The 57671-nt window shown below is 67.7% G+C and carries 49 protein-coding genes (1 of these 49 only partly in view); 32 read left to right on the forward strand and 17 right to left on the reverse strand.

The window, feature by feature from the left end; all coding sequences use genetic code 11:
* Window positions 1–17 precede the first annotated feature (17 nt).
* The 4 genes from C2U58_RS17025 to C2U58_RS17040 all read right to left on the reverse strand — a co-directional run bounded on the left by C2U58_RS17025 (window position 18) and on the right by C2U58_RS17040 (window position 3981).
* Entirely contained in the window at window positions 18–374 is a 357-nt protein-coding gene (locus C2U58_RS17025; RefSeq protein ID WP_102946939.1) for a hypothetical protein, read from the reverse strand.
* A 185-nt stretch (window positions 375–559) separates the two neighbouring features.
* The gene (locus C2U58_RS17030; protein WP_102946940.1) at window positions 560–1150 is read right to left on the reverse strand and encodes a cysteine dioxygenase family protein; all 591 of its coding nucleotides are present in this window, start codon (window positions 1148–1150) and stop codon (window positions 560–562) included.
* A gap of 216 nt (window positions 1151–1366) precedes the next feature.
* Window positions 1367–2899, reverse strand: a complete 1533-nt coding sequence (locus C2U58_RS17035) for a carboxylesterase/lipase family protein (protein WP_253256779.1) — start codon at window positions 2897–2899, stop codon at window positions 1367–1369.
* 80 nt (window positions 2900–2979) lie between these two features.
* On the reverse strand, window positions 2980–3981 hold the full coding sequence (locus tag C2U58_RS17040; RefSeq protein ID WP_172448179.1) for an alpha/beta hydrolase: 1002 nt from the start codon (window positions 3979–3981) through the stop codon (window positions 2980–2982).
* Between the two features lie 146 nt (window positions 3982–4127).
* Here C2U58_RS17040 and C2U58_RS17045 point away from each other — a divergent pair, with 146 nt between their 5' ends.
* The 10 genes from C2U58_RS17045 (at window position 4128) to C2U58_RS17090 (ending at window position 14941) form a co-directional block, all read left to right on the forward strand.
* Window positions 4128–4949 (forward strand): 2-keto-4-pentenoate hydratase, encoded by an 822-nt coding sequence (locus C2U58_RS17045; protein ID WP_102946943.1) that lies wholly within the window; start codon window positions 4128–4130, stop codon window positions 4947–4949.
* 37 nt (window positions 4950–4986) lie between these two features.
* A complete protein-coding gene (locus C2U58_RS17050; RefSeq protein WP_102946944.1) occupies window positions 4987–5991 on the forward strand; it encodes a TRAP transporter substrate-binding protein in 1005 nt (334 codons plus the stop codon).
* Window positions 5992–6002: 11 nt separating this feature from the next.
* A complete protein-coding gene (locus C2U58_RS17055; RefSeq protein ID WP_102946945.1) occupies window positions 6003–6539 on the forward strand; it encodes a TRAP transporter small permease in 537 nt (178 codons plus the stop codon).
* Window positions 6540–6542: 3 nt separating this feature from the next.
* Window positions 6543–7826 (forward strand): TRAP transporter large permease, encoded by a 1284-nt coding sequence (locus C2U58_RS17060; RefSeq protein ID WP_102946946.1) that lies wholly within the window; start codon window positions 6543–6545, stop codon window positions 7824–7826.
* A 45-nt stretch (window positions 7827–7871) separates the two neighbouring features.
* Window positions 7872–9455 carry a family 43 glycosylhydrolase gene (locus tag C2U58_RS17065; protein WP_102946947.1) on the forward strand — a complete coding sequence of 528 codons (1584 nt, stop codon included), beginning with the start codon at window positions 7872–7874 and terminating at the stop codon, window positions 9453–9455.
* Window positions 9456–9496: 41 nt separating this feature from the next.
* Entirely contained in the window at window positions 9497–10555 is a 1059-nt protein-coding gene (locus C2U58_RS17070) for a LacI family DNA-binding transcriptional regulator (RefSeq protein ID WP_102946948.1), read from the forward strand.
* Window positions 10556–10690: 135 nt separating this feature from the next.
* Window positions 10691–11539, forward strand: coding sequence for a 5-dehydro-4-deoxy-D-glucuronate isomerase (gene kduI / locus C2U58_RS17075; protein ID WP_102946949.1), 849 nt, complete (start codon window positions 10691–10693; stop codon window positions 11537–11539).
* Window positions 11540–11605: 66 nt separating this feature from the next.
* The gene (gene kduD / locus C2U58_RS17080; RefSeq protein WP_102946950.1) at window positions 11606–12361 is read left to right on the forward strand and encodes a 2-dehydro-3-deoxy-D-gluconate 5-dehydrogenase KduD; all 756 of its coding nucleotides are present in this window, start codon (window positions 11606–11608) and stop codon (window positions 12359–12361) included.
* A gap of 115 nt (window positions 12362–12476) precedes the next feature.
* The gene (locus C2U58_RS17085) at window positions 12477–13583 is read left to right on the forward strand and encodes a GDSL-type esterase/lipase family protein (RefSeq protein WP_172448180.1); all 1107 of its coding nucleotides are present in this window, start codon (window positions 12477–12479) and stop codon (window positions 13581–13583) included.
* A 290-nt stretch (window positions 13584–13873) separates the two neighbouring features.
* Window positions 13874–14941, forward strand: coding sequence for a Fic family protein (locus C2U58_RS17090; RefSeq protein WP_172448181.1), 1068 nt, complete (start codon window positions 13874–13876; stop codon window positions 14939–14941).
* A 42-nt stretch (window positions 14942–14983) separates the two neighbouring features.
* On the opposite strand, the gene phhA is transcribed toward C2U58_RS17090, so the two are convergent.
* Window positions 14984–15880 carry a phenylalanine 4-monooxygenase gene (gene phhA, locus C2U58_RS17095; protein WP_102946986.1) on the reverse strand — a complete coding sequence of 299 codons (897 nt, stop codon included), beginning with the start codon at window positions 15878–15880 and terminating at the stop codon, window positions 14984–14986.
* A gap of 127 nt (window positions 15881–16007) precedes the next feature.
* Between phhA and C2U58_RS17100 the strand changes: the two genes are divergently transcribed.
* Complete coding sequence (locus C2U58_RS17100) at window positions 16008–16490, forward strand: Lrp/AsnC family transcriptional regulator (RefSeq protein ID WP_070209188.1); 483 nt, start codon at window positions 16008–16010, stop codon at window positions 16488–16490.
* A 9-nt stretch (window positions 16491–16499) separates the two neighbouring features.
* On the opposite strand, the gene C2U58_RS17105 is transcribed toward C2U58_RS17100, so the two are convergent.
* Window positions 16500–17498 (reverse strand): patatin-like phospholipase family protein, encoded by a 999-nt coding sequence (locus tag C2U58_RS17105; protein ID WP_102946952.1) that lies wholly within the window; start codon window positions 17496–17498, stop codon window positions 16500–16502.
* Window positions 17499–18883: 1385 nt separating this feature from the next.
* Here C2U58_RS17105 and C2U58_RS17115 point away from each other — a divergent pair.
* Window positions 18884–21151, forward strand: a complete 2268-nt coding sequence (locus C2U58_RS17115) for a TonB-dependent receptor (RefSeq protein ID WP_102946954.1) — start codon at window positions 18884–18886, stop codon at window positions 21149–21151.
* 61 nt (window positions 21152–21212) lie between these two features.
* On the opposite strand, the gene C2U58_RS17120 is transcribed toward C2U58_RS17115, so the two are convergent.
* On the reverse strand, window positions 21213–22052 hold the full coding sequence (locus C2U58_RS17120) for a phosphatase PAP2 family protein (protein WP_102946955.1): 840 nt from the start codon (window positions 22050–22052) through the stop codon (window positions 21213–21215).
* Between the two features lie 309 nt (window positions 22053–22361).
* Between C2U58_RS17120 and C2U58_RS17125 the strand changes: the two genes are divergently transcribed.
* Both C2U58_RS17125 and C2U58_RS17130 read left to right on the forward strand, forming a co-directional pair.
* On the forward strand, window positions 22362–23243 hold the full coding sequence (locus C2U58_RS17125; RefSeq protein ID WP_102946956.1) for a hypothetical protein: 882 nt from the start codon (window positions 22362–22364) through the stop codon (window positions 23241–23243).
* Between the two features lie 10 nt (window positions 23244–23253).
* On the forward strand, window positions 23254–24462 hold the full coding sequence (locus C2U58_RS17130; protein WP_102946957.1) for a DUF4785 domain-containing protein: 1209 nt from the start codon (window positions 23254–23256) through the stop codon (window positions 24460–24462).
* 49 nt (window positions 24463–24511) lie between these two features.
* Here the strand turns inward: C2U58_RS17130 and C2U58_RS17135 are convergent, their stop codons facing one another.
* Window positions 24512–25342 (reverse strand): ATP-binding cassette domain-containing protein, encoded by an 831-nt coding sequence (locus C2U58_RS17135; RefSeq protein WP_102946958.1) that lies wholly within the window; start codon window positions 25340–25342, stop codon window positions 24512–24514.
* 148 nt (window positions 25343–25490) lie between these two features.
* Here C2U58_RS17135 and C2U58_RS17140 point away from each other — a divergent pair, with 148 nt between their 5' ends.
* The 6 genes from C2U58_RS17140 to C2U58_RS17165 all read left to right on the forward strand — a co-directional run bounded on the left by C2U58_RS17140 (window position 25491) and on the right by C2U58_RS17165 (window position 33060).
* Window positions 25491–26693, forward strand: a complete 1203-nt coding sequence (locus C2U58_RS17140; RefSeq protein ID WP_102946959.1) for a fatty acid desaturase — start codon at window positions 25491–25493, stop codon at window positions 26691–26693.
* A gap of 3 nt (window positions 26694–26696) precedes the next feature.
* Complete coding sequence (locus C2U58_RS17145) at window positions 26697–27026, forward strand: EF-hand domain-containing protein (RefSeq protein ID WP_102946987.1); 330 nt, start codon at window positions 26697–26699, stop codon at window positions 27024–27026.
* Window positions 27027–27045: 19 nt separating this feature from the next.
* A complete protein-coding gene (mutM, locus tag C2U58_RS17150; RefSeq protein WP_102946960.1) occupies window positions 27046–27858 on the forward strand; it encodes a bifunctional DNA-formamidopyrimidine glycosylase/DNA-(apurinic or apyrimidinic site) lyase in 813 nt (270 codons plus the stop codon).
* Window positions 27859–27921: 63 nt separating this feature from the next.
* On the forward strand, window positions 27922–28488 hold the full coding sequence (locus C2U58_RS17155) for an ECF-type sigma factor (protein WP_070209124.1): 567 nt from the start codon (window positions 27922–27924) through the stop codon (window positions 28486–28488).
* Between the two features lie 78 nt (window positions 28489–28566).
* A complete protein-coding gene (locus tag C2U58_RS17160; RefSeq protein WP_102946961.1) occupies window positions 28567–31410 on the forward strand; it encodes a serine/threonine-protein kinase in 2844 nt (947 codons plus the stop codon).
* A 48-nt stretch (window positions 31411–31458) separates the two neighbouring features.
* Complete coding sequence (locus tag C2U58_RS17165) at window positions 31459–33060, forward strand: glucan biosynthesis protein D (protein ID WP_102946962.1); 1602 nt, start codon at window positions 31459–31461, stop codon at window positions 33058–33060.
* Here C2U58_RS17165 and C2U58_RS17170 read toward each other — a convergent pair whose 3' ends face one another.
* Entirely contained in the window at window positions 33061–33681 is a 621-nt protein-coding gene (locus C2U58_RS17170; protein ID WP_102946963.1) for a thymidine kinase, read from the reverse strand.
* Window positions 33682–33726: 45 nt separating this feature from the next.
* Window positions 33727–34356: a hypothetical protein gene (locus C2U58_RS17175; RefSeq protein ID WP_253256777.1), complete on the reverse strand. Its 630-nt coding sequence runs from the start codon at window positions 34354–34356 to the stop codon at window positions 33727–33729.
* Between the two features lie 200 nt (window positions 34357–34556).
* Between C2U58_RS17175 and C2U58_RS17180 the strand changes: the two genes are divergently transcribed.
* Both C2U58_RS17180 and C2U58_RS17185 read left to right on the forward strand, forming a co-directional pair.
* The gene (locus C2U58_RS17180) at window positions 34557–36533 is read left to right on the forward strand and encodes a UvrD-helicase domain-containing protein (RefSeq protein ID WP_102946965.1); all 1977 of its coding nucleotides are present in this window, start codon (window positions 34557–34559) and stop codon (window positions 36531–36533) included.
* A 24-nt stretch (window positions 36534–36557) separates the two neighbouring features.
* On the forward strand, window positions 36558–37091 hold the full coding sequence (locus C2U58_RS17185; protein WP_102946966.1) for a GNAT family N-acetyltransferase: 534 nt from the start codon (window positions 36558–36560) through the stop codon (window positions 37089–37091).
* 24 nt (window positions 37092–37115) lie between these two features.
* Here the strand turns inward: C2U58_RS17185 and C2U58_RS17190 are convergent, their stop codons facing one another.
* Window positions 37116–37778 carry a DUF480 domain-containing protein gene (locus tag C2U58_RS17190; RefSeq protein ID WP_102946967.1) on the reverse strand — a complete coding sequence of 221 codons (663 nt, stop codon included), beginning with the start codon at window positions 37776–37778 and terminating at the stop codon, window positions 37116–37118.
* 111 nt (window positions 37779–37889) lie between these two features.
* Between C2U58_RS17190 and C2U58_RS17195 the strand changes: the two genes are divergently transcribed.
* The 5 genes from C2U58_RS17195 (at window position 37890) to plsB (ending at window position 44322) form a co-directional block, all read left to right on the forward strand.
* Complete coding sequence (locus C2U58_RS17195) at window positions 37890–38813, forward strand: 5'-nucleotidase, lipoprotein e(P4) family (protein ID WP_102946968.1); 924 nt, start codon at window positions 37890–37892, stop codon at window positions 38811–38813.
* A complete protein-coding gene (pyrF, locus tag C2U58_RS17200; RefSeq protein ID WP_102946969.1) occupies window positions 38810–39529 on the forward strand; it encodes an orotidine-5'-phosphate decarboxylase in 720 nt (239 codons plus the stop codon). Before C2U58_RS17195 ends, pyrF begins: the two co-directional genes overlap by 4 nt.
* Window positions 39530–39719: 190 nt before the next feature.
* Window positions 39720–40559 (forward strand): serine protease, encoded by an 840-nt coding sequence (locus C2U58_RS17205; protein WP_102946970.1) that lies wholly within the window; start codon window positions 39720–39722, stop codon window positions 40557–40559.
* A 119-nt stretch (window positions 40560–40678) separates the two neighbouring features.
* Window positions 40679–41659 (forward strand): hypothetical protein, encoded by a 981-nt coding sequence (locus C2U58_RS17210; protein WP_102946988.1) that lies wholly within the window; start codon window positions 40679–40681, stop codon window positions 41657–41659.
* Complete coding sequence (gene plsB / locus C2U58_RS17215; protein WP_102946971.1) at window positions 41659–44322, forward strand: glycerol-3-phosphate 1-O-acyltransferase PlsB; 2664 nt, start codon at window positions 41659–41661, stop codon at window positions 44320–44322. Before C2U58_RS17210 ends, plsB begins: the two co-directional genes overlap by 1 nt.
* Here the strand turns inward: plsB and C2U58_RS17220 are convergent, their stop codons facing one another.
* Window positions 44323–44526: a YdcH family protein gene (locus C2U58_RS17220; RefSeq protein ID WP_102946972.1), complete on the reverse strand. Its 204-nt coding sequence runs from the start codon at window positions 44524–44526 to the stop codon at window positions 44323–44325.
* Between the two features lie 96 nt (window positions 44527–44622).
* Here C2U58_RS17220 and ttcA point away from each other — a divergent pair, with 96 nt between their 5' ends.
* The 3 genes from ttcA (at window position 44623) to C2U58_RS17235 (ending at window position 47255) form a co-directional block, all read left to right on the forward strand.
* On the forward strand, window positions 44623–45453 hold the full coding sequence (gene ttcA / locus C2U58_RS17225; protein WP_102946973.1) for a tRNA 2-thiocytidine(32) synthetase TtcA: 831 nt from the start codon (window positions 44623–44625) through the stop codon (window positions 45451–45453).
* A 33-nt stretch (window positions 45454–45486) separates the two neighbouring features.
* The gene (locus C2U58_RS17230) at window positions 45487–46392 is read left to right on the forward strand and encodes a recombination-associated protein RdgC (RefSeq protein ID WP_070207709.1); all 906 of its coding nucleotides are present in this window, start codon (window positions 45487–45489) and stop codon (window positions 46390–46392) included.
* An 80-nt stretch (window positions 46393–46472) separates the two neighbouring features.
* Window positions 46473–47255 carry a SprT family zinc-dependent metalloprotease gene (locus C2U58_RS17235; RefSeq protein ID WP_102946974.1) on the forward strand — a complete coding sequence of 261 codons (783 nt, stop codon included), beginning with the start codon at window positions 46473–46475 and terminating at the stop codon, window positions 47253–47255.
* A gap of 117 nt (window positions 47256–47372) precedes the next feature.
* On the opposite strand, the gene C2U58_RS17240 is transcribed toward C2U58_RS17235, so the two are convergent.
* The 4 genes from C2U58_RS17240 to C2U58_RS17255 all read right to left on the reverse strand — a co-directional run bounded on the left by C2U58_RS17240 (window position 47373) and on the right by C2U58_RS17255 (window position 54928).
* A complete protein-coding gene (locus C2U58_RS17240) occupies window positions 47373–48242 on the reverse strand; it encodes a methylglyoxal synthase (protein ID WP_102946975.1) in 870 nt (289 codons plus the stop codon).
* A gap of 158 nt (window positions 48243–48400) precedes the next feature.
* Window positions 48401–49846 (reverse strand): FAD-dependent oxidoreductase, encoded by a 1446-nt coding sequence (locus tag C2U58_RS17245; RefSeq protein ID WP_102946976.1) that lies wholly within the window; start codon window positions 49844–49846, stop codon window positions 48401–48403.
* 60 nt (window positions 49847–49906) lie between these two features.
* Window positions 49907–54361 carry a glutamate synthase large subunit gene (gltB, locus tag C2U58_RS17250; RefSeq protein WP_102946977.1) on the reverse strand — a complete coding sequence of 1485 codons (4455 nt, stop codon included), beginning with the start codon at window positions 54359–54361 and terminating at the stop codon, window positions 49907–49909.
* 153 nt (window positions 54362–54514) lie between these two features.
* A complete protein-coding gene (locus C2U58_RS17255; RefSeq protein WP_102946978.1) occupies window positions 54515–54928 on the reverse strand; it encodes an I78 family peptidase inhibitor in 414 nt (137 codons plus the stop codon).
* 135 nt (window positions 54929–55063) lie between these two features.
* Here C2U58_RS17255 and C2U58_RS17260 point away from each other — a divergent pair, with 135 nt between their 5' ends.
* Entirely contained in the window at window positions 55064–56125 is a 1062-nt protein-coding gene (locus C2U58_RS17260) for a DNA topoisomerase IB (protein WP_102946979.1), read from the forward strand.
* A 41-nt stretch (window positions 56126–56166) separates the two neighbouring features.
* Here C2U58_RS17260 and C2U58_RS17265 read toward each other — a convergent pair whose 3' ends face one another.
* Window positions 56167–56511, reverse strand: a complete 345-nt coding sequence (locus C2U58_RS17265) for a hypothetical protein (RefSeq protein WP_102946980.1) — start codon at window positions 56509–56511, stop codon at window positions 56167–56169.
* Window positions 56512–56661: 150 nt separating this feature from the next.
* Here C2U58_RS17265 and C2U58_RS17270 point away from each other — a divergent pair, with 150 nt between their 5' ends.
* On the forward strand, window positions 56662–57671 hold the 5' portion of the coding sequence (locus C2U58_RS17270; protein ID WP_102946989.1) for an SDR family oxidoreductase. 88 nt of this gene lie beyond the right edge of the window; the window shows 1010 of its 1098 coding nt (coding positions 1–1010); it begins with the start codon at window positions 56662–56664; its stop codon lies off the right edge, out of view.

The following is a 57671-nucleotide window of genomic DNA, read 5'->3' on the forward strand; positions in this document are numbered from 1 at the left end:
CGGTGGCAGGTCGAGCGTCAGCGGGGCTGGATGAACCACAGCACGTCCTTGCCGTTGCTGTAGCGCATCAGGATGAAGTTGGGACACTCGTAGATGTCCGCCGGGATGCTGCCTTCGGGCAGCTTCAGGCGCCAGTTGGGCAGCGACACCCGTGCGGTGGGAAAGCCGATCGGCAAGGCCCAGTACAACTCGGCGGCATTGGCGATGATGACCTGCAGGCAGCCGCTGCGGTCGCGGATTTCGACATGGGCGATGCCGTCATCGAGATACTCCTTCGCACGCCAGCCCTCGGTCACGCGCGACTGGCCACGGGAGGTGCGGCGCGTGGTGTGGCGGGTGGTCCGCCTGGCGCGGGCGGCGACGTGGGTATCCAAGATGAGCAGTATCCGCAAGGAAAGGTCGTGGGACGTTTCGATGCTATCTGCGTCATTCGGGAGGGTGCTTTGAGGATGTTCCTAGATTTGATCCGGGGTTCACCCGAGGCGCGTGGGTTGCCGGCGGTACGTGGGACACGCATGGCGTGTCGCTACGCGGTGGCGGGCGATCCGGGGCCGGCGGGTCAGGCGTCGTCGGTTTCCAGTTCTTTCAGGCGGCGTTCGTACCAGCCGTTGCCTTCGGGTTCGAAGATGGCGGTACGGATCATTTCGCCCTGGTAGACGTGCACGGACACGGCGAGCTCGGTGTCGCTGGCGTTGCGGATAGTGTGGTATTCATGCGGCGGGATCAGGCTGCCGGCACTGCCGCAGCCGCCGACCACGGAAGGCTCGGCCTGGAAGCGGAAACGTTCGCCGTCGCGCTCGAGCAGGGCGTACTGGGTGACTTCCAGCTGGCCCAGCCACACCCCTTCCACGCACCACAGGCCGCTGTGGTCGTGCAGCGGCGTGCCCTGCCCCGGCGCCCAGCTCATCGCCACGATGCTGTAGCCCAGGGTCGGGCTGCGGTAGAGCTCGCGGCGGGCATAGTGGTCGCTGATCGGCTGGTGCACGCACGCCGGCAGCTGGATGCGGCTGTCGGCGATGGCCTCGCACAGCGCACCCCGCAGGGTCGTGGCGATCTGCTGCGGATCGTCATTCTGGACCGCGTGATCGACGGCGGCGATCAATCGATCGCGTCCATGGAACCGCGGAAAGGCATCGCAATGGGCTTGCATGCCTCCAGTCTAGGCGATGAACGTTAAGGCGATGTTTGATCTGGATCACGACAAATCGCCGCACGTTGGCCGGAAAATCAATCGATTTCCGTTCTTCGGTAGACGCTGCCTATCGGCATGGGCGGAAAGCGCGCCATTCGCGACAAGCCCGCGTAGCGACACGCCATGCGTGTCCCACGGATTGTTGGCCACGTTCCGGACACGCATGGCGTGTCCCTACGTGGTGCCTCGCTGTACGAAGGGCGCCTGCTGGTACAACCTGCGTTCGCCGCCGCGTGGATCGTCTTCCTGCCTGGAACGTGTGTCGAACACCATCGTCTGCCGCCGCTCCAACCCGTACTGTTCCCACTGCGGCAAGCCGCCATGGTTCGGGTTGCCGGTGCGGGCAAACGCCAGCAGCGCCTCGCTCATCACATCGGCCATGCGCTGCGCATCGGCCCCCTCCCCGGTGCGCGAGCTTTCCGCACGCGTGTTGTCGAACACCAGCGGGATATCCAGCGTGTGGAAGGCGCCTAGTTTCCCGCCGTCCAGTGGTGATCCCCAGTCCAGCTGGTAGGCCCAGGTCGGTGCCCCCTGCCGGGCCCGCGCCTCCAGTTCCTCCACCGCGCCGCGCCAGGAACGCCCGGCCGTGGTGGCGGCAAAGAACACTTCCGACGGCGTGTAGTGCGGATACAGGCGCCGATATTCGGCGATCACCACCGAAGGCAGCAGGTCCACGAACTGCTCCTTTTCCAGCTTCGCCGGCAGCGTTTCCCAGGTCAGCGCGAAGTTGGCCGGATCGTTGCCGAGGAAGGCGCGGGTTTCGTCATGGGTGTTGCCGATCACCATCGGGATTTGTGCGGACTGCGCCGGCGCCTGTGGCCAGAACGGGTGTTCCGGCAGGCTGCCGCCGTCCACCACCGGGCCGAAATACAGCGAGGTGCTCTCCACCCGCGAGGGATCACGCGCGCGGGTGGCGGCCAGCAGCGCGTCGGCCGGGAGCGCCAGCAGCGCGTCCACGTCGCGCGCGCCTACCGCGTCCATCGCAATGCGTGCGCGCTGGGTGGCGGCCCGCGGCCCGGCGGCGGTGACCTGCTGGCCGCTCATCGTCCACGCGCGCTGGAACAGGCCGCGCGCGGCCGGCATGGCCATCAACGTAGCGATCTTGGCGCCGCCGCCGGACTGGCCGAACACAGTGATGTTGTTGGGGTCGCCACCGAATTCGGCGGCATGTTCGCGAACCCACTGCAGCGCCTGGATCAGGTCGAGCTGCCCGACATTGCCCGAATCGACGAAGCGCGCGTCGCCCAGCTGGGCCAGGTACAGGTAGCCGAACACGTTGAGCCGATGGTTCACCGTGACCACCACCACGTCGCCGCGCCGGCACAACGCGCTGCCGTCGTACTGCGGGTCGCTGCCGGAGCCATTGTTGTAGGCGCCGCCGTGGATGTAGAACAGGATCGGCCGTGGTTTGCCATCACGCAGCGCCGGAGTCCACACGTTGAGGTACAGGCAGTCCTCGTTGCCGGGGCCGTCGTCCCTGCTGCCCTGTGGCGCGGCAGGTCCGTAGGCCAGTGCATCGCGCACACCGCGCCACGGCAGTTCGGGAAGGGCGGGCTGGAAGCGGCGGCTGGCGGTGTCGCTACCGTAGGGCACGCCCCGGAAGCTGTGCACGCCCTGCGTGTAACGACCCCGCAAGCGCCCACTGCGGACCTTGGCCAGTGAATCGGAGGCGGCGCCGGCAGGTGCGTTGGCCAACGCAGCGGCCATCGGCGACGAACCGGCCGCCAGCATCAGCGCGTAACGCGCGCTGTCGCGCAGGAAACGGCGGCGCTGCAGGTCGGCGGGGCTCATGGTGTGCCCTCCCCGCCCTGCGCCTGCATCCAGCGCAGCGCGAGCGTGGGCCATTGCGTGGTGGTCAGCGCGGCGGGAATGCGCACGCCGAAGCCATGGCCGCCGTGCGCGAACAGATGCATTTCACTGGGCACGCCCGCGTCGATCAGCGCCTGGTAGTACAGCAGGCTGTTCTGCACCGGCACCACGCTGTCGTCCTGCGCGTGCACCAGGAAGGTAGGCGGTGTCTGCGCGGTAACCTGGGACTGCTGGGAGAACTGCCTTTCCAGCGCGGCACTGGGCCGTTCGCCGAGCAGGCGGGAGCGCGAACCCGTGTGCGCATGCGCGCCCATGTCGATCACCGGGTACAGAAGCAGGGCGAAGTCCGGGCGCGCGCTGACCGCGTCCACGGCGTCACCGATGCCCGGGAGCGCGGTGGCGAATCCGGTGCTCAACCGCGCGGCCACGTGGCCGCCGGCGGAGAAGCCCATCACCCCGATCCGGTGCGGGTCCAGCTGCCACCGGCGCGCATTGCTGCGGATCAGGCGCAGGGCGCGCTGGGCGTCAGCCAGCGCCGCCTGGCGGTCATCACGGCCGGTCGGCAGGCGGTACCGCAGCACGAACAGGGTCACTCCGCCCTGCTCCACGAAGGCCGGCACCAGCGCAGTGGCTTCCTTGTCCAGCACGATGCGCTGGTAGCCACCGCCGGGAATGACCAGCAGCGCGCTGCCGTTGGGCCGGGCCGGGCGATAGGCCACCAGGTAAGGAGCACTGACGTTGTCGATGTAGCGGTCCGGAAGCGCGCTGTTGTCGCTGCGTTCGACGACGTTCGGCGCGCTGGCCGCACGCGGTTCACCCGGGACCTGACTGGCCGGCCACAGGTCGATGCGGTCTGGCGCGCCGGGAGCGGGCTCGGTCTGCGGCACTGGCCGTTCGGCCGCATCGGCCGGCAGCGGGACAGAGGCGAGGGCGGAAAGCAGGCAGCCCGCCAGCAGGGGCATCAACACGAGACAGCGCATCCGGGGATCCTTGGCATGGGAAACGACCGCGTGCCGGGCGCTGGCAGCTTCTGATGCGCTGCACATTGCCAATGACACCGGTTTACCATATACAGCTCATCCAAGCACTGTCGATGGGCAGTGCAACAAAACAACGGGAGACCCGCTTGAGCAACGATCAGGGCAAACAGGATCTGCCAGAACAGGGATTGGGCGACATCGCCCAGGCGTTCGTTTCGGCCCGCCAGCAGGGCCGGTCACTGCCGGATTTCCCGGGAACCATCCCGGACGACCTGGTCACCGCCTACCACGTGCAGGACCACGCCATTGCGCTGTGGGACGCCGGGGTCGTGGGCTGGAAGGTCGGCTACATCGCCGCCGAGCGCCGCGATGCCTCCGGGGACGACCGCCTGCTGGGCCCGATCTTCTCCAATCGGCTCTGGAATGCTACCGGTGGAACAACCGACATTCCGGTTTTCGTGGGCGGCTTCGGCGCGGTCGAGGCTGAGTACGTGTTCCAGCTGACCGAGGACGCCCCCGCGGACAAGCTGCACTGGACCCCGGAAGAGGCCGAAGCTCAGCCGGCGCGCCTGTTCATCGGCGTGGAAGTGGCCAGCAGCCCGCTGGCCACGATCAACAAGCTGGGCCCGCTGGTGGTGGTCTCGGACTTCGGCAACAACAACGGCCTGGTGCTGGGCCCGGAGATTCCTGACTGGACCACGCTGGACGATGCCGACCTGCGCGCCGAAACCCGCATCGACAATGAGGTGGTGGGCACCGGCGGTGCCACCCTGCTGCCGGGTGGCCTGCGCACCGCATTTGCGTTCGCCTTGGGCCGCTCTGCCCAGCGTGGGCGCCCGCTGAAGGCCGGCGATCTGATCGCCAGTGGCAATGCCACCGGTATCCATGACATTGCCGTAGGCCAACAGGCACTGATCCGTTTCGCCGGTTACGGCGACATTACCTGCAGGGCCATCGCCGCCGGGTAACCGGTCGGCCATGGCGAGTACGCTTGGGAGGGCGCAGATGATTACTCGCAGAAGTTTCCTTGCCACCAGCGTGGGCGCGCTCAGCGTGCCCCTGTTGTCGGCCGGGTGTTCACGTTCCAGCGCCGCGCCCGGTGGCGCGCGCCTGCTGACGGCCACGGATGTGCACGTGGCCGACTACCCCACCGTGACCGCGGTGAAGTGGATCGGCCAGCAGCTCGAAGAAAAAACCGGCGGCCGGCTGAAGCTGCGCCAGTACCACTCCGGCCAGCTGGGCCGCGAGTCCGAAGCAATCGACATGGCGCGCTTCGGCGTCATCGACATCACCCGCGTGTACGCCGGAGCGCTCAACAATGCGTTCCCGCTGACCCAGGCGCTGTGCCTGCCGTACGTGTTCGAGTCGGTGGCGCACATGCGTCGCGCACTCGATGGCGGCATCGCCGACGACGTGCTGCGCGGCTTTGAAAGTCGCGGCCTGGTGGGCCTGGCCATCTACGATTCCGGCGCACGCTGCTTCTACAACACCAAGCATCCGATCGTGGAACCGAAGGACCTGCACGGCCTGAAGCTGCGCGTGGCCTCGTCGGACATCTTCATCCAGCTGATGCGCCTGCTCGGTGCCAACCCGACCCCGATGTCGCTGGGCGACACCTTCTCGGGCATGGAAACGCACATGATCGACGGTGCGGAAAACAACATGCGCAGCTTCCATTCCAGCCGCCATTTCGAAGCGGCGCGCTACTGGTCGCAGAGCGATCACTCCTATGCGCCGGACGTGCTGCTGATGTCGCGCCGCACCTTCGAGGAACTCAGCCCGGCCGACCGCCAGCTGCTGCTGCAGACCGCGCGCGAATCGGTGGGCGTGATGCGCCAGCAGTGGGATGCTTCGGAAAGCACCGCGCGCCAGGCCGTGGCCGACTTCGGCATCCAGTTCAACGAGGTCGACATGCCGGCCTTCCGCAAGGCCGCCGACCCGCTTCTGCAGCAGTACCTGCAGCAGCCGGAGCTGGCAGCGCTCACCCGTCGCATCCGCGACTTCGCCTGAGGACCACCGCGATGTCAGAGACGACTTCCGAAACCACTGTAGACGTGCGCTCGGCGCCCCAGCGTGCGCTGGACCTGATTGCCGACATCGCCATCCACATCGCCGTGCTGGCCCTGCTGGGGCTGGTGGTGGTGCAGGGCTGGCAGGTGTTCGCCCGCTATGTGATCAACGATTCGCCGAGCTGGACCGAGCCGGTCACGCTGCTGCTGCTGGCCACTGCGATGAGCCTGGGGGCGGCCACTGGCGTGCACACACGCCGCCACTTCGGCTTCTTCCTGCTGGCCGCGCACATGGGCCCAAACCTGCGTCGCGCGGTGGATGTGTTCTGTTCGCTGGTGGTTGCGGTACTGGGCGTGGTCATTGCCTGGTGGGCCGCTGTGCTGCTGATGGATGGGCTGGACATCAAGGCTGCCGGCGCCAACCTGCCACAGAGCATCAACTACCTGCCGCTGTGCATCGGCGGCGCGCTGATGGCCCTGTTCGCCTTGAACCAGATCGTGCAGGCCGTGCAACCGGCTGCTGTCGCAGAAGCAGAGGGAGATCGCTGAGTCATGGGTATTACGATTCTTTTCACTGTCTTCGCAGTGCTGCTGCTGTTGGGCGTGCCGGTGGCCTACGCACTGGCGGCGGCCGCGCTGGCGACGCTGTGGTACCTGGACCTGCCTACGCTGGTGCTGGTGCAGCAGATCTCGGCCGGAACCGGCTCGGCGTCGTTGATCGCAATTCCGTTGTTCATCTTCGCCGGCGAAATCATGATGCGCGGCGGCATCTCCGAACGCCTGATCGCGCTGGCCTCGTCGCTGGTCGGGCGACTGCGCGGCGGCCTGGGCCAGGTGTCGATCCTGTCCTCGCTGTTCTTCGGCGGCGTGTCCGGCTCGGCGATTGCCGACGTGTCGGCGGTCGGCGGCACGATGATTCCGCAGATGGTCAAGCGCGGCTATGACCGCGACTTCGCGGTGAACGTCAGCATCACCGCTGCACTGGTGGCGCTGCTGGTGCCGCCGTCGCACAACCTGATCCTGTTCTCGGCCGCCGCCGGTGGCGGACTGTCCATCGCCGACCTCTTTGCCGCAGGCATCGCGCCGGCGCTGCTGATGACGGTGATGCTGATGGTGACCGGCTATGTGGTGGCACGCCGCCGCGGCTACGGCGTGGAGATTTTCCCGGGCTGGCGCGCGGTGCTGCTGCGCATCGTCTCTGCCCTGCCCGGCCTCGGCCTGGTGGCGCTGATCTTCATCGGTATCCGTGCGGGCATCTTCACCGCGGTGGAAAGTGCGGCCATCGCCGTGGTGTATGCGCTGCTGGTGACCACGGTGCTGTACCGCCAGCTCGACTGGCGCGAATTCATGGGCACGGTAACCCATGCCGCGCGCAGCACCGGCGTGATCCTGTTCGTGATCGCCACCGCAGCGGTGTTCGGCTGGCTGCTGGCCTACCTGCAGGTGCCGGCGGCCGCAGTGGCATTCCTGCAGTCGTTCGCGCACAGCCAGTTCATGGTGCTGCTGATGATCGTGGTGATGCTGCTGCTGCTGGGCACCTTCATGGACCTGGCACCGATGATCCTGATCTGCACGCCGATCTTCCTGCCGGTGGCCAAGGCCTATGGGATCGACCCGATCCACTTCGGCCTGGTGCTGGTGCTGAGCGGTGGCCTGGGCCTGGTGACGCCGCCGGTGGGCTCGGTGCTGTTCATCGGCACCGCCATCGGCAAGATCAGCGTAGGCGAGAGCATGCGCTCTATCTGGCCGTTCTGGTTCGCCGCGGTGGCCGTGCTGTTGATCGTGACTTTCTTCCCGCAGCTGTCGCTGTGGTTGCCGGCGCTGCTGCGCGCCTGATTGTGTGGCGGCTTCGGCCGCCACGCTGTTGATGGAGAAACACCCATGCATCTGAAGACCCTGCTGGCCGGGCTGGTGACCGCTGGCCTGTTGCTCACCGGCGCCGCACACGCGGCCGACGCTGCCGCACCCACCTGGAAGCGCGGCATCGAAAACCAGCGCCAGGCCGACCTCGGCAACGGCACGTTCCTCAATCCGGTTTTCGCCGGCGACCGCCCGGATCCGTCGGTACTGAAGGATGGGGACGACTACTACCTCACCCTGTCCTCGTTCGACGCCTACCCTGGCCTGCCGATCTGGCACTCGCGCGACCTGGTGAACTGGCAGCCGATGGGCCATGCGATCACGAAGAACGTCGGTGCGATCTGGGCGCCGGACATCGTCAAGCATGAAGGCCGCTACTACATCTACTTCCCGGCGCGCACCGGCGAAACCCGCAGCAACTTCGTGGTCTGGTCCGACAGCATCCGCGGGCCGTGGAGCGAGCCGATCGACATCGGCCTGGGCGGCTACATCGATCCCGGCCACGCGGTGGGCGAAGACGGCAAGCGCTACCTGTTCCTGAGTGGCGGCGCCTACGTGCAGCTGGCCGACGACGGCCTGAGCGTGGTCGGCACGCCCAAGCACGTCTACGACGGCTGGAAGTACCCGGAAAGCTGGGACGTGGAGGCGTACGCGCAGGAAGGCCCGAAGATCAATTTCCACAACGGCTGGTACTACATGACCACCGCCGTGGGCGGCACCGCCGGCCCGCCGACCGGACACATGGTGATCACCGCGCGCTCCCGCTCGATCCATGGGCCGTGGGTGAACGCGCCGAACAACCCGATCACGCGCACCAGGTCGGCAGCCGAACCGTGGTGGTCGCGCGGCCACGCCACGGTGGTGGAAGGCACCGACGGGCGCTGGTGGATGATCTACCACGGCTATGAGAACGGTTACTGGACGTTGGGTCGCCAGGCCCTGCTGGAACCGATCGAGTGGACCGACGACGGCTGGTTCGTGGCCAAGGGCGGCGACCTCGGCCAGCCGCTGGCCAAGCCCTCGGGCGAATCGGTGGGCCAGCACGGCATGGCGCTGTCGGACGACTTCCGCGGCAGCACGCTGGGCGCACAGTGGAGCTTCTTCAACCCCGCCCAGGACGAGTACAAGCGGCTGGGCTTCAGCGCCGACGGCATGACCCTGCAGGGCAAGGGCGACACCCCGCGCGACAGTTCGCCGCTGACCGCCATTGCTGGCGACCAGGCCTACCAGTTCGAGGTCGAAATGGACATCGAACCCGGCGCGGTGGGCGGTGCCCTGCTCTTCTACAGCGACCGCCTGTACGTGGGCGTGGGCAGCAATGGGGAGAAGTTCATCATGCACCGCTACGGCGAGGAGCGCCCCACCCGGCTGGAGCCCAGTGCCAAAGGCGGCAAGCTGTGGCTGCGGGTGACCAACAACCGGCACATCGTCACGATCCATTCCAGCACCGATGGCAGAACCTGGAAGAAGTACCCGGTTCAGATGGAAGTCTCCGGCTACCATCACAATGTGGCCGGGAAGTTCCTCGCCCTGAAGCCGGCCCTGTACGCTGCCGGCGACGGCAAGGTCCACTTCCGCCAGTTCCGCTACCGCGCCCTCGATTGAGTGGGCCGGTAGACTCTTTCGACCTCTCTCGGTTTGAACACATGTCACTGCGCAGCAAGAGCGACCCGGCAACGAACGGGTTGACCAAGGGCAAGGCCGCCACGATCAACGACATCGCGCGGCTGTCGGGTGTTTCCAAGAAAACGGTTTCTCGGATCATCAACAACTCGCCGCTGGTGCGCAAAGACACCCGCGAGAAGGTCGAAACGCTGATGCGCGAGGTCGGCTACACGCCCGACCCGCTGGCCCGTGGGCTGGCCTTCCGTCGCTCGTTCCTGATCGGCATGGTCTATGACAACCCCACCGCGCAGTACATCGTGGACATGCAGTACGGCGCGCTGGACGCGCTGCGCGGCTCCAGCTTCGAGCTGGTGGTGCACCCCTGCGACTCGCGCAGCCCCGGCTACATCGAAGGCGTGCGCCGCTTCGTGCAGCAGCAGAAGCTGCATGCGGTGATCCTGGTCCCCCGTGCTTCGGAAGACCAGGCACTCGTGGACATGCTGGACGAGATCGGCTGCCGCTTCACCCGCATCGCCTCGGCGGCGCTGGATGAAACCTCGCAGATGGTGGTCACCCACGACCGCGACGGCGCCGCCGAAGCGGCCGATTACCTGCTGTCGCTGGGCCATCGCGACATCGCGCTGGTCACCGGTCCCAGTGCCTACCGCTCGGCCCACGACCGCACCGCCGGCTTCGTGGAGGCGTTGGCGCAGCGCGGCATCGAGCTGCCGCCGGGGCGCATCATCGAGGCCGGTTACACCTTCGAGTCCGGCGTGGCCGCCGCAGAGAAGCTGCTGCTGGGCAAGACCCGCCCGACCGCGATCTTCACCGGAAACGATGAAATGGCCGCCGGTATCTACAAGGTAGCCCTGCGCACCGGAATCAGCATTCCGCGCCAGCTGTCCATCATCGGCTACGACGACAGCCCGCTGGCCTCGCGCCTGTGGCCGTCGCTGACCTCGGTGCGCCGCCACACGCGCGACACCGGGCGCACCGCGGCAGCCATGCTGATCCAGCCCGAGGGCCAGGCCGCGCTGCAGATCGCCAGCGTTCGCCCGCACCTGATCGTTCGCGATTCCTGCCAGCCGCCGGAAGATTGACCGCTACGCGGTCACTCCTCGGGACTCGTCCCGCACGACGGTGCACCGCAAAATGACACCGGTTTCCTGTCTCGCTACAATGCAGGAAATCGCGCCGGGGCCGACCCGTCGGCCCACCCCTGCTCTGGAGACGCCATGTACTGCAAGACCCACTACGCAACCCATCCCGACGCCATCAAGGGCGCCAGCAACGAGGACCTGCGCGAGCTCTACCTGCTCGACGGCCTGTTCAATGCCGACGCGGTGACCCTGAAGTACACCCACTACGAGCGTTTCGTGCTGGGCGGCGCCGCCCCGGTGAAGGGCCCGGTGTCCCTGCCGAAGCAGACCGAACCGGCCTCGGCCGCCGGCCATGCCTTCCTGGAACGCCGCGAGCTGGGCGTGATCAACGTGGGCGCCGGCAGCGGCACCGTGACCGTGGATGGCACCGTGTACAAGTTGGGTCCGAAGGACGGCCTGTACGTGGCGATGGGCAGCGAAGACGTGGTGTTCGCCTCGGATGACGCCGCCGCTCCGGCGCAGTTCTACCTGGCCTCGACCCCGGCGCATGCGCGCTTCGAGACCAAGCAGCTGTCGATCAAGGACGCGGTTGCACTGGAGCGCGGCGCGCTGGAAACCAGCAACGAGCGCACCATCTACCAGTACATCGTGCCGGCCACCTGCCAGAGCTCGCAGCTGCTGCTGGGCCTGACCGTGCTGAAGCCGGGCAGCGTGTGGAACACCATGCCGCCGCACCTGCACGACCGTCGCAGCGAAGTCTATTTCTACTTCGACCTGGGCCAGAACGACCGCGTGTACCACTTCATGGGCGAGCCGGACGCGCAGCGCCACATCGTCATCCAGAACAACGAAGCGGTGGTGTCGCCGCCGTGGTCGATCCACATGGGCGCCGGTACCAGCAACTACGCCTTCATCTGGGCGATGGGCGGCGAAAACCTGGACTACACCGACATGCACGTGCTGGACATCTGCCAGCTCAAGTGACCCACACCGCGCCGTCTGCAGCACGCAGGCGGCGCGCGTCCCGCATTGGATAAGGAACTACCCGTAATGGCTAATCCGTTCAGTCTGGAAGGCAAGATCGCCCTGGTCACCGGTGGCAACACCGGCCTGGGGCAGGGCATCGCCGTCGCGCTTGCGCAGGCCGGCGCCGACGTCGCAGTCGCCGGCATCGCGCCGCCCACCGAGACCATCGCAAAGATCACCTCGCTGGGCCGCCGCTGCCTGGCGGTGGAAGCGAACCTGATCAGCATCGAGCCGGTGGAGCGGGTGATCCGCGAAACCGTGGAAGGGCTGGGCGGGCTGGATATCCTGGTCAACAACGCCGGCCTGATCCGTCGTGCCGATGCGGTGGACTTCAGCGAGCAGGACTGGGACGACGTGATGAACGTCAACATCAAGTCTGCGTTCTTCATCTCGCAGGCGGCCGGTCGTCATTTCATCGCGCAGGGCCGCGGCAAGATCATCAACATCGCCTCGATGCTGTCGTTCCAGGGCGGCATCCGCGTGCCGTCGTACACCGCGAGCAAGAGCGGTATCGCCGGCATCACCCGCCTGCTGGCCAATGAGTGGGCCAGCAAGGGCATCAACGTCAACGCGATCGCCCCGGGTTACATGGCCACCGACAACACCGCCGCGCTGCGCGCCGATGAGGACCGCAACAAGTCCATCCTCGACCGCATTCCGGCCGGGCGTTGGGGTACGCCGGAAGATCTGGCCGGTACGGCGGTGTTCCTGGCGTCGAGTGCGTCGGATTACGTCAACGGGTCGGTCATTCCGGTAGACGGTGGCTGGTTGGCGAGATAATGCTTCGGTACCGACCAACGGTCGGTACCAACCGCGTAGCGCCGGGCTCTGCCCGGCCCACGCACCCTGACATCATGCGATCGCCGGGCAGAGCCCGGCGCTACGGGGCACGACCATGCTGCGTTCTTCGTTGTTGCTGTGTCTGTTCCTGCTGGCCACCAGCGCACACGCCGCGCCGCACCGCATTTTCATTGCCGGTGATTCCACTGCCGCCGAATACGGGCCGGAACGTGCACCGCTGACCGGCTGGGGCCAGGCACTTCCAAGCTATCTGGATCCCGCGCAGTGGGAAGTACGCAACCACGCCAAGGCCGGGCGCAGTGCGCGCAGCTTCATCGAGGAAAAGCGGCTCGACGCCATTGCCGCCGACATCCAGCCCGGCGACGTACTGCTGATCCAGTTCGGCCACAACGACGCCAAGTTCGAAGATCCCACGCGTTACGACGACCCGGACACCGCCTACCCGCAGTACCTGATGCGGTACGTGCAGCTGGCTCGCGACAAGCGCGCTACGCCGGTGCTTATCACGCCGGTGGCGCGGCTGCTGTATGACTTCGGTTCGCTGCTGGACACGCACGGGCTGTACACCCAGGCGGTGAAACAGCTGGCCGCGCGGGAGCAGGTGCCGTTGATCGACCTCAATGCCAGTTCCACGCGCTGGATCCGCGAACTGGGCGAGCAGGGCGCCAAGCCGTACTTCATGTTCGTACCCGAGCAGAACAAGGCCGACGGCACCCATTTCAGTGCGGCCGGCGCGAATGCGGTGGCGTGCCTGGTGGTGCGTGACTGGCTGGTCCTGAAGCCCGAACTGAAACCGGCCCTGAAGCGCGACATCGACTGCGACGTGAGCCAGCCCGCAGGGCAGGGAAGCGACCCGGCCAAGCCGTCGCGCGTGGTGCATGAGCGTGACATCGCGATCAGCCAGCCTGGCCCGCATGGCGGGGCCGGCCCGACCACGGCGTATCCGTTCTTCGCCGAGGACAAAGACCTGCCGTTCGTGCTGCGCAAGCGCGTGCTGCACAAGGGCGCGGGCATCGGCCTGCACCCGCAGCACAAGGACGAGATCTATTACATCGTGAGCGGGCAGGGCAGCTACGTGCTGGATGGCAAGCAGTACGACGTCGCCGCCGGCGATGCGCTGCTGACCCGGGTGGGCAGTCTGCATGCGCTGCAGCAGCGCGGGGAGCAGGATCTGGTGGTGCTGCTTGCGTATCCGCGGTAAGGCCACGGCCGGGCAGAGCCCCGGGGGTACCTCTGGACCTACCGCTAACCTTCAAAACCTACGCAGAATTTTGAAGTTTAGTTGCCTAACCTTCAAAAGCGTGAGAGGCTTTTGAAGGTTAGCAGCCGACCACCTTCCCGGTTCCGGGGTCCAGAATGCGCAGAGAAGACATTGCAGGGCCCCTTCGGGCCTACCTCACCCCGGTGGAGGGGCGCCCCAATCTGCTGGCAATGAGCCCCCCGCCAACACCTCGGCGGCTCCCAGCTGGGCACTCAGCGTCATTCAGCCTGATGGCCAATGCAAACTCAGCCCTTGACCGGCTTGGCGATGCCATGCGGCATTGGCCCGCGCCTGAGTTGGTGACACGGACGCTGGCGCGCCGGGAGGCGGTACAGAGCTCCCAGATCGAAGGCACCCAGACCGACCTGGATCAGCTGCTCGTCTATGAAGCCACGTTGGGCATGGACGGCCTGCCAGTCGATGTACTGGTGACCGAGCGATATGTCCAAGCGCTTCAGCATGGCTTGAACGCGGTCAGGGAAGGCGGCAGGGCCGCGCTGAACCTCGAGCTGGTCAACCAGCTGCACGCAATGCTGATGCGGGACGCTCCCGACGATTTCCCTAAAGGCGTCTATCGAAAGGAACAGGCCATCATCGCCGCGCTTGGCAGCCGGCCGGAAGATGCGCGTTTCATTCCTTCCCCGCCGGACAGGATTGAAGCGGCCATGCAGGAACTGGAGCGCTCAATGCTTCAGTACGAACGGCAAGAAGAAGAGCAGGGCGAGTTGATCGTGATAGCGCAGCTGGCCATCGCGCATGCGCAGTTCGAAACGATCCATCCCTACAAGGATGGCAATGGTCGAACCGGCAGATTGTTGATGCCGCTGATCCTCGCCGCCGAGGGCTATCCGCCTCTGTACCTGTCCGGTGCACTGCTGCGCAGCAAGGATGCGTACTACGACGCGCTCAACCAGGTGCAGATCAAGGGCAACTGGGCACCTTGGATGGACATGGTGTGCAAGGCGATCGTGGAATCGGCAAACGACGCGATATCGATTGCCGACGATATGACCACGTTGGCGAAAAAGTGGGCCGAACAGATGCAGGGCTACCGCCGTGACTCGGTCGCCCATCGCCTTCCCAGCCTGCTCATCGGGCATCCTGTGGTGACCGCGTCGCAGGTTGCTGCGTTGCTGGGCGTTTCGGAGCGCTCTGCCCTGACCGGCATCTATGCGCTGGAGAAAGAAGGCGTGCTGGTACAGGGGGACGAGCGCAAGTGGGGGCGAACCTACCATGCGAAGGCGGTACTTGATCGGCTCAACCAGTTGCCTGCGCCGCCGAAAATACGCGCTTGGTGAGGCAAGCCGGGCAGAGCCCGGCTCTACCCCGATACGCGCGAATCAGACGTCGCCGCCGTCCGCCCAGCCCTCACCGGTGCCCTTCTGGAACACGCGGTCGCCGTCCTGCACGTCACCGGCTGGCAGGTGCTCCTGCGCTTCCAGCGCCGCATAGATCGGCGTGAAGTCCGGCGAAGTGGCCTCCATCAACTGCTCGTAGCTGTCGATGACGAAGTAGGTCTTCTGGAACGTATCGATGCGGTACTTGGTGCGCATGATCCGCTCCAGGTCGAACCCGATCCGGTTCGGCGCGGCCGATTCCAGCGAGTACAGCGACTCGCCCTTGGACGAGACGATGCCGGCCCCGTAGATGCGCAGGCCTTCCGGCGTGTTGATCAGGCCGAACTCCACCGTGTACCAGTACAGGCGGGTGAGGTGCTGCAGCGCTTCGGGGCCGATGGCGTGGGCTTTGACGCCGCCACGGCCGTAGGCGGCCATGTAGTCGGCGAACACCGGGTTCATCAGCAGCGGTACGTGGCCGAACAGGTCGTGGAACATGTCCGGTTCGGCGATGTAGTCGATCTGGTCGGGACGGCGGATCCACCAGGTCACCGGGAAGCGGCGGTTGGCCAGGTGGTCGAAGAAATCCAGTTCCGGCAGCAGGCCTTCAACGCCTACCAGGGTCCAGCCGGTGGCGGCGCCCAGCACTTCGTTGAGCTGGTCGAAGCGCGGAATCATGTGCGCGTTCATGCCCATCTCGTCCTGCGCCTGCAGGAACTCCCGGCTGGCACGGCCCTCGAGCAGCTCACGCTGGCGCTGGTACAGGGTGCTCCAGGTGGCGTGGTCGTCGGCGCTGTAGCTCTCCCACGGTTGTTCCACCACGGCGGTGGTGTACACCGGCACGTAGCCCTTGTCGGTCTGCTGGTGTTCGACGCGGCGCGGGGCGGTGGCGGTTTCCATCACGGAGGACTCCTGGAAGGTCATCCGTTGATGCTAGGGCAGGGGACGCGCAAGAGGCTTGCAAAGTTGCACGGATATGCCGACGTGGCGCAATATCGTTGCGTCCATTCAATGTTGCGGAGCAGCAATGTCCGGGGATAACCAGTTCGACCGCACGGATCTGCGTCTCCTGGCGGAGATCCAGCAACACGGCCGCGCCACCAACGCCGAACTGGCGGCGCGGGTGAACCTGTCCCCGTCGGCCTGCCTGCGGCGGGTCCAGCGGCTGGAAACCGAAGGGGTGATCGCCGGTTACGGCGCGCGCCTGGAGCCCCGGCGGATCGGCCTGGGCCTGCAGGCATTCGTGCGCGTGCAGCTGGAGAAGCACGACCAGCACGCCATCGGGGTGTTCGCCGAGAGCGTGGTGGAGTGGGATGAGGTGGTGGCCTGCCATGCGCTCACCGGCGACATGGACTACCTGCTGCACATCTACGTGCGCGACCTGGAGCACTTCTCCAGCTTCCTGCTGGACAAGCTGCTCAACGCGGCCGGGGTGGCCGACGTGAACTCCAGTTTCGTGCTGCGCACGGTGAAGGATTTCCGGGCGCTGCCGTTGTCGCAGCTGGAGTGATGCGGCGCGTTACGCGCACTTCTCCTTGCGCCCCATCAGCTTGCCAACGCGCGAGGGTTCCTCGCACTTCGGTGCGGGCGGCGGCGGTGCAATCGCCGCGGCGCGCGCGCGCTGCAGCTGCTGGATCTTGGTGCGGATCTGCGGCATCGCGGCCATCGCGGCCTTCTCGCCTTCCAGGATCGCGTTGTTGCGCTGGCTGAAATCGGCCGCGCCGATGTCCAGCACCTTGGGCCGGATGATGATGTCCGCACGTGCCAGTTCCTGTTCGCCCAGGCGCTGGCCCATGATCGAGATGGACTGGTTGACGATGCCCAGCATGCCGGTCGGCGCCTTGCCGCTGGCCTTGCTGGAGATGTCCACGGCAATCACGAAGTCGGCGCCCAGCTGGCGCGCGGCGTCCACCGGCACCGGGCTGACCACGCCACCATCCACGAACATGTTGCTGCCGATCTTTACCGGCTCGAACACGCCGGGAATGCTGCTGGAGGCGCGTACGGCCTGGCCGACGTTGCCGCGCACGAACACCGCGCGGTCGCCGGTGTCCAGGTTGGTGGCCACGGCGGCGAACGGCTTCTTCAGTTTCTCCGCTGGGCGGTTGTCGACCTGCGCGTTGACGTAGTCCTGCAGCTTCTGGCCCTGCACCAGCCCACCGGAGAACAGGCGCACGTCGCGGATGCTGGCTTCATCCAGTGCGACGGCCTTGGACTGCATCTGGAACGCGTCCATGCCGCTGGCGTACAGCGCACCGACCACGCTGCCGGCGCTGGTGCCGGAAACGACCACCGGCTCGAAGCCGTTGGCTTCCAGCATCTTGATCACGCCGATGTGGGCGAAGCCCTTGGCCGCGCCGCCGCCGAGCGCAATGCCGATCTTCACCGGCTTGGCCTGCGCGGCCGGCACCACCACCGGGGTGACCGGGACAGGGCGGGTGTTCTCACCACCGCAGCCGGCCAGCAGGCCGAGCAGGGCAACGGACAACGTCAGGCGGGTGCGGCGGAAGGCAGTCATGGGCAGCAGATAAGTGAATGGGGACCTTGAAGGTCGCCAGCATACCGGTAGTGCCGGCCGTCGGCCGGCAACCGGGCAATGTCGTTTAGCCGGGCGCGGGGTGGATTGCGGCGTTGGCAGGGTCAGACGGGGACACGCGTGGCGTGTCACTACGAATTGAGCCTTCGCCCGTCCTGGGGCCTGGGTAAAAAAGAGGCCCGCTTTCGCGGGCCTCTCGGTGCCTTTCGGCCAAATGTACTGCGTGTGCCTTTCGGCCAACGACTGAAGTCTAGATCCTTCGATCATGCTGTGCAAGGACGGATGCGTCGGCCAACATTCTAAAAAACTATTTAATATCAATATGTTGAAGACGCTTCATCGGGTTCCAACGGTCGAGGAGCAGGCCTATCTTTACGGCCTGTTTGCGACACTACGTTCAAAGAGTCCAGAAGACCTTGGCAGCCAATTGCCCTGATCACTGCCCGCTGGATGGAAGCCAAGCAGTCCTCCGAAACCCTGGGCGGCGGCGAACCGCGTCGATTCAGCGGTCTGAGGCGATTGCGGTCTACCGTCTGGATCATGTTGGATTTGGCCCAGCAGGTCGCGGCGTCTCCGTACCGGGCGAGACCAGGTAGATCCGACCGCGCCAAGCGGACGTGCAGCCCTCTTGCTTCGCCCGCTTTTCGCGGGTTGCTGTGACAGTCCTGCGTGGTGCTGATGGGAACTACCAGATACTGGCCTTTGTGGTCGCCAAGGATCACCACGGGCCGCGGCTTCTGGATCTCATAGGGAATCGGACCTTGGAACTCAGTCCTCGTGAACTCGGTTCTGCCACTGTCATCTCTCAGGACGGGAGCGCCTTCTGCATCAAGCAGCGGCCTGTACCTTCCAAAAAGACATTCATGGATCTCGCCCCGCTTTATTCGGGAGTTCATCGCTACGCCCTTGATATTTTCCGCCGGGTTGTAGCACCGGTTGACTCCGGGAGCAGGTACTGCCGCACCGTTCGATCATGATCCACGTTGCACCTGACGGGTCCAAGGGTGGGGAAGCACCGCTGAAAACGGTCGTTTGCGAGGCTGCGGAGTCAGACTGCTGGAGTTGTTCCGCGGGGAAGCGCGATGTCGTCGTTGGCTACCTCGGCAACAACACTGCGCGTACCCTGTCCGTATCCCGCGAATGATGGCAGCTCAGCAGCAGTGCCAGTAACCCTGGTGGCAGATGCCGCACGAGGGAGATAAGTGCTGGTCACTACCTGAAGACATTCAGTTTGGTCCGCATCCGGTTTTACATTTCCGGCCCCGGATCTTGGTAATCAATGACCCGCATTTGCGACGCTGTTGTTGTACTGCAACAATTGTCTGGTAGCGCCGGTCCACCACCCCTCCCAACACAGCCTAATCGCCATGTTCTCGAACCGCACTGCCCACGGCCGTACTCCGTCCGTGCACCCCCTCGTTCTTGCTCTTGCCGCACTGCTGCCATTGACGGCCGCAGCCCAGGATGCCCCCGCCACCAAGGATCCGGTCGCGCTCGATACCCTGCAGGTCACGGCGCAGCGCCGTGTGGAAAACGCCAAGGACGTGCCGGTGTCGATCTCCGCCATCCAGGGCGAGAAGCTCGACGTACTCGGTTCGGCCGGTGACGACATCCGCTTCCTGTCGGCGCGCGTGCCGAGCCTGAACATCGAATCGTCCTACGGTCGTGCCTTCCCGCGCTTCTACATCCGCGGCCTGGGCAATACCGATTTCGATCTGAATGCCTCGCAGCCGGTGTCGCTGGTGTATGACGACGTGGTGCAGGAAAGCCCGCTGCTCAAGGGCTTCCCGCTGTTCGACCTGGCCGGCGTGGAAGTGCTGCGCGGCCCGCAGGGCACCCTGTTCGGGCGCAACACCCCGGCCGGCGTGGTCAAGTTCGACTCGGCCCGTCCCTCGCAGGATGCCGATGGGTACGTGAAGGTCTCCTACGGCACCTACGACACCTGGAACACCCAGGCCGCCTACGGTGGTCCGCTGACCGACCGCTGGTCCGCACGCGTGTCGGCGCTGTACCAGCGCCGCGACAACTACGTCGACAACACCCGCCCGAACGCCCCGGCCGAGGGCTTTGAAGGCTATGACGAAGCCGCTGGCCGCGTGCAGTTCCTGTACGAAGGCGACGAGTTCGAAGCGCTGTTCAACCTGCACAAGCGCAAGCTCAACGGCACCGCGCGCCTGTTCCGCGCCAACATCATCCAGCCGGGCAGCAATGCGCTGGTGGAAGATTTCGACCGCGACAAGGTGTCCAAGGACGGGCAGAACTTCTCGGAACTGGAAACCTGGGGCGGCAGCGCACGCCTGCAGTGGAACCTGGGCAGCGTGACCCTGCACTCGATCACCGGCTATGAAACCGCCGAGTCGCTCAACCATGGCGATATCGACGGCGGCTACGGCGCCAGCTTCCTGGGTGCCGGCAACTACGGCCCGGGCTTCATTCCGTTCCCGTCCGAGTCGGCCGACGGCCTGCCGCACCACCGCCAGTGGACCCAGGAATTCCGCGTGGAATCCAACGAGTGGGGCCGCTTCGACTGGCAGGCCGGCGTGTTCTACTTCGATGAAGACGTCACCATCGACAGCTTCAACTACGACTCGCTGACCCCGGGCAACCCGCAGACCGGCCACGCCGTGCAGAGCCAGCGCAACAAGGCCTGGGCGGCGTTCGCCTCCGGCGACTTCGACGTCACCGACAAGTTCAAGCTGCGTGGCGGCGTGCGCTATACGCAGGACAAGAAGGACTTCACCGCCAGCGTGCTGCAGGCCGTGCCGGGTGGCACGCCGGTAAGCGGTCCGTACATCGCCAATACCGATGTCGATGACGTGAGCTGGGACCTGAGCGGTGTCTACCAGATCACCGACAACGTCAACACCTACGCACGCGTGGCCAAGGGCTTCCGCGCCCCGTCCATCCAGGGCCGCCTGGCCTTCGGTGGCGTGTCGCAGGCCGACTCGGAGAAGGTGATTTCGTACGAAGTGGGCGTCAAGGCCGACCTGTTCGACCGTCGCGCGCGCCTGGGCTTCAACATCTTCCGTTACAACGTCGATGGCCAGCAGTTGATCGCGGTGGGCGGCAGCAACAACACCGCCACCCTGCTCAACGCCGACAAGACCATCGGCCAGGGCGCGGAGCTGGACTTCGAGGCCTACCTGACCGACCACGTGCTGTTGACCCTGGGCAGCAGCTACAACGACACCGAGATCAAGGACCGCGACCTGGCGGTGGCGATCTGCGGTGGGGGCTGCACCATCACCGACCCGACCACGGTGATCAACGGCGGCACCTACGCGCTGGTCAACGGCAACCCGCTGCCGCAGGCGCCGAAGTGGATCCACAACATGACCCTGCGCGCCGGCTTCCCGCTCAGCGACGCCAGCGAACTGTATGTGTACACCGACTGGGCCTACCGCAGCCCGGTGAACTTCTTCCTGTACGAGTCGCCGGAATTCCGCAGCCGCTCGTCGCTGGAAGGCGGCCTGCGCCTGGGCTACAACTGGGAATACGGCCAGTACGACGTGGCGGTGTTCGGCCGCAACCTGACCAACCAGACCCGCGTGGTCGGCGCGATCGACTTCAACAACCTGACCGGCTTCCTCAACGAGCCGCGTACGTTTGGCGTGGAGTTCACCGCGAAGTTCTGATCGCGGTGTGATCGGATGAAACGAGAACGGCGCGGAGAGATCCGCGCCGTTCTTGTTTACGTCACAGCGCGCTGGCGGGCCTGATCTTCAGCACGCTCTCTTCGGCCGCGCAGTCGCGGCTTGAACCCACGCCAGCTTTCCGTGCCGCCGCGATTTCCTTGCGGGCGGCCAGCAGGTCACTCTGGAACGCGGCGTTGTCATGCAGCCGCGCCACCGCCGCCGCACCCATGAACCGGCCTTCCAGGATGTCGCTCTGCCAGTGCACGTTGCACACCAGCCGGCTTTCGCCGTAATTGCGGCCGCGTGCCTGGATCGCATCGGCACGCTCGGGCACGATTTCCGAGAGGATCAACGCCCAGGCCCAGCCGATCGAGGTATGGCCGGAGGGGTAGGAGCCGTTCTTGCGCAGGCCGTCCTCATCGTCCGGCGTGCAGGTCGGTTCGCCATTGACCATGAACGGGCGTGAGCGCTGGTACTGGTGCTTGGCCGCGCGCGTGGCAGCGCTGGCGTCGATCCGGCTGCGCTCGAGCAGGCGGTACAGCGCCGGGGTCTTCCCTGCATCCACATCCAGCCCGATCGCGCAGCTGAACTGGTTGGCGCCTTCCGGGAAGCCCAGTTCGGCGTCGCGGTGCGCCTGCTCCCAGCGCGGGCTGCCGCGCAGCGCGCGGGCCTCGCGGCTGACCTGCTCATCCAACGCAAATCCGGCCGACCCCGCCACCGGCGGCGCCGGCACCAGCGCCAGGCTGGCCGGCACGGCATCGGCGGCAAGGTAGCCCACTGCCTTGGTCACCACCGTGGCCTCCACCGGCGTGGCCGGGGCCGGCGCCGAGGCGCAGCCCGCCAGAACCGCCAGCAGGGCGGTGGTCAGCAGGGGACGGAGGAGGGCGGTGGCAGCAGGCATGGGCGGGTCTCGACGTGCGCGTGAAGCCGGCATGATCGCAGCTTCCAGCCCGCCTGCCAGCCGCCGCAGGTCATGCCGCCAGACCCGGCACGGCGCGCTGCGCCGCAGCAGTGGGATTCGTTTCAAATGCTACGAACCCGCGACTGGGTCACGGACTGCAATCGTCGCCCGACATAGCTTCTGCATCGGCGCCATCACTTGTCTGCCCGTTCCCGATCAATGGAACCAATGCACAGGGCGCCAGCAATCAGGGGGAACCACCACCGGTAGAGCGGGGCTCTGCCCCGCTGCCCAAACGGAGACGAAAGAATGCAAACCACTGCAGTGGGGAAGGGCATCGGCCTCGCCCTGGGACTCATGCTGGCAAGCGCCAGCGCCCACGCCGCCGATGTGCTGGGCGTGGCGTTCGTGCACGGCACCGGCAAGCAGACCGATGCGCGCGCCGACTACTGGCAGCCGGGCATCATCGACACGGTGCGCCAGGGGTTGCCCAACAGCGCCAATTACACCGTGGTCAACTGCGATTTCGAGCAGTACATGTGGAAGCCCGAGGCAGCCGGTTGCCTGGCCGGGCAGCTCACCACGTTCATCAATACGCGCGGCATCACCAAGCTGGTGGTGATCACCCACTCCAACGGTGGCAACGTGGTGCGCTGGATCCTCTCCAACCCCACCTACGACAGCCGCTACCCGAAGCTGATCCAGACCATCAGCAAGGTCACCGCGCTGGCACCGTCGTCGGCCGGTACGCCGCTGGCCGACGCGGTGCTCAACGGCAACGCTTTCGAGGCCTCGGTGGGCTGGCTGCTGGGTTACCAGAACGATGCGGTGCGCATGCAGCAGGTGGGCTGGATGGCCACCTACAACGCGCAGAACCTGTACGGCACTGCCGGTCGGCCGGCACTGCCCCGACCGTTCCGCGCGGTGGTCGGCTCCGACGTGGAGTCGGCGGTGTGGGACAGCAACAGCTACTGCGGTGGCTATGCGCAGAACGTGGGGCTGGAGCTCACCCAGAACTGGCTCAACAGCTGTTCGGACGGCTTCCTGGAATGCAGCAGCCAGAAGGCGGCGGGCAGCGTGCTGTTCACCGACAAGGCGCGCACCAAGGGCGCCGAGCCGCTGAGCCACAACCAGAGCCGTCGCGAATGCTTCGGCCTCGGCGCGATCCTGCGCACCGACCTGACCCTTTGAGGAGCACGCCATGACTTCACGACTGAGCCTGGCCATGGCCGTGGCCGCTGCGGTGTTCGCACTGCCTTCGCAGGCCGCACAACCGTTGCAGACCGCACGCGCGACCGACGCGGTGGCGCCGACGGTGGAACGCGCGCCAATGCCCGACGCCATCATCGAGCGCGCCCCGGTGCAGTTCGCCTGGGCGCTGGACCCCAACCAGGCGCTGACCGCGCCGGCGCCGTTCACCGCATTGAGCCGCAGCTACTGGGACACCGTGGACGCCTCCAGCCTGCAGCGCGGCCTCGAGCTGCCGCTGACCGCACCGGATGCGGTGATCCAGGTCAGCCCGGTGCAGGGTGCGCGCCCGCTGGAAGTGGAACAGCTGCAGGTGCGCGACCCCAACGGTGCGCAGGCGCTGGACACGGTGGTCGACACCCAGCAGCTGCGTGCCGCTGGCATGGGCGTCAACGAGGGCAGCGCAATGGCCCGCACCGGCGCCAGCATCGCAGTGGGCAGCTACCGACTGCAGGCGCCGCAGGCACAGGGTCGCTATGTGGTGCAGGTGCTGGAACCCAACAGCCCGATCGCATTGCAGCTGCAGGCCGACCGTCAGCAGGTGCTGGCCGGAGGGCGCATCGCGCTCAGCGCCCGCCTCCAGAACGATGGCGGCAGCACCGCGTTGGCGGCAGGCCGCTCGGTGGCGCGGGTGCTGCCGGCGGCGGGCGAAGCCCTGCTGGTGGCGCCGGACGGTCGCAGCTGGCCGGTACCGCTGGTCGCCGGCAAGGACGGGCTGCGTGCGCAGGTGACGATTCCCGAGGACATCGGGCAGGCGCAGGGCCTGTGGGAACTGCAGGCCTTCGTGACCGCGCAGGGCGTGCAGCGTGACGCAAAGGTGGCGTTCGCGGTGGCCCGGCCGACCGCGCGCTTCAGTGGCCAGGCCGAGGTGGATGCGGCCCAGCGTCAGGTGCGGCTGCCGCTGCAGATCGGCGCGCCGGGTCGGTACGAGGCGCGCGGCACGCTGTACGCCACCGGGCCGGGGGGCGTGCTGCGGCCGGTGGCGCAGGCGCACAGTGCGGCGTGGTTCGAGAGCGTCGGAGGCGGTGAGCTGGTACTGGCCTTCGACAGCGTGGCCTTGCCCAGCGGCTATGCCGCGCCGTTCGAGCTGCGCGACCTGCAGCTGCAGGACCAGGGCCGGATGGCGCCGATCGAGAGCCGGGCGGTGGCGGTCAGGTTCTGATGGATTTCCGGGGAGCCACGCAGGGCGTGGCTCTACCGGTAAAAGGGCTCTACCCCGCGAACGCGGTCAACCGCCCGTCGTGCTCCACCACCTGGATCGGCCCGCCAAACACTTCAGACAAGGGACCGTCGCGCAGCAGCTCCCCGCGCGTTCCATCGGCCGCAATCCGCCCACCGCGCAGCAGCACCACGCGTTCGATTTCCGGAATCACTTCTTCGATGTGATGGGTCACCAGCACCAGGGTGATGCCCTGCGCGGCCAGCGTGCGCATGGTGGCGATCAGGTGCTGGCGGGCCACCAGGTCCAGCCCGGTGGAGGGCTCGTCCAGCAGCAGCGCCTGCGGGCGGTTGACCAGCGCCCGCGCGATCAGCACGCGGCGGGTCTCCCCGGCCGAAAGCTCGGCGTAGCCCCGCTGCAGCAGCGGCAGTGCGCCGGTCAGGGCCAGGGTTTCACGCACCCGGGCGCGCATGTCGTCGGTGACCTCGCGGAACGCCGGCACCACGAAGCTGGCGAAGAAGCCCGACAGCACCGCTTCCTCCACGGTCAGCCCGGGCATGTCCGACAGGTTGCTGCTCAGGTCGCCGGTGACGATGCCCAGCTGCGAGCGCAGCCGGTCCACCTGCCAGCGGTTCTGGCCCAGCACCCGCACCGCCACGGTGCCGTCGGCATGCGCCAGCGGATACAGCTCGCGGGTGATGAGCTTGATGAAAGAGGACTTGCCGCAGCCATTGGGCCCCAGCAGCGCGGTGTGCTGGCCCTGCGCGATGCGCAGGCTGAGGTCGTGCAGCACCCGGACCTGGCCGCGGATGACGCAGGCCCGGTCGAGTTCGATCAGGGGAGCGGCGGCCAACGCGGCCGACGGAGGGGTAGCAACGGTCATGAATGCGGGGGCAATGCTCACGAAGGGGGAAAACAACTGAATGACTACGCAAAAATGGCACCAGACGGATGAAGTTTGCAACGTCTGGCCCCATCATGGCGGGAACTGCCCTGTTTCCCTGCTGGCCGATCCGGCCCGGAGTCCTGCGATGCCCGACGTCCTCCTCAACTTCCTGACCGGCGGCGTCGTCGGCCTCGGCTGGTGGGGCATGGGGCTGGTGCTGCTGGTGTTCACCCAGCTCACCATCTTCGCCGTGACCCTGTACCTGCACCGCAGCCAGGCGCATCGCGGCGTGGACTTCCACCCGGCCATCGCGCACTTCTTCCGCTTCTGGACCTGGCTCACCACCTCCATGATCACCAAGGAGTGGGTGGCCATCCACCGCAAGCACCACGCCAAGGTGGAAACCGAGGAAGACCCGCACAGCCCGGTCACCAAGGGCATCGGCACGGTGTTCTGGCGCGGCGTGGAGCTGTACCGCGAAGCGCGCGGCATGCGCGCGGACATCGAGCAGTACGGCCGCGGCGCACCGGAAGACTGGATCGAGCGCCACCTGTATACCCCGCACGCCAACCTGGGCCCGGTCGCGCTGTTCGCGGTGAACCTGGTGCTGTTCGGCCTGCCCGGCATCGCGCTGTGGGCGATCCAGATGGCGTGGATCCCGTTCTGGGCGGCCGGCGTGGTCAACGGCCTGGGCCACTGGTGGGGCTACCGCAACTTCGAGTCGGCCGACACCTCCACCAACCTCACCCCGTGGGCGTTCTGGATCGGTGGCGAAGAACTGCACAACAACCACCATGCCTTCCCCAGCTCGGCGCGCTTCTCGATGCGCCGCTGGGAGTTCGACATCGGCTGGGCTGCCATCCGTGGCCTGCAGGCCCTGCGCCTGGCCAAGGTGCTGCGCGTTGCGCCGAGCATGGACGTGCGCCCGAACATCGCCGTGCCCGATGCCGAAACCCTGAAGGCGCTGCTCTCGCACCGCTTCCAGGCGATGACCGACTACCAGCGCAATGTGTTCGTACCGGCCCTGCGCGAAGAAGCGGCCATGGCCGGTGCCAAGCTGCGCCAGCTGCTGCCGCGTCGCATGCGCCGTGGCCTGGTCAACGACGGCCGCTGGCTCAAGCCGGACTGCCGCGCCGAACTGAGCAGCTGGGTCGAACAGCGCCCGCGCATCCGCGTGCTGGTCGAACACCGCGCCCGCCTCTCGGCCCTGCTCGAAGCCCGTGGCAACGACGCCGCCGAACGGCTCAAGCTGCTGCAGGCCTGGTGCCACGAGGCCGAAGCCAGCGGCATCGCCGCGCTGCAGAACTACGCGGCGCGCCTGAAGGGCTATGCGTTGACGGCGCACTGAGTGGTGCGCCGCTTTTCCTGTGCAACGCTGCTGGTGCTTGCCGCCGCCGCGCAGGCCCAGGTCACCGACACCGGCACCTACCTGCAGCGCATGGACGCTGACGGCGACGGCAAGGTGAGCGTGGAGGAGTACGTGCAGTGGATGCTGTACGCCTTCGACCGCATGGACCGCAACGGCGACGGCGTGCTCAGCGCCGACGAGCTGCCCGGTGGCAAGGGCAGGCCGATTACCCGCGAGCAGCAGCGCCAGACCATCGTCGAACGCTTCCACAAGCAGGACGCCAACGGCGACGGGTTCCTGAGCGCGAAGGAACTCTCCGCGCCGCCGCGTTGAACATAGGACCCCCGTTGTAATGCCCGAACTTCCCGAAGTAGAAACCACCCGCCGTGGCCTCGCGCCGCACCTGGAAGGCCGCCGCGTGCACGGGGTGATCCTGCGCCGGCCGGACCTGCGCTGGCCGATTCCCGATGAGATCGGCGCGCTGCTGCCCGGCCAGGCGATCAAAGGCGTGCGCCGGCGGGCCAAGTACCTGCTGCTGGACACCGCCATCGGCAGCGCGGTGCTGCACCTGGGAATGTCCGGCAGCCTGCGCGTACTACCGGGAGACACCCCGGTCCGCGCGCATGACCATGTCGACATCAGCCTGGACAACGGCCGCCTGCTGCGCTTCAACGACCCGCGCCGGTTCGGCAGCCTGCTGTGGCAGCCGGCCGGCGACACCCACCCGCTGCTGGCCGGGTTGGGCCCGGAGCCGCTGGACGACGCCTTCGACGGCGACTACCTGTTCCAGCGCAGCCGCGGCCGTAGCGCCTCGGTGAAGACCTTCCTGATGGACCAGGCGATCGTGGTCGGGGTCGGCAACATCTATGCGGCCGAAAGCCTGTTCATGGCCGGCATCAACCCGCTGCGCGAGGCCGGGAAGATCTCGCGTGAGCGCTACCAACGGCTGGCCACGGCGGTGAAGCAGATCCTGGGCCACGCCATCACCCGTGGCGGCACCACCCTGCGCGACTTCATCAATCCGGACGGCGCGCCCGGCTATTTCGAGCAGGAACTGCTGGTGTACGGGCGTGAAGGCGAACCCTGCCGACAATGCGGCCGGCCCCTGCGCCACGCCACCATCGGCCAGCGCGCCAGCGTCTGGTGTGGGTACTGCCAACGCTGAGGCGTAGCGCGCGCGGCACCAACGGGCGTTATAGTCGGGCAAACGTCACCGGCGGGGTGTGCGATGGACGATAGCCCGGATATCACCGTATGGCTCGATTCGGCCCGCGCGGGCGACCGCGCCTCGCTGGATCGGGTGCTGACCCTGCTGTACCAGGAACTGCACAGCATGGCCCGGCGCCAACTGGCGGGGCAGCAGGGGCGCACGCTGGATGCGACCTCGCTGGTACACGAGTCCTACCTGAAACTGCTCGGGGCACGCGGTGCGGCGCGCTTCGAGGACCGCGCGCATTTCTTCGCCTATGCGGCCTCGGCGATGCGCAGCGTGGTGGTGGATTACGCGCGCAACCGGCTGGCGCGCAAGCGCGGCGGCGACCTCAAGCGGGTGGCGGAAATTCCCGAGAACAGCAGCAGCGGCGTGCGCCTGGACGAAGACCTGCTGGCGCTGGACGTGGCGCTGGCGCGGCTGCAGGCGGTGGACAACCACCTGGCCAAGGTGGTGGAACTGCGCTACTTCGCCGGGCTGTCCGAACAGGAAATCGCGGACCTGTGCCAGCGCTCGGAGCGCAGCATCCGGCGCGACTGGCAGAAGGCACGGATGTTCCTGCTGGCCTCGGTCCGCGAGGACTGAGCACGGCGGCGGTCAGGGCCCCGCGCGGTGGCGCGGGCGGTTCGGCTCAGAGGTAACGCAGCGCCCGGGGAAGGGACCATGGACGCAGTGCGCTGGCGGCAGCTGTCTTCGCTGCTGGATCAGTTGCTGGAAATGCCCCACGACCAGCGCAGCGCGCGCCTGGCGCAGCTGCGTGCGGCCGACGCCACGCTGGCCGACGACCTGGAACGGCTGCTCGCGCATGAGCACGAAAGCCAGGACTTCATGGCCCAGCCGCTGTGGACGGCCGCGCCCGAAGAAAGCCGCGCCGGCACCCATGTCGGTCCGTACCAGCTGCTGCGCCAGCTCGGCGAAGGCGGCATGGGCGAGGTATGGCTGGCCGAACGCGCCGATGGGCTGTACCAGCGCCAGGTGGCGTTGAAGCTGCTGCGCAGCGGCTATGCCGACCCCGGGCTGCGCCAGCGCTTCAGCCGCGAACGCGAGATCCTGGCGCGCCTGCAGCACCCGCACCTGGCGCAGCTGCTGGACGCCGGGGTGGACCTGCAGGGCCAGCCGTATCTCGCGCTGGCCTACGTGGAAGGCGAGCCGATCACCGACTACTGCCAGCGCCTGCAGCTGCCGCTGGAACGTCGCCTGCAGTTGATGCTGCAGGTGTGCGCGGTGGTCAGCCATGCGCATGCCAACCTGATCGTGCATCGCGATCTCAAACCGTCCAACATCCTGGTCACCGCCGAGGGCGAAGTGAAGCTGCTGGACTTCGGCATCGCCAAGCTGCTGGCCGGCGACGAACTGCCTGCCAACGCCGCGCACCCGCCGACAGAAGCGCGCGCGTTCACCCTGCATTACGCCGCGCCCGAGCAGGTGCGCGGCGAGCCGGTGACCACGCTGACCGATGTGTACTCGCTGGGCGTGGTGCTGTTCGAGGTGATCACCGGCCGCAAGCCGTATCGGTTGCGCCGGCACAGCGATGCCGAGTGGGAACGTTCGATCCTGGAAGTGGATGCGCCGCGTGCCTCCAGCATGCTGCTGCGCGGCGACGGCAGCGAAGCCGGCATCACGCCGGCCACGCGGCGGCTGGCCCGGCGCCTGCGCGGCGACCTCGACACGGTGCTGCTCAAGGCGCTGCAGAAGGATCCCGCGCAACGCTATGCCTCGGTGGAGGCGTTGGCCCAGGACCTGCAGCGCTTCCTTGAAGGCCGCCCGATCCAGGCGCGCCCGCAGCGCTCGCTGTACCGCCTGCGCAAGTACCTGGGCCGGCATCGCTGGGGCGTGGCGTTGGCGCTGGTCGCGGTGCTGGCCCTGATCGCGCTGGCGGCACTGGCGCTGTGGCAGATGCAGCAGGCGCGGCGCGAGATCGCGCGCGCGCAGGCCATGCAGGACTTCACCATCGGCCTGTTCGACCGCGCTGCCAGCGTGCGCCACGGCAGTTTCGACGTGCGCCAGCTGCTGGCCACCGGGCAGCAGCGGGGCGAGGCCGAGCTGGCCGACCAGCCGCTGCCGCTGGCCGACCTGGAAGGGGTGATCGGGCGGCTGCGGATCGGCATGGGCGATTACGCGCTGGCGCTGGAAACCCTGGACCGCCAGCGCGCGCTGCTGGAGCGGGTCAAGGACGTGCCGCCGGGACTGCAGCTGGAAGCAGTGACCCAGCGCGGCCGCGCACTGCGCATGCTGGGTCGCTCGCGCGAGTGCGTGGCCCACCTGCTGCCGATGCAGACGCTGGCGGAAGAACAACGCCAGGCGTTGCCCTCGCTGGTGGCCGAGTTCCATGCACAGCTCGGCCGCTGCCAGCAGCTGCTGGGGTACCGCGACGAGGCGCGGGACGCCTTCCAGCTGGCGCTGACCCTGCGCCGCGACGGCATCCACGACGCCACCGGCACCGCCGAGAGCCTGGCCGACCTGGCCGCGCTCGACTACGACGACGGCAACGCCCCGGCCGCCCTGGCCGGCTATCGCCAGGCGCTGCAGCTGCTGCAGAACCGCAGTACCGATCGCCACCCGCAGCTGGTCACGCTGCGCCGCCACCTGGGCGAAACACTGGCCGCACAGGGCGACCTGGACGGGGCCGAACAGGCCCTGCGCACGGCCTGGGCCGACGCGGTGGCGTTGTACGGCGCCGACCACCCGGAAACGTTGAGCATCCGTCGCCTGCGCGCCACCCTGGCCCTGCAGCAGGGCGAGCTGGCCGAGGCCGGGCAGGACCTGCAGGACGTACACCGGCTGACCCGCAAGGCGCTGGGCGAACGACACCGCGACACCGGCCTGACCTGGCATGCGCTGGGCCGACTGGCGCTGGAGCGCGGCGACAGCACCGGTGCGGTGGACGCGTTCGCGCGGGCGGTGGCGATCTGGCGGCAACCGGACTGCATCGGACTGCTGCCGCAGGGCCTGTACGACTACGGCAGCGCGTTGGCCGAGACCGGCCGCTGGCAGGACGCGCTGGCCGCGCTGCACGAAGGCCGCCAGTGGCAGGCGGCGCAGCGCGGCGATGACGACCCGGACGTGCAGCGCGCCGACCGCCGGATGGCGGAGATCATCGGCGAACACGTCGACCCGTGGCAGGCGGGCGACCGCTTGGCGACGCTGATGCGCCAGTCCGCGCGGGGCGGACCGGACGCACGCCTTCAGCAGCAGGCGGTGCAGCTGGCCTGGGGCCGAAACCTGGTGCGCATGGACCAGCCGGTGGAGGCGCAGCGCGTGCTGCAGCCGCTGACCCTGGGCGAAGCGACCGACCCGCGCAGCCTGCAGCTGCGCTGGCTGGCCCGCGCAAGCCTGGCCCAGCTGGATTGCGTTCAGACGCCGGTGCGCGGGCGGCAGGCGCTGCTGCGGCTGCAGGGCGAGGTGCGCCAGCAGCGCCCGCAGGGCGGCTACGTGCCGCGTCAGATCGACCAGGTCCTGCAGGCCTGCCAGCCTGAACGGCAATCGCGCGCCACAGCGGCGAATTAACGCGGGCATGCCTATGATGGCCGGCCCTTTCCTGCCATCGCTGCCTGCATGCAACGACGCGACTTCATCCGCAACGCTTCCCTGGCCCTGGCGGCCATTGGTTTCCCCGCGCTGCCGGCCTGCGCCGCACAGGGCAGCCAGGTAGGGCTGCGCCGGCTCGGCGAGCCGCAGCCGTTCGACTTCGCCATCCTCAAGGGCCAGGCGCGCGCGCTGTCCGAGGCCGCCTACAAGACCCACCGGCGCACCCTGCCGGGGCCGCTGGAGGCGCTGGACTGGGACCAGTACCAGTCGATCCGCTACCGCCAGGACCACGCACTGTGGGCGGACCAGCCCGGGCGATTCCAGGCGAAGTTCTTCCACCTGGGCCTGTATTTCCATTCGCCGGTGCGCATGTTCGACGTGGTCGACGGCAAGGCGCAGGAACTGGCCTATGACCCGGCCGCGTTCGACTACGGCAGCAGCGGCCTGAAGAACGGCCACCTGCCGGCCGACCTGGGCTTTGCGGGGTTCCGCCTCAACACCCGCGAGGACACCGACCGCGACTTCGCCGCGTTCCTGGGCGCCAGCTACTTCCGCGCAGTGGGCAGGGAAGGCCAGTACGGCCAGTCGGCGCGCGGCTTGGCGATCGACACCGGCATGGACCGCCCGGAGGAATTCCCGGACTTCATCGCCTACTTCCTCGAGCAGCCGGCCAAGGACTCCAACACCCTGGTGGTGTACGCGCTGCTGGACTCGCCCAGCGTGGCCGGCGCGTATCGCTTCGCGATCACCAACGGCGACGTGCTGCTGATGGACGTGGACGTGGCGCTGTACCCGCGTAAGGCGATCGAGCGCCTGGGCATCGCGCCGTGCACCAGCATGTACCAGGTGGGCGAGAACGACCGCCGCATGGCCTGGGACTGGCGTCCGGAGATCCATGACACCGACGGCCTGTCGATGTGGACCGGCGCCGGCGAATGGATCTGGCGGCCGCTGTCCAACCCGCGCCAGCTGCGCTTCAACATGTTCGTGGACAACAACCCGCGCGGGTTCGGCCTGCTGCAGCGCGACCGCAACTTCGACCATTACCAGGACGACGGCGTGTTCTACGAGAAGCGCCCGTGCCTGTGGGTGGAGCCGAAGGGGCAGTGGGGCAAGGGCTCGGTGCAGCTGGTGGAGATTCCCACCGTGGACGAGACCTTCGACAACATCGTGGCGTTCTGGAACCCGGAAGCGAAGCCGCAGCCGGGCCAGGAAATGCTGATCGGCTACCGACTGTACTGGGGTGCCGAGCCGCCGGCACGCCCGCCGCTGGCCCAGGCCGTGGCCACCCGCACCGGCTTGGGCGGCGTGATCGGCAAGAAGCGCGAGCACTTCTCGTGGCGTTTCGCGGTCGATTTCCAGGGCGGGGAACTGGCGTCCCTGATCGACAAGGGCGAAGTCGAAGCGGTCGTCCAGACCAGCCGCGGCACGACCGAGATCGTCTCAGCCCGCCCGCTGCGGGAAATCAAAGGCTACCGTGCCATGTTCGACCTGGTGCCGCCCGATGAAAGCACCGACCAGATCGACATCCGCCTGTACCTCCGCAGCGATGGAAAAACGCTGACCGAAACCTGGCTGTACCAATACAACCCGCCGCCGGCCGGTGCGCCGGAACGCACGTTGTACTGATTACAACGGCAGTTGGGATTGGGCGGGTTCGATCCTGCTCTCGCCGCGCGTGATCTTCTTGAACTCAGCGCGGCTGACCGACACGTAGCGTTCGTTGCCGCCGATCTCCACCTGCGGGCCGTCCTGCACGGCGTGGCCGTGTTCGTCCACGCGCACGGTCATGGTGGCCTTCTTGCCGCTGTGGCAGATGGTCTTGATCTCCTGCATCTCGTCGGCCCAGGCCAGCAGGTACTGGCTGCCTTCGAACAGCTCGCCGCGGAAGTCGGTGCGCAACCCGTAGCAGAGCACCGGGATGCGCAGCTGGTCGACCACCTCGCTGAGCTGCCAGACCTGGCTGCGGCTCAGGAACTGCGCTTCGTCCACCAGCACGCACCCCAGCGGCCCGTGGGCCGCCAGGTCGTCGCGGATCAGCCGCTCCAGGTCGGTTTCGCGGTCGAAGGCCACGCCGTCGGCCTTCAGGCCGATCCGCGAGGCCACCACGCCGCGCCCGGCGCGGTCGTCCAGGCGCGGGGTCAGGATCGCCACGCGCATGCCGCGTTCGCGATAGTTGTGCGCCGACTGCAGCAGCGTGGTGGTCTTGCCGGCGTTCATCGCCGAATAGTAGAAATAGAGCTTGGCCATCGGACGATTTTATCTGCTCCGTGACCGGCGCAGGCGGATGGCCGCTCAGTCAGCTGGTCGGGCCACCCGGGTGGCCGGTCCGACATCGACCGTGCCCTTGACGTGCCCGATGCGTTTCAACTCGGCGGTCTTCCATTCCCAGTACTTCGTCGGTTCCCAGTATTCGGCCTGGTAGAACGCATCGGCATCCACCTTGCGGGCGCCGCGGGGGTCGCGGACCATCATTTCCATCCTGGCCACGCTGCCGGTACGGCTGCCGCTCACCCGCTTCAGCCCGGTGCGGAGCTCGCGTTCCAGGCGGGGCTTGGACGAAGGGTCCCCGTACTCGGCATAGACGGCCCCGCCTTCATTGACCGCCCGCGCACGGTCGGCCGCATCCAGTTCGGCCCAGTACCGTTCGCGCTGGTACAGCAGGTACGGCGTGCCGCGTTCGGCGGCGAGGTCCATCCAGATGTAGGCCATGGCACGGTCGGTCGGGCCTCCCTGGCCTTTCCACCACATCTCCGCCAAGGCTGCCTGCGACAGCTTGTCTGCATACCGGGCCGCAAGCTGGTAGTAGCTGCGGGCCTGTTCCATCCGTCCCTCGGCCTGGGCCCGGTGCCCCAACTGCCGGTAGCGCATGTCCGGGTGACTGACCAGGAAGGCGTCGCTGCTCAGTACTTCCCGGGCGCGCATGTCCGCCATCTGGGGCTGCGCAACTACGGGCGATACGGCCATTACCGCAACCACTGCCCACAGAAGATATTTCAGATGTCCGTTCACCTGCCACCTCCCTGCGTCGGTCAGAACCCCTTCAATACGCCCCGCAGGGCCCCGCGTCAATCCGGCCGGCCGGGCCGCCCGCCCGGTACAATGCGCCTCCCAGCGGAGAAGGCATGCACGGTCTCAATCCCCCCCAGCAAGCGGCAGTGATGCACTGCGAAGGTCCCCTGCTGGTGCTGGCCGGTGCCGGCAGCGGCAAGACGCGCGTGATCGTGGAAAAGATCGCGCAGCTCATCGGCAGCCGGCGTTACCCGGCCAAGCGCATCGCGGCGATCACCTTCACCAACAAGTCCGCCAAGGAAATGCGCGAGCGCGTGGCCAAGCGCCTGCGCGGCGACGATGCGGACGAGGTGACCATCTGCACCTTCCATGCGCTGGGGCTGAAGTTCCTGCAGATCGAACATGCGGCGGTCGGGCTCAAGCGCGGCTTTTCGATCTTCGACGCCGACGATTCCACCGCGCAGGTGAAAGACCTGATGTACGGCGCCAAGCCGGACGACATCGAGGACGTGAAGAACCTGATCTCGCGCGCGAAGAACGCCGGGCTCTCGCCCGAACAGGCGATGCAGGCCGCGCGCAGCAACCGCGAGAAGGAAGCGGCCAGCGTCTACGAGCGCTACCAGCTGCGCCTGACCGCGTTCAACGCAGTGGACTTCGACGACCTGATCCGGCTGCCGGTGCAGGTGCTGGAAGAGAACCCGGACATCGCACTGGCCTGGCGCGAGCGGATCGGCTACCTGCTGGTCGACGAATGCCAGGACACCAACGACGCGCAGTACCGGCTGCTCAGGCAGCTGGCCGGCAGCGCGGGCAACTTCACCTGCGTGGGCGACGACGACCAGTCAATCTACGCATGGCGCGGTGCCAACCCGGAAAACCTGCAGCAGATGGGGCGCGACTACCCCGCGCTGGAGATCATCAAGCTGGAGCAGAACTACCGCTGTTCCAACCGCGTGCTGCGCGCGGCCAATGCGCTGATCGCCAACAACCCGCACGAGCACCTGAAGAAGCTGTGGAGCGACCAGGCCGACGGCGAGCGCATCCGCGTGTGGGAATGTCGCAACAGCGAACACGAAGCTGAAAAAGTCGCCGCCGAGATCGCGTACATCGCACAGACGAAACAGGTCCCGTGGAGCGACTTCTGCATCCTGTTCCGCGGCAATTTCCAGTCACGTCCGCTGGAAAAGGCGCTGCAGCTGGTACGCGTGCCGTACCACATCACCGGTGGCACCGCGTTCCTGGAGCGGCAGGAAGTAAAGGACACGCTGTCGTGGCTGCGGCTGCTGGTCAACCCCGATGACGACACCGCGTTCATGCGCGCGGTGCAGTCGCCCAAGCGCGAAGTCGGCGCCGGCACCCTGGCCAAGCTTGCTGAGCTGGCGTCGGAGAAAGACCTGCCGATGGCGCATGCCGCCGAGGCGATCGGTGCGCTGGCGCAGCTGCCGCCGCGCGCGGCCAATGGCCTGAGCCGCTTCACCGACATCCTGCGCGACCTGCGCGCGGAAATGCCCAAGCTGAGCTCGGGCGACCTGGTGCGGCGGCTGGTCAAGGACTCCGGGCTGGTGTCCGAACTGCGCGGCGCGTGCAAGGAAGAGTCGGTGTACCAGCGGCGGCTGGCCAACCTGGAAGAGCTGGCGCAGTGGTTCGAAGGCGGCCCGCGTGGCGCCTCCACCGCCGACCTGGCCGCGCAGCTGGCGTTGCTGTCGCGCAACGACAAGGATGACGGCGGCAACCAGGTGCGCATGATGACCCTGCATGCGTCCAAGGGCCTGGAATTCCCGTATGTGTTCATCGTCGGCTGCGAAGACGGCGTGCTGCCGCACCAGGTGAGCCTGGATGAAGGCAACCTGCAGGAAGAGCGGCGGCTGCTGTACGTAGGCATTACCCGGGCCAAGGTGCAGTTGTGGATGAGTCACAGCAAGCTGACCCGCAAGTTTGGCGAGCACGTCCGGCTCAAGCCCAGCCGGTTCTTCGATGAGATTCCGGCCGAGGAAATGCAACGCGACGGTGCCGATCCCGTGGCCGATGCGGCGCGCAAGAAGGAGCGGGCGAGTGCGGGGTTGGCGGCGATCCAGGCGTTGTTTGATTGATCATCCCATTGGAACGGTAGCCCTATGTCCAACGTGATACAGACCGAACGCCTGCACCTGCGCCTGATGGATCCGGATCGGGACGCGGCCGACATGCTGGCCCTGCTCAACGAGCCGGGCTTCATCCGCAACATCGCCGACCGCAACGTGCGCACGCTGGCGCAGGCGCGCGACTACACCGCTGAGCGGGTGCTGGGCAGCTACACGCTCAACGGGTTCGGCATGTACGCGATCATCCGCCGCAGCGATGGCGCGTGGCTGGGCAATGCCGGGCTGGTGCGCCGTGCCGAGCTGCCTGGGCCGGATATCGGCTACGCGCTGCGCGCGGAGTACGAAGGGCAGGGCTACGCGCTTGAAGCGGCGCGCGGAGTACAGCATTACGCGCGCGATGTGCTGGGGTACCCGGAGCTGTACGGCATCGTGGCGCCGCACAACGAACGCTCGGCAGCGTTGCTGCGCAAGCTGGGGATGGAGGCGCGCGGTACGTTGCACTTACCGCCGCCGGTGGATGAGCAGGTATTGGTGTTTGCGACGCCGGGTGCGGCACCGCTCACGTAGAGCCGGGCTCTGCCCGGCTGCGCGTCAACCGCCCAACTGCGACCGCAATTCCGCCATCTGCTCCTGCAACGTCGCCACGACGTTCTCCAGCTCCTGCACGCGCGCTTCCAGTGCGGCGTTGCCGCCACCGCTTCCGCTGGACGCGCCCTTGTACGCCTCCGCCAGCGCTTCAACATCCACCGGCCCGCACAGCAGATGCATGTACCGGTCTTCGCGCTGCCCGCCGGCGCGCGGCACCTGCACCGCCAGGCCACGCTGGATCATGCGCTCCACGTGGTGGCGGACTTCGTCGGCGTCCTGGAACTGGAACTGGCGCTCGCTGCGGGTCTGCAGTTCGTTCACCGTCTGCGGGCCCCGCAGCAGCAACAGGCCCAGGATCGCCAACTGCTGCCGGGTCAGGTCCAGCGCGGTGGCGGTGCGGTGCTCGAACCGCTCGGCACGCGAGGAGAACTGCTGCCGCGCCAGGCCCAGCGTTTCCAGCTGGCGCAGCGCGTGGTGCACGTCGCCGGCCGACAGCTGCATCACCGGCTCGCGCGCGGTCTTCTGGTTGGCCGCCACCTGGGTGGCATTCACGGTCAGCGGGTAGGCGTCCGGCGTGGTGGCTTCCTTCTCGATCAGGCAGCCCAACGCGCGGGCCTGGGCCGCGCTGAGCACGGGCAGGGCGGGGGTCTGGGTGTCGTCGGTCATGGCTGCGCTCCGGGGGCTTTGTGGGGCGTGCAGCATAGCCGAGCCCCGCCGGAGGCATGAACGCAGGCGGCCAAGCCGGTAAACTGGCGCTACCCAGTACTGGTGATCCCCATGCGTCGTAACGCTGTTTCCCTGTCCGTGCTTGCCTGTGCCGTGATCGCGCTCGGCGCGTGCAAGCGCACCGAAGCCCCCGCCGATGCGGCGGCCCCGGCCCCCGCTGCGGCCGCTGCCGCCCCGGCCGCCAAGGGCGACGCCGCCGTGGCCGCCAACGACAACCTCAATGCCGTGCTGTGGATGCAGCGTTCGCAGGAATACCGGGCGATCACCGAGCAGACCTATCGCGCCGCTGCCGACCACCTGGACAAGGCGCTGAAGGAAGCCAACTGGGACGCGCTGGTGCCTGAAGAGCGCGGCAACGCCGCCAAGGGCCTGAAGCCGGCCGTGGTGCTGGACGTGGACGAAACCGTGCTGGACAACTCGCCCTACCAGGCGCGCCTGGTCCGCGACGGCAATGAATACGACGAAATGACCTGGGACCAGTGGGTCGCCGAGAAGAAGGCCAAGGCCATTCCAGGTGTGGTCGACTTCGCCAAGGCGGCCAACGCCAAGGGCGTGACCCTGCTGTACATCTCCAACCGCGCCGTGCACCTGAAGGAGGCCACCCTGGCCAACCTGCGCGCCGAAGGCCTGCCGGTGGCCGACGACAGCGTGTTCCTGGGCTTGGGCACCGTCGTCAAGGACTGCGAGCAGGCCGGCAGCGAAAAGAACTGCCGCCGCCGCCTGGCCGGTCAGAACTATCGCGTGCTGATGCAGTTCGGCGACCAGCTGGGTGACTTCGTGGAAGTCACCGTCAACACCAACGAAGGCCGCGACGCCCTGCTGCAGCAGTACCACGACTGGTTCGGCGAGCGCTGGTGGATGCTGCCCAACCCGACCTACGGCGGATTCGAGCCGGCCCAGTTCAACAACGACTACACGCAGTCGCGCCAGGCCCGCCACGACGCCAAGCGTGCCGCGCTGGACTACGCACCGTGAGCCGCGCCCCGCTGCCGCTGCGCGATGACGAGCGCCTGATCTTCGCGCTCGACGTACCGGGCCGCGAGGAAGCGCTGGCGTGGGTGGACCGGCTGGGCGATGCGGTGTCGTTCTACAAGATCGGCATGGAGCTGCTCGCCTCGGGCGAGTACTTCCAGGTGCTGGACGCGCTCGCCGCGCGCGACAAGCGCGTGTTCGTGGACCTGAAGTTCTTCGACATCCCGGCCACCGCGGCTGCCGTCATCAAGCGCCTGTCGCAGTGGCCGGTGAGCTACGCCACCATCCACGGCTGGCACCCGGCCATGATGGAGGCCTGCGCAGCCGCCAACAGCAGCGACATGCGCCTGCTGGCGGTGACCGTGCTGACCTCGATGGGCCGTGACGACCTGCGCGGCATGGGCATCGACCGCGAGCCGGTGGAGGTGGTGGTCGAGCGCGCGCTGGCCGCCCAGGCCGCAGGCATCGACGGCGTGATCGCCTCCGGCCAGGAAGCCGGTCCGATCCGCGCTGCCACCGGTACCGGTTTCTCGATCGTGTGCCCCGGCATCCGCCCGGGCGGCCCGGTCGGCGATGACCAGAAGCGCACCGTGGGCGTGGCCCAGGCGTTTGCCGACGGCGCCGACGCGATCGTGGTCGGTCGCCCGATCCGCCTCGCGGCCGATCCACGCGCGGCGGCGCTGGCGATCCAGGATGAGATCCGCAGCGCACGCCGCTGACGGAACTGCGTCGCGGTATCGACTTGCGCTGGTTCGCAGGATCGGAAACATCAATCGCCGGCAGCCTGCCGGCGTTGTCAAAACGGGACCGACCACGCAGTCGGCCCGGCTGCTTTGCCGTCGAATCGGACGGGCACGCGCTGTTCTGCGCCGTGCCTGTTGATTCCACTTTTCGCAAAGGAGTTGCTGTATGCGTATTGGTTACCGCTCGGCCGGGATGTTCGGCCTGACACTTTCCGCGGCATCTGTCGCTGTTGCCCTTCTCGTTTCAGGCGTGGCGCGGGCCGCCCCCGACCCGGACACGTCCCCGCGCATCATCGGCGGTACCGACGCCGAACCTGGTCAGTACCCCTTCATGGCCAGCCTGCAGTCGCTGCACCGCGGCGACAGCGACCGCGACCGGCACCGCTGCGGCGCCACCCTGATCTCGCCCTCCTGGGTGCTGACCGCCGCGCACTGCGTGGACGGCATGCTGCCGCCGCAGCTGGCGGTGCTGGTGGGGCACACCCTGGACACCACGCCGCGCCGCCGCACCTCCAACATCAAGGCGATCCATGTCCACCCGGCGTATGACGCCGAGGACCTGATCAACGACGTGGCCCTGATCCAGCTCAAGCGGCCGATCAACGGGGTGGAAACCGCCGAGCCGATGCTGGGCCGCGACAGCGCCTGGCTGCGGCCGGGGCGCGCCTTCACCGTGATCGGCTGGGGCGTGACCGAATTCCCCGGCGACGCCCGGCCCACCGTACTGCAGACCGTGCAGGCCCCGTTCGTGCCCTTCAAGACCTGCCGCGAGGCCTACCCCGGGCTGCAGGCGGGCAGCGTGATCTGTGCCGGCACCGAGGGCATCGACAGCTGCCAGGGCGACTCCGGCGGGCCGCTGCTGGTGAAGCGGAAGACCGGCTGGACGGTGCTGGGCACGGTCAGCTGGGGCGAAGGCTGTGCCCTGCCGGACCTGCCCGGGGTGTATGCGCGGCTGTCGCAGGGCTATGTGCGCGACTTCATCCAGACCACCTGGACGCGTGACTGAATCCAAGTGAAAACAATGCGTTATGAGCACCTTGCCCGTTCTGCGGGCAAGGTGGCTTGCCGCTGTAATGCGCAGGCCGCAAGATGCGGACCGGTCCGGGGAAGTCCGAATTCATGTCCATGCCATTGATGACGGGGCGCTGCCGACCCTGGGTGATGACGCTCTCGCTGTGCGGCCTGGTGCTGCTGGGCGCGTGCAAGCGCGATGCGATCGACCCGGACAAGCCGGCCGCCGAGCCGGTGGCGGCGCTGCAGCAGATCGCCCGCCACGTGGCTGGGAACGACCTGGTCGGTTACGCCCACGCGTCGGTGCCCCCGGCCCAGTACACCCGCCTGCAGGCGGCCTGGGCGGACGGCCACAGCCGCTGGCCGCTGACCGACCTGCCGCTGGACGGGCAGCTGCTGCCGATGCTGGCCGCGCTCTCGGCGCCGGAGGCCCCGCAGCGCCTGCAGCGGTCCTTCGATACCCAGATTGCCGGGCAGGCCACCGGCGTGCGCCAGGCCGCGCACTCGATGGGCCTGTTTGGCGTGCAGTACCTGCGCAACCAGACCGACTACAGCGACACCGAGCGCGCCCACTACAGCCAGGTGGTGGACGTGCTGAGCCGCTGGGCCGCCGCCGCACCGCTGACCGACAAGCAGCGCGCGAAGACCACCATCACCCTGCTGACCGCCACCGCGCGCACCGCCGGGCTGTCCACCGACGCCCAGCTGCAGGCGGCCGGCATGGAAGACAGCCTGCGCCGGCTGGGACCGTTCGCCAAGGCGTTCAAGACCGCGCTGGCCAGTTACGGGCTTTCGCTGGATGCGGCGCTGACCGGCGTGCAGGGCGAACTGGTGTCCCAGCAGGGCGACAGCGCAGTGGTGCGGATCCAGTACCCGCTGGCCGGCGAGCAGATCGACGCCCAGCTGCGCATGGCCCGCCGCGACGGTCACTGGTACCTGGCGCGCACCCTGGAAGAAACCGACGCGCTGCTGGCCGCCGCAGATGAAGCGGCCGCCGCCGACGCCGCCAAAGCTGAACACGACGCCCGCCAGGCCGCCGAAGCAGAGGCCGCCGCACAGGTCAAGGACGGTGCTTCTGCACCGGCTAAGCCATAATGAAGCCGATGCCGAACCAGAATCCCCTGCCTTTCCCCGGCGAAGAGCCGCCCAAGACGCCGGACGCCCCGTCCGCGTCGCCCGACACCGCGCCTGCGTCCGCAGCCGCCACCGACCCGGCCGCGATCGTGCCGAGCCCGGTGGGCGCCGTGGCCCGCGCCCCGTCCGGACGACGCCCGTGGTGGGCGCGCCTGCTCGGCCGGCTGGTCGAACCGTGGCTCTCGCTCAAGATCGAACCCGAACACCCCGGCCAGTACGACGACGGCCGCCCGGTGGTCTATGTGCTGGAAGACTATGGTCTTTCCAATGCGCTGATCCTGGACAAGGCCTGCCGTGAAGCCGGCCTGCCCTCGCCGCTGGTGCCCATTGCCGGCGACCCGACCGGGCGCAGGCGCGCCTATCTGGCGCTGTCGCGTCGGAGCAGCAGCAATTCGCTGATTCCCGAGCAGCGTGGCGCCAAGACCCATTCCGATTCGCTCGCCAAGGTCCTGCAGGCGCACCGCGCGCGCGGCGAGCTGGACGTGAACCTGGTGCCGGTGTCGATCTTCGTCGGCCGCGCCCCGGACAAGCAGAGCGGCTGGTTCGCGGTGCTGTTCTCGGAAAACTGGGCGCTGGTGGGCCGCTTCCGCCGCCTGCTGGCGGTGTTGCTCAACGGCCGCAGCACCATCGTGCGGTTCGCCCCGCCGATCTCCCTGCGTGCCACCGTGGACGAGGGGCTGGACCCCGAGCGCACCGTGCGCAAGCTGCAGCGCGTGCTGCGCACCCACTTCCGCCGCATCCGCGAATCGGTGATCGGGCCGGACCTGTCCACCCGCCGCCTGCTGGTGGACAAGGTGCTGGAAGCGGACACCGTGCGCGAGGCGATCGCCTCGCAGGCAAAGCGCGACAACACCAAGCCGGCCGACGCCTGGAAGAAGGCGCACGCCTACGCCTGGGAAATCGCCGCCGACTACTCCAGCCCGGTGGTGCGTTCGGCCAGCTTCATGCTCAGCCATGTCTGGAACCGCATCTACGCCGGCGTGCTGGTCCACCACCTGGACAAGTTCAAGGCCGCCGCGCCGGGCCATGAAGTGGTGTACGTGCCCAGCCACCGCAGCCACATGGACTACCTGCTGCTGTCCTACCTGCTGTACGACCGCGGCATCGTGCCGCCGCACATCGTGGCCGGCATCAACCTCAACCTGCCGGTGGTGGGCACGCTGCTGCGCAAGGGCGGCGCGTTCTTCATCCGTCGTTCGATCCGCGGCAACGCGCTGTACTCGGCGGTGCTGAGCGAGTACGTGGCGCAGCTGGTGGCCGGTGGCTATTCGATCGAGTACTTCGTCGAAGGCGGGCGTTCGCGTACCGGACGCCTGCTGCAGCCCAAGGGCGGCATGATTTCGATGACGCTGCGCGCGTTCCTGCGCCAGCCGCGCAAGCCGGTGCTGTTCCAGCCGGTGTACATCGGCTATGAAAAGCTGATGGAAGGCGGCAGTTACCTGGACGAACTGTCCGGCCGGCCGAAGGAGAAGGAATCGATCTGGCAGCTGCTGTGGTCCATTCCCAAGGTACTCAAACAGAACTACGGCCAGGTGGTGGTGAACTTCGGCGAGCCGATCGCGCTCAACGACGTGCTGGCCCGCCAGGCGCCGGAATGGGACGGCGCGCCGGTGGCCGAAGACGAGAAGCCGGCCTGGTTGTCGGGCACGGTGGACCACCTGGCCGAACGCATCCAGGTGCACATCAACGGCGCGGCCGACGTCAACCCGATCAACCTGCTGGCGCTGGCGCTGCTGTCCACGCCCAAGCACGCGATGGGCGAGGCCGACCTGATCGCGCAGATCGAGCTGTGCAAGACGCTGCTGGTGGAAATGCCGTATTCGGACCGGGTCACGGTGACCCCGCATTCGCCGGAGCGGATCATCGCGCACGCCGAGGAGATCAACGTCCTCACCCGCATCAAGCATCCGCTGGGTGACGTGCTCAGCGTGAGCGGCGATACCGCGGTGCTGCTGAGCTACTTCCGCAACAACGTGATCCACCTGTTCACCGCGTCGTCGTGGGTGGCATGCTGCTTCCAGAACAACCGCCGCATGAGCCGCACCGGGCTGGTGCAGCTGGGTCGCACCGTGTACCCGTTCCTGCAGGCCGAGCTGTTCCTGCCGTGGACCGAAGACCAGTTCGCCCAGCGCATCGAGCAGACCATCGCGGTGTTCGTGCGCGAGGGGCTGCTGCAGAACGTCAACGACGACGACGGTGGCATCCTGGCGCGCAACACCGGGCAGACCGACGAGGTGTTCCGCCTGCGTGCGATCGGCCATTCGCTGCAGCAGGCATTCGAGCGCTACTACATCGCCATTTCGGTGCTGGTCAAGAACGGCCCGGGCACGCTGGGTGCGGCCGAGCTGGAAAGCCTGTGCCAGCAGGCGGCGCAGCGCCTGAGCCTGCTGTACGCACCGGCCGCGCCGGAGTTCTTCGACCGCACCCTGTTCCGGGGCTTCATCCAGAAGCTGCGCGAGCTGCGCCTGGTGTGGCCGGACGAGAACAGCAAGCTGCTGTTCGACGAACGCCTGGACGCCTGGGCCAAGGACGCCAAGTTCATCCTGGGCCGCGAGTTGCGCCACACGATCGAACGGGTCAGCCCGGAAGCGGCCAAGCCGGAAGAGCCGGTCGCGGTGGATTGATCAGGCTGGCTCGTCCGGAATCTGCATGTCCTCCAGCTTGGCAATGCAGTCCTTGAGCTGCAGCTTGCGCCGTTTCAGGCGCTTGGCTTCCAGCTCATCCTCGCCATTGGCGGCCATGCGTTCGATCTCCGTATCCAGCTCACGGTGCTCCCTGCGGAGAACCTGCAGACGTTCGGCGATCTGTTCGGGCGTATAGGTATCCACAGCCTCCGAGCATACACACTGCGTGTGACCGGCGGGGGTGAACGCAGTCACTTCCCGGTCCCGGCCGCCAACCTGCCGAGCCGGTAGAATGGCCGGATGCCTTCGGTCCTGCCCCTGCTCGATCCCACCCCGCGCGCGCCACGCGCGGACGCGGCCGCGCAGGACAAGCTGACGCGCCGGCTGCGCCGCCAGGTGGGCCAGGCGATCGCCGACTTCGGCATGATCGAGGACGGCGACCGCATCATGGTCTGCCTGTCCGGCGGCAAGGACAGCTACACCCTGCTGGACATGCTGCTGCAGCTGCAGAAGAAGGCCCCGGTCGCCTTCGAACTGGTCGCGGTCAACCTGGACCAGAAGCAGCCCGGGTTCCCCGAACACGTGCTGCCGGAGTACCTGGCCTCGATCGGCGTGGCGTACCAGATCATCGAGCAGGACACCTATTCGGTGGTCAGCCGGGTGATCCCGGAGGGCCGCACGATGTGTTCGCTGTGCTCGCGGCTGCGCCGGGGCGCACTGTACCGGCACGCCGCCGAAAACGGCTTCAGCAAGGTCGCGCTGGGCCACCACCGCGACGACAGCGTGGCCACCTTCTTCCTCAACCTGTTCCACCACGCCAAGCTCTCGGCCATGCCGCCCAAGCTGCGCAGCGATGATGGGCAGCACGTAGTGATCCGTCCCCTGGCTTACGTCAGTGAACGCGACATCGAGGACTACGCGCAGGCGCGCCAGTTCCCGATCATTCCGTGCACGCTGTGCGGCAGCCAGGACAACCTGCAGCGCCGCCAGGTAGCGCAGATGCTGCAGCAATGGGAAGACCAGCATCCCGGGCGGATCGACCAGATCGCGCGCGCGCTGGGCAACATCCATCCTTCGCAGCTGGCCGACCCGACGCTGTTCGACTTCATGGCGCTGGGCCGCACCCCCTGACCTTTCCTTTTCACGCCCTTATTCCGGAATTCCATGTTCTTTCGCAACCTGACCCTGTTCCGCTTCCCCACCGCCACCGATTTTTCCGAAGTCGACACCCTGCTGCCCCAGGTGCTGCTCAAGCCGGTAGGCCCGCTGGAAATGAGTTCGCGCGGTTTCATTTCCCCGTTCGGCCGTGAAGAAAAGGCCGTGTTCTCGCACCGCGTCGGCGACGCGCTGTGGCTGACCGTGGGCGGTGAGGACAAGATCCTGCCGGGCGCGGTGGTCAACGACCTGCTGGCGCGCAAGCTGGAAGAGATCGAAGAAAAGGAAGGGCGCAAGCCGGGCGGCCGCGAGCGCAAGCGCATGAAGGACGACCTGCTGCACGAACTGATGCCGCGCGCCTTCGTGAAGAGCTCGCGCACCGACGCGCTGGTCGACCTGACCCACGGTTTCGTGGCGGTGGACTGCTCGAGCAGCAAGAAGGGCGAGAACATGATGTCCGACATCCGGGGCCTGCTCGGCAGCTTCCCGGCCATGCCGCTGAACGCCGAAGTGGCGCCACGCTCGATCCTCACCGGCTGGATCGCCGGCGAACCGCTGCCGACCGGGCTGAGCCTGGGCGAAGAGTGCGAGATGAAGGACCCGGCGGAGGGTGGCGCGGTGGTCAAGTGCCAGCACCAGGAACTGCGCTGCGACGAGATCGACAAGCACCTGGACGCCGGCAAGCAGGTCACCAAGCTGGCCCTGGTGTTCGAAGACAACCTGTCCTTCGTGCTGGGCGATGACCTGATCGTACGCAAGCTGAAGTTCCTGGACGGCGCCCTGGACCAGCTCGAGCACGCCGACGAAGACGGCCGCCGCGCCGAACTGGACGCCCGCTTCGCGCTGCAGAGCGGCGAAGTGCGCCGCCTGTTCCTGCTGCTGGAAGAGGCGTTCAAGCTCAGCAAGGCGGATTGACCAACAGCCGGTAGAGCGGGGCCCTGCCCCGCTGCACCTCGCAGTCAGGTCCGCGCCGCTGCGGGCGCTATGCTATCCCCATGCCTGGCTTCCTCCGCCGCCTGATTTCCCCGGCCGCCGCCCCGACCCTGCAGCGCGACACCGTGCGCCTGCGGCTGGAGGACGACGCCGAGATCGAGGTGCTGCGCGTGCGCGATCCGCGTGCGCGCCGTATCAAGCTGAGCGTGGACGAACGCGGCGTGCGCCTGACCCTGCCGCCGCGCGCCAGCCTGGTGATGGGCGAACGCTTCCTGCAGCAGCATCGTGACTGGTTGTCCGCGCAGCTGCGCAACTACCAGTCGACCAACCTGCCGCCGCCGCTGGTGATCGGCGAACCCGGGCTGCTGCCGCTGCGCGGGGAGCTGTTGCCGCTGCGCTGGGAAACGGGTCGCTATGCGCACCTGGAACTCGATATGGACGGTGCCTGCATGCACCTGCCAGCGCGTGGCACCGAGGCCACGGTGCGCCGCACGCTGCGCGAATTCTACGAAGCGCAGACCCGCGCCGATGTCGGCCAGTGGCTGCCGCGTTACCTGCCGGACCTGCCGCGCGCGCCGGCCCGGCTGCGGCTGAAGGTGATGTCATCGCAGTGGGGCTCGCTGGCCCCGGACGGCAGCATGGCACTGGACCTGGCGCTGGTGCTGGGCCGGCCTTCGGCGTTCGAGTACGTGCTGGTCCATGAGCTCTGCCATCTGATCCAGCCGAACCATTCGCCTGCGTTCTGGGCCGAGGTGGAGCAGCGGTTCCCGGCGTGGCGGGAGGAGCGGGATTACTTCCAGCTGGAAGGGCGCAGGCTCAAAGCCATGCTGAGGCAACTCCTGTAGAGCCACGCCCTGCGTGGCTGGCCGGCGCCGCGGTATGTCGGCGCCCGCCGCTCATGCGGCGCGGGCAGGGGGTGCACGGCTTTGCCAGCCCAGACCGTGAGGATGGACCTGTCGCGGTCAGCGCACGCGCAGTGCGGCCGCCTGCGCCCAGCGTGCCGCAACACGCGGTGCCGTGATGCACACGGCCTGGTCGGTCACGGTGGTCACCGCGCGCTCGAGCAGCTGGATGTCGGCCTCGTGCTGGCGCGCCACGTGCGGGTCTTCAAAGAAGATCGCGCGCTGGCAGCGGCCTTCGAGCACCTGGTCGGCAATCTGTGCGTCGCCGCCCATCGGGCCGCTCTGGTAGCGGGTCACCCATTCGCTGTCCTTGGCCCAGCCGCGGCTCCAGGCCAGCTCGTTGAGGCGCTGGCCGGTGGTGCCGGTGCCGACCCGGCTGCGGAAGCGGGACAACACGTCGAAATGTTCATCGGCGAACGCCAGCATGGCCGGCTTCATCGCGTCGTGCGCGATCAGGGCCAGGGTGTGTTGCCCGAACGCATGCAGGTCGTCGGCACCGGGGTCCGGTGCCAGTGCGGCGTGCAGGCGTTCCACCTCGATCCAGTCGCGCGCGGTGGCCACGGTGGAGATGAAGGGCTTGCCGTGGATCACGCACTGGCGCTTGAGCGCGGTGGCTTCGGGAAATACCGAGGAGGGATCGACCGGGTCCATCAGGTAGATCGCCCCGTCAAGGGTGCGTTCCGGGGTGCCCATGCCGACGACCTCGGCCACCAGCTTCATCAGACCGCCCTCGCGGCCGTTCGGATAGCGGCGCAGCGCCTCCAGGTCCTTGAGGAAGCCGAAGCGCTGGATCGCGTCGAAGGTGCGGCCTACCGCATGCAGTTCCACCCCCAACTCGCGCAGGCCGGCCTCGCAGGGGCCGAGCCAGCGGAACAGTGCCGCGTGCCTGTCGTGGTGATGCAGCCGGTTGGCGGCCAGGCCGATGCGCATGGGAGTCCTTCAGCGGGGTGGTGTTGCAACATTCTAGGGGGCGTTGGGTGTCTGGTTCGCGTCCGGCAGTCCGTGGGACACGCATGGCGTGTCGCTACGCTGACGGGCACCGCGTAGAGACACGCCATGCGTGTCCCAGGCGGTGCCCGATACCCCGATCAAGCGCTGACCAACGCGACGATACTCGCCGCAGCATCCCGCCCTTCCGCCACGGCGGTCACCACCAAGTCCGCACCGCGCACCGCGTCGCCGCCGGCGAACAACTTCGGGTGCGCGGTCTGGAAGGGCAGACGCCCACTACCGCCGGCCAGGATGCGGCCGTTGCTGGCTGCCTCCACGCCCTGCGCGGTCAGCCATTCCGGTGCGGTGGGCGAGAAGCCGAACGCGATGATCACCACGTCCGCTTCCAGCAAAGATTCGCTGCCTTCGATCGGCACCGCATTGCGGCGACCCTGTGCATCGGGTTCGCCCAGATGCGTTTCCACCACGGTCACGCCGATCGCTTCGTCGTCGGCACCGGCTTCAATCGACAACGGCTGGCGGTTGAACAGGAAACGCACGCCTTCTTCGCGCGCATTGGCCACTTCGCGCGCCGAACCCGGCATGCTTGCTTCATCGCGACGGTAGGCACAGGTGACCCGTGCCGCGCCCAGCCGTACCGCGCTGCGCACGCAGTCCATGCCGGTGTCGCCGCCGCCCAGCACCACCACGCGCTTGCCTTCCAGGTCAGGCAGGGCGAGGGTGTCTTCCCAGCCGGCAATCGGCCGGCCGTGCGCGTCGCTGCCACCGACGATGCGGCTGTTCTGCACCAGGAACGGCAGTGCCGGCAGCACATTCTTCAGGTCCTGCCCGGGCAGCCCGCCGTCGGTGTAGCGGTAGGCGCCGGTGCCGACGAACACGGCGTCGTAGTCGGCCAGCAGGGTGTCCAGGGTGATGTCGCGGCCGATCTCCACGCCCAGCCGGAACTGCACGCCCATGCCTTCAAGCACGTTGCGGCGACGGCTGATCACCGACTTGTCCAGCTTGAAACTGGGAATGCCGAACTGCAGCAGGCCGCCGATCTGTTCGTAGCGGTCGTACACCACCGCCTGTACGCCGGCATGCGCAAGGCGATCGGCACACGCCAGCCCGGCCGGGCCGGCACCGATCACCGCCACGCGCTTGCCGGTGCTTTCCACCGCCCCCATGTCCGGGCGCCAGCCGGTGGCCAGGGCGGTGTCGACGATGTACTTCTCCACCGCACCGATGGTGACCGCGCCGAACTCTTCCAGCGTGCAGCTGCCTTCGCACAGGCGGTCCTGCGGGCACACCCGGCCGCACACTTCCGGCAGCGGGTTGGTGGAATGGCACAGCGTGGCCGCTTCGTGGATGCGGTTTTCCTGCACGAGCTGCAGCCACTGCGGAATGGCGTTGTGCACCGGGCACTTCCAGCTGCAGTACGGGTTGCCGCAGTCCAGGCAGCGACCGGCCTGGTACTGGGCGTCTTCCTTGCCGAACTTGCCGTACAGCTCGCCCCAGTCGCCGGAGGTGCGCAGCTCCACCGGGATGCGCTGCGGCATGGTCCGGGGCAGGTCGAGGAACTGGAAGGCTTGCTTGCGGCTCATGGCTTGCTCTGGATTCCTGGTGGTTGCCGGCCAGCGGCCGGCACTACGGGGTTCGTGCCGCTACGCGGCACGGCGCAACGATTCGGTGAGCGATTCGATGCTGGCGGCCTTGGGTTTGACCAGCCAGAACTTGCCGACGTAGTCGCGGAACTCGTCGAGGATCTGCTGGGCCCAGATGCTGCCGGTGAGTTCGCGGTGGCGGCTGATCAGGGTGTGCAGGTGCTGGCGATGGTTTTCGAAGCCTTCGGCCGAGATGCGGTGGATGTCGATCAGCTCGTGGTTGTAGCGGTCCACGAAGTCGCGGTCGATATCCAGCACATAGGCCAGGCCGCCGGTGAAGCCGGCGCCGAAGTTCAGGCCCACCTTGCCCAGCACCAGCACGATGCCGTCGGTCATGTACTCGCAGCAGTGGTCGCCGGCCCCTTCGATCACCGCCAGCGCGCCGGAGTTGCGTACACCGAAGCGTTCGCCGGCACGGCCTGCGGCGAACAGCTCGCCGCCGGTGGCGCCGTACAGGCAGGTGTTGCCGATGATCGCGGTGTTGCGCGCCTCGAAGCGCGCGCCGCGCGGCGGGCGCACCACCAGGCGGCCGCCGGCCATGCCCTTGCCCACGTAGTCGTTGGCTTCGCCTTCCACTTCCAGCTGCAGGCCGCCGACGTTGAACGCGCCGAAGCTCTGCCCGGCCGTGCCGCGGAAGCGCAGGGTCAGCGGCGCATCGCTCATGCCCTGGTTGCCATGCGCGCGGGCGATGGCGCCGGACAGGCGGGTGCCGATCGAGCGGTCGGTGTTGTGGATCAGGAAACGGTGCTCGCCGCCGAGCTTGCCGGCAATGGCCGGGGCCAGCAGGCCGTCCATCTGCGTGGCCAGGCTGTCCGGCGACTCGTACAGGCGCTGCGCGGCGCAGTGGCTGCCGGCGTACTGCGCCGGGTTGAGCAGGCGCGACAGATCCACCTTGACGCCCGGGCGCGGCGCAACCTCCAGCTGCTGCAGCAGGTCGGTGCGACCGACGATCTCGTCCAGCGAGCGCACGCCCAGATACGACAACCAGCCACGCACTTCTTCGGCCAGCAGCCGGAAGAAGTTCTCCACGCGCTCGGGCAGGCCGGTGAAGTACTGCGCGCGCAGGCGCTCGTCCTGGGTGGCCACGCCGGTGGCGCAGTTGTTGAGGTGGCAGATGCGCAGGTACTTGCAGCCCAGCACGATCATCGGCGCGGTGCCGAAGCCGAAGCTGTCCGCGCCCAGCAATGCGGCCTTGATCACGTCCAGGCCGGTCTTCAGCCCGCCGTCGGTCTGCAGCAGGGTGCGCCCGCGCAGGTCGTTGGCGACCAGCGCCTGGTGCGACTCGGCCACGCCCAGCTCCCACGGCACGCCCGCATAGCGGATCGAGCTGACCGGGCTGGCGCCGGTGCCGCCGTCATGGCCGGACACGGTGATCAGGTCGGCGCCAGCCTTGACCACGCCGGCGGCGATGGTGCCGACGCCGGCATGCGAGACCAGCTTCACCGACACCAGCGCGTCCGGGTTGACCTGCTTGAGGTCGTAGATCAGCTGGGCCAGGTCTTCGATCGAATAGATGTCGTGGTGCGGCGGCGGCGAGATCAACCCGATGCCCGGCTTGGCGTAACGCAGCCGCGCGATCAGTTCGTTGACCTTGTGCCCGGGCAGCTGCCCGCCTTCGCCGGGCTTGGCGCCCTGGGCGACCTTGATCTGCAGCACTTCGGCATTGACCAGGTATTCGGCGGTGACGCCGAAGCGGCCCGAGGCGACCTGCTTGATCTTGCTGCGCTTGTGGGTGCCATAGCGCACCGGGTCTTCGCCGCCTTCGCCGGAGTTGCTGCGCCCGCCGAGCTTGTTCATGGCGATGGCCAGCGCTTCGTGCGCTTCGGGCGAGAGCGCGCCCAGGCTGATCGCGGCGGTGTCGAAGCGGCGGAACAGGTCTTCGGCCGGTGCTACTTCGCTCAGCGGGGTCGGCGTGGGCGCGGCCTTGAGCTGCAACAGGTCGCGCAGCGCCGAGACCGGGCGGCCGTGCACCGCTTCGCAATACCGCTGCCAGTCGGCGGCATCGCCGCTGCGCGCGGCGCGCTGCAGGGTCATGACCACGTCCGGGTTGTACATGTGGTACTCGCCGCCGTGCACGTACTTGAGCACGCCGCCGACGTCCGGGCGCAGCAGGTCGTTCCAGGCGCGCACGGTGAGCTCGCGGGCCTCGTCGTCCAGGCGGGCGAAGCCCACGCCGGCCACGCGCGATGGCGTTTCCGGGAAGCACAGGTCCACCACCTCATCGTCCAGGCCGACGATCTCGAACAGCTGCGCGCCGCGATAGCTCGCCACGGTACAGATGCCCATCTTGGAGATGATCTTGGACAGGCCCTTGTAGATGCCCTTGCGGTAGCTGCGGCCGATCTGCGACTGCTCGCCGCCCTTCTTCAGCTGCAGGATGCCGCGCCGGCCGAGGTCGAACAGGGTCTGGTAGGCCAGGTACGGATACACCGCGGTGGCACCGAAACCGAGCAGGCACGCCATGTGGTGCGGGTCGCGCGCGGTGCCGGTTTCCAGGATCAGGTTCACCTCGCAGCGCAGGCCGGCGTTGGAGAGGTGGTGGTGCACCGCGCTGGTAGCCAGCAGCGCATGCACCATCGGCCGATCGGCCACCGGGTAGCGGTCGCTGAGCAGCAGCATGACGATGCCTTCGCGGGCGGCGGCTTCGGCTTCGGCGCAGATCCGCTCGATGCCGGCCTTGAGCCCTTCGTCCAGGCTGTAGGACAGGTCGATCAGGCGGTTGCGGTCCACGTACTGCGGCATCTTGATCAGCTGGCGCAGTTTGCGCTGGCTGAGCACCGGCGAGTTGAGGATGACGTGGTTCACCGTCTCGGCGCCGGCATGGAAGATGTTGGTCTCCTTGCCGAGCTGGGTGGTGAGCGACATCACGCAGTCTTCCCGCAGCGGGTCGATCGGCGGGTTGGTGACCTGCGCGAAGGCCTGGCGGAAGTAGTCGTACAGCGGGCGGCTGTGCTGGCTGAGCACCGCCATCGGGGTGTCGTCGCCCATCGAGCCGGTGGCTTCCTGCTCGGTCTCGGCCAGCGGTCGCAGGATCTGCTCCACTTCCTCGGTGCTGAGCTGGAACAGCTTGTGGTAACTGCGCAGGGTGCGTTCGTCGAACGGCTCTTCGACCAGCGAGGGGTCGATCAGCTCGGTCTGCAGGTAGGTCACGCCCTGCTGCAACCACTGCTTGTACGGCGCGCGGCCACGGTTGATGCGGTCGATGGCGTCCGAGTCGAGCAGGTCGCCACGCTTGAGGTCGATGGCCATCATCTCGCCCGGGCCGAGCTTGCCCTTGCGCACCACGCGTTCGGCCGGCACTTCCCACACGCCCGCTTCGGAGGCGACCAGGAAGTGGCGATCGGAGGTGAGCATCCAGCGCGCCGGGCGCAGCCCGTTGCGGTCCAGGGTGCAGGCGGCATAGCGGCCGTCGCAGGCGACGATGCCGGCCGGGCCGTCCCACGGCTCGCTGTTGAGCCCGTAGAACTCGTAGAACGCGGCCAGGTCGGCGTCCTTGAACTCCAGCGACTGCGTTGCCGGCGGCACCAGGATGCGCAGCGCCTGGATCAGGTCCATGCCGGCGCTGACCATCAGCTCCAGCATGTTGTCCAGGCTCTGCGAGTCCGAGCCGTGCATGGAGATTACCGGGTCGAACTGCGCGATGTCGAAGCGCGGGGACTTCCACACCTTGCTGCGCGCCTGCGCCCAGCGGCGGTTGCCTTCGATGGTGTTGATCTCGCCGTTGTGGGCGAGCATGCGGAACGGGTGCGCCAGCGGCCAGCGCGGCAGGGTGTTGGTGGAAAAGCGCTGGTGGAACACGATCGCGCTGGAGGCCAGGTCGCTGCGCTGCAGGTCCGGGTAGAACCGGCTCAGCTTGTCCGGCAGCACCATGCCCTTGTAGCTGATCGAGCTCGGGCTGAGCGTGGTGACGTAGTAATCGGCGTGCTCGCGCAGCTGCTGTTCGCTTCGGCGGCGGGCCAGGAACAGGGCGAGGGTGAAGGCGGCTTCGTCCTGGCCCGGGCCGGCGTCGACGAACAGCTGTTCGATCTGCGGCAGGGTGTCGCGCGCCAGTTGCCCGCAGACGCTGGGGTCAGTGGGCACCACGCGCCAGCCGAGCGGCTGGCAGCCGGCGTCGCGCAGCTGCTGTTCGAGGGTGTCGCGGCAGACCTGGGCGGCGCTGGCATCGTGCGGCAGGAACACCACGCCGGCGGCATGGTGCGCGCCGAGGGTGATGCCCGCTTCGGTCGCGAGCGCTTTCAGGAAGGCATCCGGACGACGCAGCAGCAGGCCACAGCCGTCACCGGTGATGCCGTCGGCGGCAACGCCGCCGCGATGGGTCATGCGCGAGAGCGCGGCGATCGCGGTGTCGACCAGCAGCCGTGACGGCTGGTCGTCCAGTTGCGCGACCATGCCGAAACCACAGGCGTCGCGTTCGTCTTGCGGGTCGTAAAGCCCTTGGCGGTTGCGGGGGGCCATCTCTGCCTCAAAGTCGGGTGAGCGGCGACACTCGTCCCCGCTCACTCCGTTGAGCGCATGGGGAGGCACCGGATGCTTCGACTAGATCACAGTTGTTGCAACGCCGCAATACACGGTTGCGGGTGCAACCAAACCCGTTGAAAACCCGCCAATTCAGCCGCAGCGCACGCCGCTGACCACGCCCTTTTCGTCGACTTCGATGTTCAGGCGTTCGCCGACGAATTCCATGGTGGTCATGTCGGTTGGCTTGAGCACGCGCAGCTCCTTGGCGCCGGCATCCTGCTGCGCCTGTCCACCGAGTTCGTCGGTGTAGGCCTGGCCGACCAGGCTCTGCACCTGTTCGGCGTCGCAGTTGCCGACCGGCGGTGCTTCGGTGGCCTTGCCGGCGGTGGCATCAGCGGGAGCCGCCGCTTCTTCGGCGGCCTTCTGTGCGTGCGCGCCGGCGGCGTCCTGTTCGTCCATGGGCGGCGCCTTGCAGGCACCCAGCAGCAGCACGGTGGGGAGCAGGACGGCACCCAGCAGCCTGGGACCGATGGAGGACAGCGCGCGGGACGACAAGGACGACATCGAGACTCCTGAAGGGATAACCAGTAAGGCGGTGAGCATATCGTCAAGAAGGGTGTGAGGTGTTTGTGTTGCGTTATTGACGCGGCGCCGCACCAGTGCCGACCACACTGCAGGCCCATCCCTGCCATTGCCACCATGCCCGCACGCCTTGCCACCCCCGAAGCCGCCGCCGCCCGCGACGCCGGCTTGCGTTACGTCAGCGACGAGCAGCCCGGCATCGCCCGGCGCAAGGCGGGCAAGGGCTTCAGTTACCGCGATGCGGATGGGCATGCGGTACGCGATGCCGCCACCCTGGCGCGGATCCGGGCGCTGGCGATTCCGCCGGCCTACACCGAGGTGTGGATCTGCGCCTCGGCCAACGGCCACCTGCAGGCGACTGGCCGCGACGCGCGCCGCCGCAAGCAGTACCGCTACCACCCGGACTGGGCGCGGGTGCGCGGCGACGGCAAGTTCGACCGTGTGATCGCTTTCGGCCAGGCGCTGCCGACCCTGCGTCGGCGCCTGCGGCGCGACCTCAAGCTGCCGGGCTATCCGCAGGACAAGGTGCTGGCGATCGTGGTCGCGCTGCTGGCCGAAACCCTGGTGCGGGTCGGCAACCCCGAGTATGCGCGCGACAACCGCTCCTACGGGCTGACCACGCTGCGCAACCGCCACCTGGAGATGGTCAAGGGTGGTCGCGCGCGCATGCGCTTCCGCGGCAAGTCCGGCCAGCAGCAGGAGGTGGAGATCGACGACACGCAGCTGGCGAAGCTGATCAAGGGCTGCCAGCAGCTGCCGGGGCAGGCGCTGTTCCAGTACCGCGACGACGACGGCACCGTGCAGCCGGTGGACTCCGGCCAGGTCAACGCCTACCTGCGCGATGCGATGGGCGCGGATTTCAGCGCCAAGGACTTCCGCACCTGGGGCGGCACCATGGCCGCACTGCGCCAGTTCGCCGCGACCGCGCTACCCGAAGCGCCCAGCGAACGCGCGCTGGCCGCGCTGCAGAAGCAGGTGGTGTGCGAAGTGGCGGCCCGCCTGGGCAACACCCCGGCGGTGTGCCGCAAGGCCTACATCGACCCCAGCGTGTTCGACGGCTGGCGCGACGGCGCCCTGGTGAAGCTGGCCGGCCTGCGGGGCGAGCGCCAATGGGAACAGGCCACCCTGCGCTTCCTCCGCACCGCCCGAAAAGCAGTAAAAAAGCCAAAACCTGCGTAGAGACACGCCATGCGTGTCCGCGCGGTAATCGGCAATGCCGATCAGCCGCAGAAGATCGCCGTGATGTTGTTGGTCCGCCCGGTCTCAATGGTCAGCCGCTCACCGCCACTCTCCGCACCGGCCGGCGTCGTATTGGCAGCGCCACTGGCGGTCGCCCCACTTTCCATGCGCTGACCGCGCACCACCACCACCTCCAGGCTGTCGCTGTCCACGCGGGCGCGCTCCACGGTGGCGGCCGAGGCGGCCAACCCCACCGCGCCGCGCACCTTGTCGATATGACACTGGCCGGAGATGACGCCGTCGATCGGCTGGACCTGCGCCATCGGCGTGCTGCTGCAGGCGGTCAGGGCGGTGAGTGCGGCAACGGCAAACAGGGGACGCAACATGGGAGGGCTCCAGCGGGATTCTGGCCTCCACGATGCCGCCGCAGGCGTATGCGGCGGATGAAGCCGGTCACGGCATGGCGACATGCCATTCACCAGATGCGAAAGCCGCCGTGGCCACACTGCAGTGGCACTGATTCGAAGGAGTTGACCATGGCCACCGCCAAGAAGACCCGTAAACGCGCTGCCTCCAAGCCGATCGCCACCGACGCCAAACCGGCCCGCGAGCGCACCCCGGTGGTAAAGACCGCCACCCGCAAGGCGGCCGCCGCCGATCCGCGCGCGGCGCGCGTGGCGGCCCGCCAGCGGCGGCTGCAGGACCAGGAAAAGGCCAAGGATGCGCGCGCTGCCAAGAAGGCGACGAAAAAGACGGCGAAGAAAGCCACCCAGGCCGGCGCCCGCAAGCAGCCTGAAACCATGCCGGCCCAGAACATCGCCAAGCCCGGCAACGAGCACGCGCTCGATCTCGCCCCACGATTCCTCGCGCCTGACTACGTCGGCAGCGGCAAGTTGCAGGGCAGGCGCGCCATCATCACCGGCGGCGACTCCGGCATCGGTCGTGCCGTGGCCGTACTGTTCGCGCGCGAAGGCGCCGACGTGGCGGTGCTGCACCTGGATGAGAAGGAGGACGCCGAGGTCACCCGCCAGCATGTGGAAGCCGAAGGTACGCGCTGCCTGGTGATCGCGGGTGACGTGCGCGATCCGAAGTTCTGCAACAAGGCGGTCAAGCAGGTGGCCAAGGCGTTCGGCGGCATCGACATCCTGGTCAACAACGCTGCCTTCCAGCTGCACTGCGAACGGCTGGAAGACCTGGAAGACGCGCACCTGCAGGAGACGCTGCAGACCAACATCGGTGGCTACATCCAGATGGCCCGCGCGGTGCTGCCGCACCTGGAGGAGGGCGACTGCATCATCAACACCGGGTCGGAAACCGGCCTGTTCGGCAGCAAGGCGCTGATCGACTATTCGTCGACCAAGGGCGCCATCCATGCCTTCACCAAGGCGCTGGCCAGCCAGCTGTTGCCGCGCGGCATCCGGGTCAACGCCGTGGCCCCGGGTCCGGTATGGACCCCACTGAACCCGGCCGACAAACAGGCGCCCGACGTGGCTGAGTTCGGCAAGAAGAGCGACATGGGCCGCGCCGCGCAGCCGGAAGAGTTGTC

The organism is Stenotrophomonas sp. VV52, assembly GCF_002893095.1.
Lineage (GTDB): Bacteria > Pseudomonadota > Gammaproteobacteria > Xanthomonadales > Xanthomonadaceae > Stenotrophomonas > Stenotrophomonas aracearum.

Coding starts and splice junctions, on each gene's coding strand:
- C2U58_RS17260 (WP_102946979.1), top strand. CDS start 55,064: ATGCCCGCACGCCTTGCCACCCCCGAAGCCGCCGCCGCCCGCGACGCC.
- C2U58_RS17265 (WP_102946980.1), bottom strand. CDS start 56,511: ATGTTGCGTCCCCTGTTTGCCGTTGCCGCACTCACCGCCCTGACCGCC.
- kduI (WP_102946949.1), top strand. CDS start 10,691: ATGTACTGCAAGACCCACTACGCAACCCATCCCGACGCCATCAAGGGC.
- gltB (WP_102946977.1), bottom strand. CDS start 54,361: ATGGCCCCCCGCAACCGCCAAGGGCTTTACGACCCGCAAGACGAACGC.
- C2U58_RS17175 (WP_253256777.1), bottom strand. CDS start 34,356: ATGCGCGCCCGGGAAGTACTGAGCAGCGACGCCTTCCTGGTCAGTCAC.
- C2U58_RS17125 (WP_102946956.1), top strand. CDS start 22,362: ATGCAAACCACTGCAGTGGGGAAGGGCATCGGCCTCGCCCTGGGACTC.
- plsB (WP_102946971.1), top strand. CDS start 41,659: ATGAAGCCGATGCCGAACCAGAATCCCCTGCCTTTCCCCGGCGAAGAG.
- C2U58_RS17230 (WP_070207709.1), top strand. CDS start 45,487: ATGTTCTTTCGCAACCTGACCCTGTTCCGCTTCCCCACCGCCACCGAT.
- C2U58_RS17050 (WP_102946944.1), top strand. CDS start 4,987: ATGATTACTCGCAGAAGTTTCCTTGCCACCAGCGTGGGCGCGCTCAGC.
- C2U58_RS17195 (WP_102946968.1), top strand. CDS start 37,890: ATGCGTCGTAACGCTGTTTCCCTGTCCGTGCTTGCCTGTGCCGTGATC.
- C2U58_RS17030 (WP_102946940.1), bottom strand. CDS start 1,150: ATGCAAGCCCATTGCGATGCCTTTCCGCGGTTCCATGGACGCGATCGA.
- C2U58_RS17115 (WP_102946954.1), top strand. CDS start 18,884: ATGTTCTCGAACCGCACTGCCCACGGCCGTACTCCGTCCGTGCACCCC.
- C2U58_RS17065 (WP_102946947.1), top strand. CDS start 7,872: ATGCATCTGAAGACCCTGCTGGCCGGGCTGGTGACCGCTGGCCTGTTG.
- C2U58_RS17240 (WP_102946975.1), bottom strand. CDS start 48,242: ATGCGCATCGGCCTGGCCGCCAACCGGCTGCATCACCACGACAGGCAC.
- mutM (WP_102946960.1), top strand. CDS start 27,046: ATGCCCGAACTTCCCGAAGTAGAAACCACCCGCCGTGGCCTCGCGCCG.
- C2U58_RS17160 (WP_102946961.1), top strand. CDS start 28,567: ATGGACGCAGTGCGCTGGCGGCAGCTGTCTTCGCTGCTGGATCAGTTG.
- C2U58_RS17085 (WP_172448180.1), top strand. CDS start 12,477: ATGCTGCGTTCTTCGTTGTTGCTGTGTCTGTTCCTGCTGGCCACCAGC.
- C2U58_RS17180 (WP_102946965.1), top strand. CDS start 34,557: ATGCACGGTCTCAATCCCCCCCAGCAAGCGGCAGTGATGCACTGCGAA.
- C2U58_RS17055 (WP_102946945.1), top strand. CDS start 6,003: ATGTCAGAGACGACTTCCGAAACCACTGTAGACGTGCGCTCGGCGCCC.
- C2U58_RS17245 (WP_102946976.1), bottom strand. CDS start 49,846: ATGAGCCGCAAGCAAGCCTTCCAGTTCCTCGACCTGCCCCGGACCATG.
- C2U58_RS17185 (WP_102946966.1), top strand. CDS start 36,558: ATGTCCAACGTGATACAGACCGAACGCCTGCACCTGCGCCTGATGGAT.
- C2U58_RS17040 (WP_172448179.1), bottom strand. CDS start 3,981: ATGCGCTGTCTCGTGTTGATGCCCCTGCTGGCGGGCTGCCTGCTTTCC.
- C2U58_RS17100 (WP_070209188.1), top strand. CDS start 16,008: ATGTCCGGGGATAACCAGTTCGACCGCACGGATCTGCGTCTCCTGGCG.
- C2U58_RS17235 (WP_102946974.1), top strand. CDS start 46,473: ATGCCTGGCTTCCTCCGCCGCCTGATTTCCCCGGCCGCCGCCCCGACC.
- ttcA (WP_102946973.1), top strand. CDS start 44,623: ATGCCTTCGGTCCTGCCCCTGCTCGATCCCACCCCGCGCGCGCCACGC.
- phhA (WP_102946986.1), bottom strand. CDS start 15,880: ATGGAAACCGCCACCGCCCCGCGCCGCGTCGAACACCAGCAGACCGAC.
- C2U58_RS17255 (WP_102946978.1), bottom strand. CDS start 54,928: ATGTCGTCCTTGTCGTCCCGCGCGCTGTCCTCCATCGGTCCCAGGCTG.
- C2U58_RS17130 (WP_102946957.1), top strand. CDS start 23,254: ATGACTTCACGACTGAGCCTGGCCATGGCCGTGGCCGCTGCGGTGTTC.
- C2U58_RS17105 (WP_102946952.1), bottom strand. CDS start 17,498: ATGACTGCCTTCCGCCGCACCCGCCTGACGTTGTCCGTTGCCCTGCTC.
- C2U58_RS17190 (WP_102946967.1), bottom strand. CDS start 37,778: ATGACCGACGACACCCAGACCCCCGCCCTGCCCGTGCTCAGCGCGGCC.
- C2U58_RS17140 (WP_102946959.1), top strand. CDS start 25,491: ATGCCCGACGTCCTCCTCAACTTCCTGACCGGCGGCGTCGTCGGCCTC.
- C2U58_RS17135 (WP_102946958.1), bottom strand. CDS start 25,342: ATGACCGTTGCTACCCCTCCGTCGGCCGCGTTGGCCGCCGCTCCCCTG.
- C2U58_RS17120 (WP_102946955.1), bottom strand. CDS start 22,052: ATGCCTGCTGCCACCGCCCTCCTCCGTCCCCTGCTGACCACCGCCCTG.
- C2U58_RS17170 (WP_102946963.1), bottom strand. CDS start 33,681: ATGGCCAAGCTCTATTTCTACTATTCGGCGATGAACGCCGGCAAGACC.
- C2U58_RS17035 (WP_253256779.1), bottom strand. CDS start 2,899: ATGGCCGCTGCGTTGGCCAACGCACCTGCCGGCGCCGCCTCCGATTCA.
- kduD (WP_102946950.1), top strand. CDS start 11,606: ATGGCTAATCCGTTCAGTCTGGAAGGCAAGATCGCCCTGGTCACCGGT.
- C2U58_RS17210 (WP_102946988.1), top strand. CDS start 40,679: ATGCCATTGATGACGGGGCGCTGCCGACCCTGGGTGATGACGCTCTCG.
- C2U58_RS17155 (WP_070209124.1), top strand. CDS start 27,922: ATGGACGATAGCCCGGATATCACCGTATGGCTCGATTCGGCCCGCGCG.
- C2U58_RS17165 (WP_102946962.1), top strand. CDS start 31,459: ATGCAACGACGCGACTTCATCCGCAACGCTTCCCTGGCCCTGGCGGCC.
- C2U58_RS17090 (WP_172448181.1), top strand. CDS start 13,874: ATGGCCAATGCAAACTCAGCCCTTGACCGGCTTGGCGATGCCATGCGG.
- C2U58_RS17205 (WP_102946970.1), top strand. CDS start 39,720: ATGCGTATTGGTTACCGCTCGGCCGGGATGTTCGGCCTGACACTTTCC.
- C2U58_RS17070 (WP_102946948.1), top strand. CDS start 9,497: ATGTCACTGCGCAGCAAGAGCGACCCGGCAACGAACGGGTTGACCAAG.
- C2U58_RS17060 (WP_102946946.1), top strand. CDS start 6,543: ATGGGTATTACGATTCTTTTCACTGTCTTCGCAGTGCTGCTGCTGTTG.